The sequence below is a fragment of the Alphaproteobacteria bacterium genome (assembly GCA_040218575.1).
Lineage (GTDB): Bacteria > Pseudomonadota > Alphaproteobacteria > JAVJRE01 > JAVJRE01 > JAVJRE01.
Window position 1 is genome coordinate 343,994 of record JAVJRE010000003.1, and the last position, 57,671, is coordinate 401,664.

Sequence of the window (57,671 nt, forward strand, 5' to 3'; positions counted from 1 at the left end):
GCCCCCAGTGCACCCCAGGCAATGCCGTAGCGGGCGAAGTTGAGGCAAGTGAAGGGGCCGCGCAGTCCGGCAATGTCCGGCAGTATGGAGTCAGCCGGCACCGCAACATCCTTGAGAACAATTTCGCCGGTGGGAGAGGCGCGCAGCGCGAACTTGCCGTGGATGGCATTGACCGTCACGCCAGCGCTGTCGGCCGGCACCAGAAAGCCGTGAATACGGTCCCCGTCATCGGCCAGCCTGGCCCAGATGAGCATCAGCCCGGCATAGGGCGCCAGTGAGATCCAGGTCTTGGTGCCGTTCAGCACATAGCCGCCATCGGCGGCGCGGGCACGGGTTGTCATGCTGGCCGGATCAGAGCCGGAGCCCGGCTCCGTCAGGCCAAAACAGCCAATCACCTCGCCACTGGCCAGGCGCGGCAACCAGGCCTGCTTCTGCGCCTCGCTGCCAAAGCGATAGATCGGCGTCATGACCAGACTCGACTGTACCGACAGGCTGGAGCGGTAGCTTGAGTCCACCCGTTCGATCTCGCGCGCGATCAGGCCATAGCAGACATAGCTGAGGCCCGGACAGTCATAGCCGTCGATGGTCGGGCCCAGCAGGCCCAGCTCGCCCATTTCACGATAGATCGCCGGGTCGAAGGTCTCATTGCGATGGGCCTCGACGATACGCGGCATCAGCTTGCGCGCTGCATAGTCGCGTGCGGTGTCGCGGACCAGACGCTCCTCGTCGTTCAGACTGTCATCGAGCCGGAGCGGATCGTCCCACTCAAACGGCTGGGCGAAGGGATCGCTTGCTGCCATGCCTGTCTCCGTGCAGCGTGCCAGGTAGGCCCATAACCTAGCATGGCGTCGCTTCCGCTTGTCAGCGCCGACGGCAGCGGACAGACTGGCCGTTCGGTGATTCATCTCGTGGTTCTTCCGCCGCTGGCCTGCCACGCGGGCAAGCGTCCTCTGGACCTGGACAATTCCATCATGAGCAGCGACGGTCCCCTGTCCGGAGTGCGGGTCTTCGACCTCAGCCGCATCCTGGCGGGGCCGACGGCAACCCAGGTGCTGGGTGATCTGGGGGCGGACGTCATTAAGGTGGAGCGGCCGGACCAGGGCGACGACACCCGCGGCTGGGGACCGCCCTATGTGCGTGACGGGGATGGCCGCGATACCACCGAATCGGCCTATTATCTGGTGGCCAATCGCAACAAGCGCTCACTCACCCTCAACCTGGCGGAGGCGGAGGGTCAGGCCCTGGCGCGGCGGCTGATCGCCGGCAGCGACGTTCTGGTGGAGAACTTCAAGGTCGGCGGCCTGGCCCGCTATGGCCTGGGCTATGACCAGTTGCAGGCGGACTTTCCGCGCCTGATCTATTGTTCCATTACCGGTTTTGGCCAGGACGGCCCCTATGCTAGCCGCGCCGGCTATGACTTCCTGGCCCAGGGCATGGGCGGCATCATGAGCGTTACAGGCGAGCGCGACGGACCGCCCATGAAGGTCGGCGTGGCCATCGCCGACATCATGTGCGGCATGTATGCGGTCATCGCGGTTCAGGCCGCCCTGCGGCACCGCGATGCCACCGGCCAGGGTCAGCACATCGACCTGTCGCTGCTGGACACCCAGGTGGCGTGGCTGATGAACCAGGCGTCCAACTATCTGGTGTCGGGCGAGGCGCCCGGCCGTCTCGGCAACGAGCATCCCAATATCGTCCCGTACCGGGTCTTTGCCACGGCCGATGGCTACATCATCCTGGCGGTGGGCAATGACGGGCAGTTCACGCGATTCTGCGCCGCTGCGGGACTGGACGGGCTGGCGCAGGACGCACGTTTTGCCAGCAACCGGGCGCGGGTGGAAAACCGGCAGGGGCTGAACGACGCCATCGAGCGCCGGACCCGTCAACGGACCACCGCCGACTGGCTGGCGACGCTGGAAGCGGCAGGTGTGCCCTGCGGTCCGGTCAATGATATGGCCCAGGTGTTCGCCGATCCTCAGGTGCGGGCCCGCCACATGCGGCTGGACATGGCCCATCCATTGGCCGGCGGTGGCACGGTGCCGCTGGTGGCCAGTCCCATGCATCTGTCGCGCACACCGGTGACCTATCGCCATGCGCCACCGGTGCTGGGCCAGCACACGGACGAAATCCTCACCCAGGACCTTGGCTTGTCAGGGGATGAGATTGCCGGACTGCGCGAGCGCGGCATTGTCTAGCGGGGAACGGCCGGCCGAGCCCACGGGGCGGCGTCCGGCCGGGTCCAGGGGGCCGCGCCCGGCTAACCGGTGGCGGGTTCCCATATGACCGAGACAGCCGCGCCAGTGCGCCGTATCGGACGCTTTCCGGTTGCTCTGTTTCCCGTTCTGGGCGGGCGGTTCTTCACCCATCTGGCCTTTGGCCCGTTGCAGACCCTGCTGATCATCCGCCTGACAGAGACCGGCTTCAGCGTCCAGATGGCGGCGTGGGTCCGCTCCCTCAGCACCGCCGGACTGATCCTCGGCAGCTTCTTCTGTTTCCGGCTGATCAACCGGCTGGGTCATGCGCGCGCCTATGCCATCTTTGCCTGGACGGTCGGGGTTGGCGCCATCCTCTATGCGGTGCTGCCGCCGCCGTGGACGTGGTTCGCCATTGCCCTGGGGGTGGGGTCGGCCTCGTTTGGCATTACGGTGACGGTGGAAAGCTGGCTTCAGGCCTTGTCCACAAACGACATTCGCGGCCGGGTCATGAGCCTGTATATGGTCATCGGCGGCCTCGCCGGGTCGGTCGGCATGGTGGCCATTGATCTGTTTGATTCCACAACCATCTGGCCTTTTGTCTTCTTCGCCAGCCTGATCGCTATTTCGCCGATCCCGGTTCTGCGCGCCCGGGCCATGGCGCCCAAGGTGGAGCGACCGCGGGCCATGCCCCTGCGCGACCTGATCCGTGTCTCGCCGCTGGGGGTGGCGGGAACCATGATCTCCGGTGTCATCGGCGGCGCCCAGTTCGGCCTGGCCGCCGTTTTTGCCCTGCAACAGGAAAATCTCATTGTCGGTGCCGGCTCATTTGTGGCGGCCATGATGGTCGGCCAGTTCCTGGCACAATATCCCGTGGGCGGGCTGTCAGACCTGTTCGACCGGCGCAAGGTTCTGCTGGGCATCTATCTCTGCGCCGGCCTGGCGGCACTGGGCCTGGTCGCGGCCAATGCCTGGATCGGCGGGGTGTCGGTCCTTGTCATGATGGCGGTCCTGGGCGGCGCCACCGGTGTCGCCTATCCCCAGGCGACCGCCTATGTGAACGATCACCTGGACGACGACCAGCGGGTCTCAGCCAATTCCGGGCTGATGCTGGCCTTCTCCATCGGCGCCTTCACCGGGCCGCTGCCGGCTGCCTATGTGATGGACTGGATCGGCCCGGAGGGCCTGTACTACTACGTGGCGGCCATGGCTTTCGCCGCGGCAAGCTTCACCCTCTACCGCATGAGCCGGCGTCCGTCGCCGCAAAGCCAGGTGTTCGACCCCGCCGCCGCCCGGGTTACGCCCAGCCTGAACGCCATACCGCCGACGGTGGTGCGGCGCGCGGGCGGTGATGCGGATGGCGGCGGTCCGGGCTGACGCCCTCCGCAACTCCTGGCCTGCCACCACAGGGATGCCATATTTGTTGTCCAGATTCTGGCCAGGTCGCAACGGCGGGAGAGGACCCGGACATGCGAAAGGCACTTACAAAAACATACCGCAAGAGCTGGGTGGCCGGGTTTGCCGCGCTGGCCTTTGTGCTGGCGGCTTGCCAGTCTTATGGCGAGCCCGACCGTCAACTGATCGGCGGCGTTCTTGGCGGCACCATCGGGGCGGTGACCGGCGCGCAGTTTGGCTCGGGCAGCGGCCGCCTGGCGACGACCGCATTGGGGGCAGTGCTGGGCGCCTATTTCGGCAGTGAGGTCGGCCGGCATCTGGACCAGGAAGATCGCCGGCGGGCGGAAGGCGCATTCGTTGCCGCGGCGTCCAGCCCGACCGGTCAGAGCCAGGCCTGGAGCAACCCCGAGTCCGGCAACTCCGGTTCTGTGACCATGATGGGCCCGGCGGCCGGTTATGACGAAGGCTGCCGCGAGTTCACCCAGACCGTGACGGTGGATGGCGAAAGCCAGCAGTCTACGGGCGTCGCCTGTCGCCAGAACGACGGTAGCTGGCAGATCATCAACAGCTAGGGGCGGATCCGCTATATCCCTGGTGCTGCTTGGCCGGCTGCGGGCCAGGCGATAGGGTGCGGTCATGCGTATCGGCATTGACCTGGGTGGCAGCAAGATCGAAGGCGTTGTCCTGGCCGATGACGGCGCGGTGGTCGCCCGGCAGCGTATTGCGGCGCCGCGCGGTGACTATGGCGCCACCCTGGAGGCCATAGCCGGTATGGTCGCCCGGCTGGAAGAGGATGCCGGCCAGCCTTGTGTGGTTGGCATGGGAATCCCGGGCGCCGTTTCGCCGCGCACGGGACTGGTGAAGAATGCCAACTCCGTCTGGCTGATCGGCCATGCCATCGATCATGATCTGGCGCGGCGGCTTGACCGGCCGGTGCGGGTGGCGAACGACGCCAACTGCCTGGCCGTATCGGAGGCGAGCGACGGGGCCGCCGCCGGTGCGCATACGGTGTTCGGCGTCATACTGGGCACCGGGTGCGGCGGCGGGCTGGCGGTGGGCGGTCAGGTCCATGCGGGGCCCAATGCTGTCGCCGGAGAATGGGGCCATGTGCCGTTGCCCTGGCCGCGGGACCATGAACAGCCAGGACCGCTCTGTTATTGCGGCAAGGCCGGTTGTCTGGAGACATGGATTTCCGGCACGGCGCTGGGGCGGGATGATGGGCGTGGCCTGGACGGCGCGGAAGTCCACCGGCGGGCAGAGCAGGGCGAAGCGCCCGCGCTTGACGCCGTTATGCGCTATGAAGACCGGCTGGCCAGGGCGCTGGGCATGGCGATTACCATGCTGGACCCCGATGTGATCGTGCTCGGTGGCGGCGTCTCGAAAATGTCTCGCCTCTACCGCACCCTTCCGCCCATGCTTGCACAGTGGGTGTTTGGTGCCGAGGCGGAGACACCGATCCGGCCGGCCCTGCACGGCGACGCCAGCGGCGTGCGTGGCGCCGCCTGGTTGTGGCAGGCCGATGAAGCCTGAACCCTGTATGGCTGGCCGGTCAAACCGAAGTTGATGTGAGAGGCGTTCATGTTCGGCAAACAGATTCCCCTGTTCCGTCTGTTCGGCTTTGACGTCGGCATCGATCCCACCTGGGTGATGATCGCCGTTCTGGTCACATGGAGCCTGGCGGTCGGCCTGTTTCCGTCTTACTACCCCGGTCTGTCGCCGCTCGCCGCCTGGTCGATGGGAGTTGTCGGCGCCGCCGGTCTTTTCGCCTCGATCATCTTTCATGAACTGTCCCATTCTCTCGTGGCGCGCCGTTTCGGATTGCCCATCGGCGGCATAACCCTGTGGATATTCGGCGGGGTCGCCCATATGGAGGGGGAGCCCGAGGCGCCGAAGGTGGAGTTCTGGATGGCGATTGCCGGGCCGGTGTCCAGCTATGTGCTGGCCGGCGGGTTTGTGCTCGCCGCGTGGGCCGGCGATGGCCTGGCCTGGCCCGTAACGGTGACCGGTGTCTTCTGGTATCTGGCGGCGATTAACGGTGTTCTCGCCACCTTCAACCTGGTTCCGGCCTTTCCCATGGACGGTGGCCGTGTCCTCAGGGCGATCCTGTGGGCGCGCAGCGGCAACTTTCGCGAAGCAACACGGATTGCCTCCGGTCTCGGCGGGCTGTTCGGCCTTGGTCTGATGGCGGCGGCGGCATTCTTCCTGTTGCAGGGTAATCTTGTGGCCGCGGTGTGGTGGTTTCTGATCGGGCTGTTCGTTCGCTTTGCCGCGCGCAGTTCCTACCACCAGGTCCTGGTCAAGGAGGCGCTGGAAGACCGGCCCGTCAGCCAGTTCCTGACCGCCGATCCGATCATCGTGCCACCGGACCTCAGCCTGCACCGCATGGTGGAGGACTATTTCTACCGCTACTACTTCAAAGCGTTTCCGGTGGTGGAAGGTGGCCGGGCCATTGGCATCGTCAGCCTGGACCAGGTGCGCCAGGTGGCGCGCGACCAGTGGGAGACCACTACCGTCGGTGACGTGCTGACGCCAGTCGGCGACGACAATTCAGTGGCCCTGGGGACACCCGCTCTGGCCGCGCTGCGCCAGATGCAGCGCGGCGGTCTGAGCCGGCTGCTGGTGGTTGAGCGGGGCCGTCTGGCCGGTCTGGTCTGCCTGCGCGATCTGCTGGGCTATCTGACCATGCGCCTTGACCTGGAAGGCGGCGACGGGGGCACTGATGGTGCAGGCCGGCGGCAGGCTTGATCGCCCGTCAGTTGGGTGCATATTTGCCGTGACGCCGCCCGGCGGACGGACGGCCGCAAAGCAGGAGAGACCGGTCCATGAAGGCCATCGTCAAGGCGCACGCCGGCGAGGGTGTGGAGATGCAGGATGTGGCCAGGCCAGAGCCCGGACCCAATGACCTGCTGATCCGCATCGCCAAGACCGCTATCTGCGGCACGGACGTGCATATCTACAACTGGGATGCGTGGTCGCAGGCGACGGTGCCTCTGGGCCTGACCATCGGCCATGAGTATGTGGGCGAAGTGGTGGCCATGGGCGATGAGGTAGCCGGCTTCCATGTGGGCCAGCGGGTCTCTGGCGAGGGGCATATCACTTGCGGCTATTGCCGTAATTGCCGGGCCGGCCGCCGCCACCTGTGCCGCAATGCCAAGGGGGTTGGGGTCAATCGTCCGGGCGCCTTCGCCGAATATCTGGTTCTGCCGGCGTTCAATGCCTTTCCGCTGCCTGACTCCATCGGCGACGATATCGCGGCCATTCTCGACCCGCTGGGCAACGCCACCCACACGGCGCTGTCCTTCGACCTGGTGGGCGAGGACGTGTTGATTACCGGCGCCGGTCCTATCGGCGTCATGGCCTGTGCCATTGCCCGCCATGTGGGCGCGCGCAACGTGGTGGTGACTGACGTCAACGACTACCGGCTGGACCTGGCCCGCAAGCTGGGCGCAACGCTGGCCATTGATGTCCGCAGCCAGACCCTGGACCAGGCCATGACCGACCTCGGCATGCGTGAGGGATTTGACGTGGGCCTGGAGATGAGCGGCAACCCGGCCGCCTTTCGCGACATGCTGCGAACCATGAACCATGGCGGCCGTGTGGCCATTCTGGGCATCCCGCCGGAAGCGGCGGCGATTGACTGGAACCAGGTCATTTTCAAGGGCCTGGTGATGAAGGGCATCTATGGCCGGGAGATGTTCGAGACCTGGTACAAGATGGTGGCCATGCTGCAGAGCGGACTGACCATCGCGCCGATCCTGACCCACCACATGGCGGCGACGTCTTTTCAGGAAGGCTTCGACATCATGCGGTCGGGCCGCTCCGGCAAGGTTATTCTGGACTGGCGCTCCGCCGCCTGAGGCGGGCGACGAGACGGGCGGCGAAAATCCCGAAGGCCTGGCGCAGCGTGAGGTCAGCCGCGCCGCGTGGCGCCCCGTCCGGTATGCTGACGAACGGCAGGGACTGCTCGCAGGGGCACGAAATATTGCCGGACAGCGTGTGATGGCGGGCCATTGGACCTCCGTATCGGCTCAGTCGGTGGCGCCCGTGGCGCCTGTGGCCTGGGTGACCGGGGGCAGGGTGCCGTGTCCGGCCGCCAGTTGCGGCAAGCCATCGCCAATCTGATACCAATCGCCCTTGTCGGCAACAAAGATGTGCCGGGCCATGGCCAGACCGCTCGGCTGGTCGAGGCAGCCGGCGGCTATGGCGGTGTAGCCGGCCGTCACCGGCCGCCAGAACAGGCTGGAGCCACAGGTGCGGCAGAACCCGCGGCTGGCGGTGTCCGACGAGCGGTGCCAGGTAAGAGCCGACGGCGGCGCGTCGCCATCGAAACGAATGTGCGCCGTTTCGGCCGCGGTATAGGGGCCGGGGCCGCCGTGGAATCGCTGGCACATGTGACAGTGGCAGGTGACCACCGGCCGCAAAGGGCCATCAATGGTGAACACCACCGCGCCGCACAGGCACTGTCCCCTCTGGCGGCGCCCGAGGCCCTGGTGGCTCCGGCGGCGGTCGTCCCCGGTATCCGGGGCCGTAGGGTCTGGCGCCATGATGCTCTCCCTTAAGGGCCGATTAACCAAACTCTAACCGGCGGTGGCTAGGGTCGGCAATTGATGACCCATTCCCTCTTCGCCATTCGGGCCTGACCATGACCACACACGATTCTCCGCCGCCCCTGCCGACAACGGATGCTCTGTTGGCCAGGGCCGCCATGGCGTCATCCAGCCCCATGCTGGTGACCGACGGCGAAGGCCGGGTTCTGGCTGCCAATGGCGCCTTCACCCGCTATTGCGGCTGGAGCCTGATTGATCTGCAAAGCCGCTCGCTGGCGGTCTTGCGATCCGACCGCCAGGACCGCGGTGTCTATGCCGGCCTGTGGCAGAGCCTGGCGGATGACGGGCGCTGGCATGGCCATCTGTGGAATCGCACCCGTTCCGGCCAGGAAATGCTGAGCGACGTTCTGATTGACCGACTGCCGGCCGCCAGCAGGGCGGCAGGGCGGGTGGACGTTGCTGAGAATACCGCCGCAGATATCGCTTATGTAGCGGTCTATGCGCCGGTGGTCGCGGCCGGCCACGACGGCGGATCTCTGGACATTGCGAGCTATGATCCGCTGACGGTTTTGCCCAACCGGATGCTGTTCCTTGACCATGCCCATGGTGCGGTCGCGCGGGCGCGCCGCGCCGACAGCGGCCTGGCCGTACTGGTGCTTGATATGGACGGGTTCCGCGACATCAACCGCGACTATGGCTATGCGGTCGGCGACGAGGTGCTGAAGGCCGTCGGCGCCCGCCTGCTGGGCGGTATGCGCGAGGGAGATGTTGTGTCGCGCTATGCTGGCGACAAATTCGCCCTTCTCCTGCCCGAGGACATGAACGAGGCCGGCGCCCGACTGGCGGCCGAGCGATGCCGTTCGGCGATCATGGAGCCGCTGCACGTGGGCGGCGAGGAGATTCTGTTGACGCCCAATATCGGGGTCGCCCTGATGCCGGGCGATGGCTCAGACCCCGAAGGGTTGCTGGCCGCGGCGGAAGCCGCCATGCATCAGGCGCGTATGGCGGGCGGCGCCGGGACCATCGTCCTGGCCGGGCAACGTCAGGCCGCCTGACCCGGTCAGGTACCTGATGTGGCGTTGGTTTCGTACTGACGGCGCAGAATATCAATAAAGGCGTCCAGGTCGCCATTGACCCGCCGAATGGTCGAGGCATAGTCATCGCGGCGCGTCTTGGCCAGGCTCAGGCCGCCGGCCAGCACATCAACGATTCTGAGGCCGTTATTGGTCTGGCGAATGCGCCAGATGATCTCGAACGGCCGGCCGCCTGACTGATCGATACGCGACACAACCATGGCGCCCTCGGGTCCGTCTTCGAGCGCGCCGGTGATGACAAGCTGCTCACCGGAATACCGATTGAGCGTTGCCGTCATGAACTCGATGACACTGAGGCGGAACAGCCGCAGATACTCCGCCTCCTGCTCTGCCGTGGCCCCGTTGCGAAACCGCCCCAGAACCCAGCGGCCGATGCTGTCCAGGGCAAAGCTGTCATCCAGAAGACGGGTCAGCACATCCTGGCGCATTTCGGCGTCGAGAGACTCATCCTGCAGGGCGGCGATGGCCTGCTCCGCCAGACGGTCGATGAAGGCCTCTGCGTCGGCTATGGATTCGGCAGCCTGGCCGGTGCGCGGCATGGGGAAGATAGCCGTGGCGACAAAGGCGATGGCCAAAGCGAGGAGCAGCCGGCGACGCATGGCTGGTGCTTAGTTGGCGGCGCCGGACCGGGCGGCGGTTTCGGTTGAGGGTTCGTCCAGAACGTCCAGCGACAGGCTCGGCGCGGGAAGGGAGTTCGGCAAGAACCCGTTATTGATCTGCGCCATACGCCGCTGCACGTAGAGACTGCGGATAGTGGCGTAGAAATCCGTAGACGCCCGCTTCAATTCGTCCACATCATCCAGCACCTGCGAGCGGGAATCGATGGCCACGGCGCCGCCGCGCGCATAGACCCACTCCGACTGGTCGGTATTGCGCAGATACAGGTTGAGGCTGTCCAGCCACAGACCATCTACGGCCAGGCCGACCGCATCCCGCGGCGTTGACGGGCCGAATACGGGCAGCACCAGATAAAGGCCGTCGCCGACGCCCCATACCGCCAGGGTTTGCCCGAAATCCTCGTCATGGGCCTCGAGACCGATATCGGAAGCGGCATCGAACAGTCCAAGAAACGCGACGGTATTGATGGCAAAGCGGCTCAAGGTCACGCCGGCGCGTTCAAACTCGCCCTGCAAGAGATCGTTGATCAGGATCACGGGCGAGCGCAGGTGGGCCAGGAAATTGCTGACGCCCTTGCGGGCCGGGTCAGGCAGTTCACGGTAGAGCCGTGCTGCCGGCGCGATGACGGCGGTGTCCAGCGCCTGGTTGAACGCGAAAATGCCGCGGTTGATTGGCTCCAGGGGGTCAGCGATGGCCAGGCTGTCGTCGCCGCCCTCAAGATCCCCGGCGGCGCTGCCGGTCTGGGCAACGGACTGGGCCAGGAACAGGGACGCCGAGGTCCCCCGGCCCGCCGCAGCATCGTCGTCGCCGTCCGCCCAGGCCGCAGCGGCTGGTATCAGAACCAGGGCCAGCGCGGCAAGCGACCATATGGCAAGAACCGGAGCGCCTGAGTGGCGATGATCAGATGAGCGCTTCATGGAGTGTGGCCCTGGACTGCGTTTCAGTGAACGAAAGCCGGCACGATGGAATGACGGCAATACGGCTAAAATCCTGTAAAAAGACGATACGATTTCCACTTGCCAAAGCCGACTGGTTGCCTTCCGGGGATGGCTGGCCCGCCGGTATGCTGGCGTTCAGACCGTAAAACAGAGCTTAACCGCCCTGCCCATCCCCTATGCGCGTCCGGTTCTCCAGCCCCGGAACCGCGCGGCCAGTGAGTAGCACATGGCGGCGTTGAGGGCCAGACGCCGCTGCCCGCCGCCGAGCGCCCCATGCCGGCCCGGTGATTAACCTGTGATTAGCTATTCCGCGCGACAGTCGCCAGGCCAGCCATGGCCGCGATTCCGGCCTGGTGGCGCCGGCGCGGAGGCCGCAGTGTGGGAAAATGACAGTACCGATGAGGCGGCCCGCCTTGCTGGGGCGGCTATCGCCCGTCTAGGTGATCTTGGGCTGGCGACGACGCCGCGCAACTTCACGCTGTTCTATGCCTATGAAAGCGGCCGCGACCCGTCACTGCGCCATGCGCTAGAGGCCGAAATCGCTTCCGGCCGCCTGTCGGCAGACAGGGCGCTTGCCCTCTATGATCGCTTTTTCGGTATCGATCATGGCCATGCCAAGCTGCATGAAGCCTGTCTCGCCATGCAGAGCACTTTTGGCCAGGTCTTTGGCAATCTCAAGGAAGCAGGCGGCCATACCGCGCGCTTCGGCCAGGCACTCAATACCGTCTCGGGCGTTCTGACGCCCGACATGTCCGCCGAAGCGCTGTCGGATCTGGTGCGCCAGATCGCCACTGCCACCAGCAATATGCAGCAGCAGAATCAGGCGCTGGCCGACCAGCTGACCGAAGCCAGTGGCGAGATAGATATTCTGCGGCAGGATCTGGAGGATGTGCGTCGCGAATCCCTGACTGATGCGCTGACCGGCATCGCCAACCGCAAGTATTTTGATATCCGGCTTATGGAGTGCATGGAGCAGGCACAGGAGTCGACCAAGCCCCTGTCCCTTCTGATTATGGATATCGACCATTTCAAGATGTTCAATGACCGCCATGGCCATTTGCTGGGGGATCAGGTTCTGCGCCTGGTGGCACGGACCATCACCGAGTCCGTCAAGGGTCGCGACACGGCGGCGCGCTATGGTGGCGAGGAGTTCGTCGTACTGCTGCCGGAAACCCGTCTGTCGAACGGTATGACCGTGGCCCAGCAGATCCGGCGCGCCGTCGCCGGCAAGAAGGTGGTGCGCAAGGTCACCGGCCAGGAATTGGGAACCGTCACCCTGTCGGTTGGCGTGGCCGAGCTGAAGGCCGGAGAATTGCCGGAAGAGTTTATTCGCCGGGCCGACTCGGCCATGTATGAGGCTAAGGGCAATGGCCGCAATCGGGTCGTCGCCGAAGACAGCGGTCTAATGGTCCACGCCGCCTCGGGATAGGTATTCCCCCCGTTGCGGTTGGGCCATAGTGGCAGGCCATGACCCGCGAAGATCCCGCACCCGGTTCCATCCGCCGCCTGACCGCCGCAGTCCGGCACGTAGTGGCGTTTCTCAAGCGTGAACAACTGGTGCTTCTGGTGGTGGCGCTGGCGACCGGCGCCCTTGCGGCCTATGCCGCGCTCGCCTTTCGTGGCGCCATCGCGGTGGTTCAGAGCATGGCCTTCTTTACGCCTTCTGAACGGCCGCTGACGGTCATCGCCGGCCTGCCCTGGTGGCAGATAGCCATGGCGCCCGCCGCAGGCGGTCTCATTGTCGGGCTGATGGTGTACTGGCTACTCCCGGGCCGGCGGCCGCAGGGCGTGGCTGACGTGGTGGAGGCCAGTGCCCTGCGCGGTGGCCACATGACTTTGCGTACCGGGCTGGTCACCGCCCTTGGCAGTGCGATTACGCTGGGGTCCGGCGGATCAGCCGGTCGCGAGGGTCCGGTGGTCCACCTTGGCGCCAGCATAGCGGCGTCTTTCGCCCGCCGTCTTGGCCTGGACCGTGGCCAGGGGCGTGTCATTCTGGGGTGTGGGGTCGCCGCCGCCATTGCCGCATCGTTCAATGCGCCGCTGGCTGGCGTCCTCTTCGCGCTTGAGGTTGTTCTTGGCCACTATGCCCTGTCGGCCTTTGCGCCGACGGTGATAGCGGCGGTGACGGCGACGATCATCTCGCGTATTCATCTTGGCGCCTATCCGGCGTTTATCCTGCCCCATGTGACCATCGCCTCGTTCTACGAACTGCCGGCCTTCGCCATGCTTGGCCTGGTCGCTGCCGTGGCGGCAATTGTCTTTGTTCGCGCCATCCATGCTTCGCAGAAGGTGTTTGACGCCGTGCCGGTGCCAACATGGATCAAGCCGGCGATTGCCGGCGCGCTGGTTGGCGCCATTGCTCTTGTACTGCCGCAAATTCTGGGCGTCGGCTATGAGGCGACCGATGCGGTGTTGCAGGGGTCCATCGCGTTCTGGTTGCTTGTGGTGCTGGCGTTGGCCAAGATCGTCGCCACGGCCATCACTCTTGGCGGCGGCGCCATCGGCGGCGTGTTCAGCCCGTCCCTGTTTGTCGGCGCCATGACCGGCGCCGCGTTCGGCGCTATCACCTCGTTCGTTGCGCCGGACCTGGCCTCGACCCAGGGAACCTATGCCCTGGTGGGCATGGGCGCGGTAGCCGGCGCCGTTCTCGGTGCGCCGCTATCGACTATCCTGATTATGGTGGAACTGACAGGCGATCTGGCTTTTGCCGTGGCTGTCATGGTGGCAGTGGTTCTGGCAACGGTGCTCTATCGTCGGGTCCAGCATTATTCGTTCTTTACCGATGTTCTGGCTCGTCGCGGTGTTCGCATCGCCGGTGGCCACGACGTCGGCCTACTGCGCGAACAGCGGGTCGGCGACCTTATGGTCGTGCAGCCGGAGTGGGTGGGGCGGAATATGACGGTGGAAGAACTACGCCGCCGGGTGTGGACGGCGCCGCTGGCTGCTCTGGTGGTGACACCAGAGGGCGATGGCCCGGCCGGCCTGCTGACCGTGGCCGACCTTGCCGCCGCCGGCGACGGTGAGATGGCGGGCGACCTCTGCCACCCTCTTGTTGTGGTGGAGCAAGACGACCATCTGGAACGGGCCATTCTGGTCGCGGAAGAGAGTGAGGAAGAGGTACTGGGCGTCGCCGGGCGGCAACCGGGCAGCATTGCCGGTCTGATCCGCAGTGTTGACCTGGCCAGGGCCTATGGTCGCCTGTTGCGCCATCTGCGGGCGGAGGAGCACGGCGAGCGTCCTGACCTGCGCCACTGAGGCTGGCCGGGCTGGCCGGGCCGTGGGCGGGAAAGCCACCCGATTGGCGGACCGGGCAGGCAATTGCCGGGGCCGGTGGTCTATACTGTGGCCAGCATGTCCGACCCTCTCGCCTCTTTGCCGGCCAAGACCCCTGAATCAGCGCTCGACGCAGCGCCGGGCGATGAGAACGCGCCCTGGCTGCAGTCGCTCAACGCCGAGCAGCGGGACTCGGTCCTGCATGGCGACGGGCCGCTGCTTGTGCTGGCCGGCGCCGGAACCGGCAAGACCAGGGTTCTGACTACGCGGCTGGCCCATCTTCTGCGCACCGGCCGGGCGCGGCCGGGCGAATTGCTGGCGGTCACCTTTACCAACAAGGCCGCACAGGAAATGCGCAGCCGCGTATCCCAGATGATCGGGCGGCCGGTCGAGGGCTGGTGGCTTGGCACGTTTCACGCTCTGGCCGCTCGTATGCTGCGCCGTCATGCGGAGGTGGTGGGACTGCGGGACACCTTCACCATCCTTGATGCCGACGACCAGTTGCGGCTGGTGCGACAGGTAGCGGAGGCCGAGGGCATTGACGCCAAGCGTTGGCCGCACCGTCTGCTGCTCAATGCCATTCAGCGCTGGAAAGACCGGGGTCTGCGGCCTGACCAGGTGTCAGACAAGGATGGCGGTGACATTGCCGGGGGGCGTCTGGCGGCACTGTATCGCCTGTATCAGGACCGGTTGCTGACCCAGAACGCTGCTGACTTCGGCGACCTGACGCTGCATGTCCTGACCATCCTCTCCACCCGGCCGGAAATTCTGGCCGACTACCACCGACGCTTCCGCCACATCCTGGTGGATGAATATCAGGACACCAACGTCGCCCAGTATCTTTGGCTGCGACTGCTGGCGCGCGGCCATAACAACATCTGCTGCGTCGGTGATGACGATCAGTCGATCTATGGCTGGCGCGGTGCGGAAGTCGGCAACATCCTGCGCTTCGAGAAAGATTTCCCGGGCGCTAAAATCATCCGGCTGGAACGCAACTACCGATCCACCGGCCATATTCTGGGCGCGGCCTCCACGTTGATCGCAAACAATGCCGGGCGGCTTGGCAAGACATTGTGGACGGAGGCCGAAGCCGGTGACCCGGTGACGGTGCGCGGCGTGTGGGACGGCGAGGAAGAGGCGCGCGCGGCAGGCGAAGATATTGAAGCCTTGCAGCGAGCCGGCGTCAGCGTGTCTGAAATTGCGGTTCTGGTTCGCGCCGGCTTCCAGACCCGTGAGTTCGAAGAACGCTTTATGACACTGGGCTTGCCCTATCGGGTCATCGGCGGCCCGCGCTTCTATGAGCGGCAGGAGATCCGTGACGCCAACGCCTATCTGCGGGTGATTTACCAGCCGGACGACGACATGGCGTTTGAGCGTATCGTCAACCGGCCGCGGCGTGGTATCGGCGATGTGAGCCTGCGCATGTTGCACACGGTGGCCCGAGCGCAGGCGGTGTCACTGACCCGGGCAGCGGCGCGTCTGGCAGAGACCGATGAGCTGCCGGGACCGGCGCGGCGCGGGCTGACCGCCGTGCTTGGCCAGTTTGATCAGTGGCGTCGTCTGGCGGAGACGGCGACGCCGAGCGAGCTGGTTCAGGTCGTGCTGGACGAATCAGGTTATACGGCGATGTTGCAGGTCGACCGCTCACCGGAGGCACCGGGGCGACTCGAAAACCTGAAGGAGCTGGTTCACGCGGTTGAGGCGTTTGAGTCTCTGGGTGGGTATCTGGAGCATGTCAGCCTGGTCATGGAGGCCGCCGCCGGCGATGGCGGGGACATGGTCAGCATCATGACCCTGCATGGCGCCAAGGGCCTGGAGTTCGATCATGTCTTTCTGGCCGGTTGGGAAGAGGGGCTGTTCCCGCACCAGCGGGCAATGGACGAGAGCGGCCTGGCCGGTCTGGAGGAGGAACGGCGACTGGCCTATGTGGGGCTGACCCGGGCGCGCCGTTCAGCGACCATCAGTTTTGCGGCGACGCGCCGTATTCATAACCAGTTCGTTGATGCGCTTCCCTCGCGTTTCATTGACGAGCTGGCGCCGGAGCACGTGGTGATGGCCAGCGATAGCGGGCTGTTCGGCCACACCATGCCGGGCGCCGCCGCCGAATCCGCCTGGGAGGACAGCAGCCGGGCGACGCCCGGGCTGGCCCGTCTGCGGCGCAATCGTTCGCAGCCCGGATTGGTGCCGGCTGGCGGCAGCAATGCCGCCGTCCCGCGACCGGGTGTACGGGTCTTCCACCAGAAATTCGGTTATGGCCAGGTATTGGAGGCGGAGGGTGACCGCCTGGAAATTGCCTTTGAGCAGGCGGGCACCAAGCGCGTCATGGCCAGCTTTATCGTACCGGCCGATCAGGTCTGAGGGGCAATCAGCCAGTACTGAGCAGGTCTAGTCCGGTGGTGCCGTGGTGTGCAACCGATACAGGCGGCCGCGGCGATTGTCGAAACGCCAGATGTGGTGGGGGGCATGCACATGGACCCCGCCGATCCACCGATCAACCCCGCGCAGGGCCAGGGCATCGGCTTCGAAATGCGCTACCGCCAGCCCGTCTGCGGTGGCGATACTGTCCGGCGCGGCAGCATCACCGGCCAGGCGGAGCAGCGGACGGGCGCCGCCGGCCATGCTGGCCAGGAGACGATTCAGGGATCGCCGCTCCAGCAGCGGCACCGGCTCCAGATCGCGGATATGGTTGTGCAGGGCGTCGAAGCTCCGGGCGCCCGCCTCCAGCGCCATGAACACCAGCCGTTCGCTGCGCGACAGGCCGTTGCGCATGGAGGGAAACTCCCGCAGCAGGCGGCGAAAGGCCGGCGCCAGCCCGGTCAGGTCATGGGCTTCGCCAACCGCGGCCATGGTCTCCAGAGCAATGGGATTGTCGCTGCGGAAGGCGCGCCATGCCAGGTCGGCGAGCCGCAGATGGGGCGGGCCCAGCGGCAGACGGTTGTCGAGGGCTGTCTCCAGGCTGTCGCCGGCGAAATCAGCCAGAGACAACCGGACGCGCAGGAAAAGAGGTCCCGACAACCAGGCCAGAACCTGCACCAGATTGAGCTGATCGTTTACCGACGGCCCCGGCCACAAGACGATTTCGTCCTGTTGCAGGGCGGCCTCCAACGCCTGTGCCTGGGCCGTCAGACAATCGCGCTCTGCTGCTGCGGCGCCGCTGCCTAACCCGGCCAGAGCGGTGGCCCGCACCTCCAACCAGCCTGCAGGGCTCAGACCGGACGGCGCCGGGCCTACAGACTGACGGTCATGCCACGGCAGGACCGTATCGTCGGGTCGGGCTATGCGCAGACGATCTGCCGTGGCGTCTTCGCCGGTGAGGTGGAGCATGGCACTCTTGGGGCGGTAGTCGGGCCAATGACCATAGAGTGCGGCAGTGACGGATCAAGCCAGCGTGGCGAGTGGAGAGTGCTGGCGTGCGGTCTGGCGGGGCGAGCGGCAGCGGCTCGCCAGCCTCGCCGAGCAATTCCAGGATCAGGCCCTGGCGGTGGTGTTCATGGAAGATGGCGGCGGCCCCCACTGGCTGTTGGAAGCCTATTTTGCGACGGCGCCGGATGCGGCGTGGCTGGCCGGGCTGGCCGGTGTCGGGCCCGATGGAGACAGCGGTGGCGCGGTCAGCGCACCGGTTGTGGAACATCTTGCCGCGCGGGACTGGGTGGCCGAGTCCAATCGGCGGATTTCACCGGTGCAGGCCGGACGGTTCATCGTCCATGGGGCGGCGACGGCGGTGGCGGTGCCGGTGGACGGCATTGAGGTGATTGTGGAAGCCAGCCTGGCGTTCGGAACGGGCGAACACGCCTCGACCCGCGGCTGCCTGCTGGCGCTGGATGATCTGGCCGGAGGTGCCGCGCCGGCCGCCGTCCTGGACATGGGCTGCGGCTCTGCCATCCTGGCCATAGCCGCCGCCCGGCTGTGGCCGGCCCCTGTGCTGGCCGTGGACAATGATCCCGCCGCCCTGATAGTGGCACGCCAGCACCTGGTGGCCAATGGCGTGGCGGAACGGGTCAGGCTGGCGCAGGCGTCGACCTATGACGACCCGGTTATCACCGGGTCGGCGCCGTTCTATCTGGTTGTGGCGAATATTCTGGCCGGCCCGCTGCAGACCCTGGCGCGGGGCTTACCGGCCATTTTGGGAGCGCGCGGTCGCATTGTCCTCAGCGGATTCACTGGCGACCAGGCGGCTGCGGTTCTGGCGGCCCACCGGTCATTGGGTATGGACCTGGAATCGCGGCGGGATGTGGACGGCTGGACAAGCCTTGTCCTGCGCCGCGCCTGACCGGCTTTGGTTGTGACTGGTTTTGGCTGTGGACAGGGCCGGCAACGGCCCCAGGCGACAACGGGACAGCCCCGTTCTCGTCTGAGGATTCCGGGCGGGGGCCCGGCCGTGCCTGTGTGGTGGCGCGGGACCGGCCTAGAAGGCGCGGCCGCTCACCAGATATTTGCGGCTGATGTGCGGGATTTCGGCGCGGCTGATGCCGATATCCTGCAGGATACGGTCATCCAGGTGGCTGAGAACCGCGGTCGTCTGGTTCATGCGGTAAGCGTCGCGTCCGGCGACGAAGGCGTCGCGGACTTCCGCCCACACGGTGTGGGCGGCGCGGCCGAGAGCCGTGCCGGACGTGGTGCCGAGCGGCGAAAGGGAGGGGGCTGAGTCTGTCATGGTCTTGTTCCTGCGAGTCCGGGTGAAGCGCCTGGGGGAGCGCCGTGTCTTGTCTGCACTGCTATATGGGATGTCTTAGATGAAAGATGAGGGGGTAAGGTCTGCGGATTTTGCAGGGCTGGCCAACATTGGACTCATGACGAAATGAACAAAATCCTACCTTTAGCCACTTCTTCACCATAATTGGTCCATTGCCTATATGCGCCGGGAGCAGACGATGACGGAACGCGTAACGAAATCCGCGCAGGATACGGGCGGTCATGATCCGGCGCTGCTTGCCGCCGTGTCACAGGAGCTGACCCGCGCCGGGGCTACCCTGGACGGCAAGGCGGTGGCCGATCTGGTGCGCGGCGTTCTGGCGGCGCCGACGGGCCATGATCCCGACGCATGGATGGCCCTGGTGGCGCAAGCGCCGGATGCTGCCTTGCGCGATGTGCTGCGCCGGTTGCGTCAGAGCCTGGCCGGGGCGCCGCCGGCCGCCGGCCCGACCACTCCGGCGGCGCGACTGGCCGCCCTGCGTCAGCAATTCGGCGAACTGGGCATAGACGGATTCCTGATACCCCGGGCCGACGAGCATCAGAACGAAATGGTGCCGGCGCGGGCGGAACGGCTGTTGTGGGCGACCGGCTTCAGCGGGTCCGCTGGGCTGGCGATTGTCCTGGCCGACAGGGCCGTTCTGTTCGTCGATGGCCGCTATACGCTGCAGGCGGCGGACCAGGTGGATGGCGCCTTGTTCGAGGTCTGCCACATGGTGGAGACGCCCGCCACAGCGTGGGTCCAGGCCAATCTGGGGGCCGGTCGCGTACTGGGCTATGACCCGTGGCTGCACACGCCGCGCCAGATCGAAGCCATGGCCAAAGCGGCGCATCAGGCGGGCGGTAGTCTGTTGGCGGTGGCGGACAATCCGGTGGATCAGGCATGGACCGATCAGCCGGCGGCTCCGGTCAGTCCGGTGGTGCCGCATCCGGCGCGCTTTGCCGGGCGTTCATCGGCCGACAAGCGCCGTGACGTGGCGGCTGCGGTGACGGACCAGAAGGCCCGGGCGGTGGTGCTGACGGCGCCGGATTCCATTGCCTGGCTGCTTAATATCCGCGGCGGCGACGTGCCGCGCACACCGCTCGCCCTGTCCTTTGCCATCCTGCGCGACGATGGCAGCGTGTCGCTCTTCATGGACCAGCGGAAGGTGGCGCCGGGTCTGCGCGAGCATCTGGGCAACGGCGTTGAACTGGCCGAGCCGGAGGGGTTTGGTCCGGCGCTCGATGGACTGGGTGGCGACGGGGCTGCGGTCATGGTCGACCCCGCCAGCGCGCCGGCCTGGGTGTTCGAGCGTCTGGCTGCGGCCGGGGCGGAGATCAGGCGCGTGGATGATCCCTGCCAGTTGCCCAAGGCCTTGAAGAACGAAACGGAGATCGCCGGTGCCCGGGCGGCCCACCACCGGGACGGCGTGGCGCTGGTGCGGTTTCTTGCATGGTTGTCCCATGAGGCGGCGTCCGGCGAGGTCACGGAACAATCGGCGGCGGACCATCTGGCGGCGTTGCGGCAGGACGGTGCGCTGATTCAGGATCTGAGTTTCGACACCATTTCCGGCACCGGCGCCAATGGCGCCATCGTTCACTACCGGGTCAGCGCCGCCACCAACCGGGTGTTGCGCGACGGCGATCTCTACCTGTTCGATTCCGGAGGGCAGTATCTGGATGGCACTACCGACGTGACGCGGACCGTCGCTATCGGCACACCGTCTGAAGAGCAACGGACCCGCTATACCCAGGTGTTGCAGGGCCATATCGCCCTGGCCCGCGCCCGGTTTCCCGTGGGCACCACGGGCGCCCAGCTCGATACCCTGGCGCGCAATCCCCTGTGGCAGGCCGGCGTGGATTTCGACCACGGCACCGGCCATGGGGTCGGCAGCTATCTCGGCGTCCATGAAGGGCCACAGCGCATTTCCAAGGGCGGGGTCGGCGTTGCCCTGCAACCGGGGATGATCGTCTCCAACGAACCAGGCTACTACAAAACCGGACAGTTCGGCATCCGTATCGAGAACCTGGTGGTGGTGACACCGCCTGAGCGGCCAGCCGGCGGCGAGCGGGACCTTCTGGGGCTGGAAACCCTGACCCTTGCGCCGCTTGACCGGCGCCTCATACGGGTTGATCTGCTGACCGCGGCGGAGCGTGACTGGGTGGACGCCTATCATGCCCGGGTGCGCCAGGCCCTGACCGCGGACGTGCCGGCGGATGTGGCCACATGGCTGGCGGCGGCGACACGGCCCCTGACATCTGACCAGGCTTAGCCAGGGACAGACCGCAGGGCGTAGCCAAAAGGCCGGGCCCTGTGTGGCGGACGGGTGTGCCGGAGGAACGTGCGGGCCGGGTGTGCGGGACGGGGGCCGGCTCAGGCCTCTTCGCCGACCAGCGTCAGCCACTCATCCTCGCTCAGGATCTGCACGTTCAACTCGGCCGCGCGTCTGGCCTTTGACCCGGCCTTTTCGCCGGCCACCACAATATCCGTCCTTGCGGAAACCGAGCCCGCCACATGGGCGCCCAGGGCTTCGGCCCGGGCCTTGGCCTCGTCGCGGCTCATGCGCGCCAGTGTGCCGGTAAAGACGATTGTCTTGCCGGCGACCGGCGAGTCCTTGGCGACCACCGCCAGCGGTTCGGGGGTGACGTGCTGCAAGAGATCATTCACCACATCCAGGTTGTGGTCTTCGCCGAAGAAGTCGGCCAGGGCGTGGGCCACAGTCTCGCCGATGCCGTCAATGTCCAGCAGGCCGGCTTTCGCCGCTTCGTTGCCGCCGGCCACCTCTGTCATGGCGACGACCCATGACCGTGCGTCGCCATAGCGTCGGGCCAGAACTCGCGCCGTGGTCAGACCCACATGGCGAATGCCCAGGGCATTGATGAAGCGGTCCAGCGGCATGCGCCGGCGCGCGGCGATAGCCTGAAACAGATTGCCGGCGGAGGTCTTGCCCCAGCCGTCACGCTCCGCCAGCGGCGGGCCAATCTGCCCGTCGCGTGTTTCCAGCGTAAAGATATCGGCCGGCGTCCTGATCCGCCCGTCGGCGAAGAAGGCCTCGATCTGCTTCTCGCCCAGTCCCTCGATATCGAAGGCGTTGCGTGAAACGAAGTGGCGCAGCCGTTCCACCGCCTGGGCCGGGCAGACCAGGCCGCCGGTGCACCGGCGCACCACCTCGCCGTCTTCGCGTACCGCATGGCTGTGACACTCAGGGCACGTGGTTGGAAATGGGTATGGCCTGGAGTCCTTGGGTCGCTTGTCCAGCACCACACTGACCACCTGGGGTATGACGTCGCCAGCCCGCTGGATGATGACAGTATCGCCTTCGCGAATGTCCTTGCGGGCGATCTCGTCTTCATTATGCAGGGTGGCGCGGCTGACAACGACGCCGCCGACCGTGACCGGGCGCAGCATCGCCACCGGCGTCAGCGCACCGGTGCGACCGACCTGAATGGTTATGCGTTCCACAACAGTCCGGGTCTGCTCGGCCGGAAACTTCCAGGCGATGGCCCAGCGGGGAGACCGGCTGACCGCGCCGAGCCGGCCCTGCCAGTCCAGCCGGTTGACCTTCAGCACCATGCCGTCAATGTCGAACGGCAGGTCAGGGCGCAAGCGGACCAGCGCGTCGTAGTGGTCCTGCGCCTGCTGCTCGTCCTGACACAAGCGTGTGTGGGGACTGCGGCGCAGCCCCCACTCTTCCAGGCGTTCGAGAAATGCCATCTGGGTCGATGCTTGCGGTGCGCTGAGGGCGCCCCAGGCATAGGCGAAGAAATGCAGCGGCCGGGACGCCGTTATCGTGGGGTCGATCTGGCGCAGGCTGCCGGCGGCGGTATTGCGCGGATTGACGTAGAGCGGCCGGCCGGCGTCTTTCTGGGCCTGATTTAGCGCCAGGAAGTCGTCGCGCGTCATATAGACCTCGCCACGAACCTCGATTTGCCGCGGCAAGTTCTTTCCGGCAAGCGTGTGGGGAATGTCGGCGATGGTCATAACATTGGCGGTCACGTCTTCGCCGGTCTCGCCATCACCACGGGTCGCCGCCTGGGCCAATCGGCCGTCTTCATAACGCAGGGAAAGGGATAGCCCGTCGATCTTTGGTTCGGCGACGACCTCCAGGCCGGTCTCCGGGGGAAGGCCGAGAAAGCGCCGCACACGGCCAAAGAACTCGGCGATGTCATCGGCCGAGAAGCCATTGGCCAGCGACAGCATGGGAACCTGATGCCGCACCTTGCTGAAGGCGGCGGCTGGCGGCGCGCCAATGGTCTGGGTCGGACTGTCGGCTTGTCGCAGCGCCGGAAAGGCTTCTTCGAGCGCTATCAGGCGCTGTTTCAGCGCATCATAGTCGGCATCACTGACCACCGGGGCATCCCTGGTGAAGTAGTGCGCATCGTGTTGGCGGATTTCCTCGCTGAGGCGGGCGATCTCCCGTCGCGCTTGCGCTTCGGTCAGATCACCCGGCGATGCCGCATTCGCCGGTGGCTTGCCGCCGCGTCGGGTCGCTCTGGGCTTGCGGGTCATGCCGACTGTGCGGTGCGGGCCGTCGGCCTACGGGGCCGCACCCGTTCCAGCAGGCGATCAGCCTGGGCCCTGGCCTCTTCAGTCACCTTGCGGCCGGACAGCATGCGGGCAATTTCCTCACGTCGGCCGGCGTCATCCAGCACCGTCACCAGGGTCCGCGTAGCACCACCCTTGACCTCCTTGCGCACCCGCAGATGGCGGTCAGCGGCAGACGCCACCTGTGGCGAGTGGGTGACCACCAGGATCTGCCGGGTGGCGGCAAGCCCGGCTAGACGCTCACCGACTGCCGCGGCCACGGCACCGCCGATCCCTGCGTCCACTTCATCAAAGATCAGGCTGCGCCCTTCATCAGCGTGATGCAGCACGACCTTGAGGGCCAGAAGAAAGCGTGCCAGTTCACCGCCCGAGGCGACCCGTCTGAGGCTCGCCGGTACATCGCCATCATTGGTTGCCGCCAGAAAACAGACACGGTCGCGACCATCGGCTGCCCCGTCGCCGGAGTCGTCGCCCCCATCGCCAGCACCGGAGTTACCATCACCGGACTTAAGCGGACCGACGGACGTGACAAACCGCGTACGCTCCAGCTTAAGCGGGGGCAATTCCGCCGCCACCGCCGTGTCGAGGGCCTGCGCCGCGCTCCGTCGCGCCGTGGTCAGTGCCCCGGCGGCAGTAAGATAGGCCGCTCTCGCTGTGGCCGCGGCGCGCTCCAGCCGCTCGCGTTCTTCATCCGCCGTGTCCAGCAGAGCGAGTCGTTCCTGCATGGTCCGGCGCAGGTCAGACAGCCCGGCCACTTCCGTGCCGTGCTTACGCGCTGCTGCCCGCAAGGCGAACAGGCGCTCCTCGATTGCTTCCAGGGACTGGTCATCGTCGTCCAGGCCGCTGGCCAGAGACTCAAGGCCACTTCGCACCTCCGCCGCCTCGGCGATGGCCCTGTCCACTGCGTCAAGCAGTGCCTGACCGGCCACGCCGGCATCGGTCCGAATCGTCGCGATTGCGCGCGCCGCCACATGCAGCGACTCCTCCGCCCGGCCGGCACCGGCCACGGCGTCGAGTGCCTGGGTCAGGCCGGCCACAAGCCGGTCACGGTTCTGCAGCCGGCGGCGTGCATCGGCCAACGCGGTCTCTTCGTCGGGCTGGGGATCAAGGTCTGTCAGATCGGCGATACTTTCGGCCAGGAAGGCGGCGTCCTGCCGTGACTGGTTGGTCCGTCCAACGGCGTCGGCCGCGGTGCGGACGGCATCACGCCAGGCCCGCCACGCCGCAGCCGTAGTCGCCAGTTCCGCCTGGTGGCCACCGAATGCGTCAAGCACGGCGGCGTGCCCCGTCTCGTCCAGCAGACCATGCTGTTCAAACTGACCCTGGATCTCTGCCAGGCTGTCGCCGATGTCACGCAGCAGACCGACACTGACGGTCTGGTCGTTGACATAGGCGCGGGTCCGGCCATCGCGGCTCAGTGTCCGGCGCAGCAGCAACATGCCATCTTCCACATGGAGGCCGGCTTCGCGGGCGTTGCGACAGGCGGCATGTTCATCATCTATCTGAAACAGGGCCGAGATGGTGGCCTGTTCCGCTCCCGGCCGCAGCAGTGCCGCGTCGGCGCGACCGCCCAGAGCCTGTCCAAGACAATCGAGAAGAATGGATTTTCCGGCGCCGGTCTCGCCGGTCAGCGCGCACAACCCGGACTCAAACTCGATATCCAGGCTTTCGATCAGAATCACATTGCGAATCGAAAGACGGCACAGCATGACCGGGGCTAGAACAGCCAGTCCCAGGTCCGTGTCAGGATTCCGCGATCCTGCCCGGGCGGGCGGATTGCCTCGCCGGTGGTGAGTTCATAGGTGTCCACATACCACTCGCTGCCGGGATAATTGTAGCCGAGGACAGCCGCGGTGCGTTCTGCCTGGTCGTTTATACCGAGGGCGGAATAGACCTCGTTGATGCGGTGCAGCGCTTCGGGAACGTGAGTTGTTGTTTGGTAATCCCGCACCACGATACGGAACCGGCTGAGCGCTGCCAGATAGTCACCACGTCGCTGGTAGAAACGCCCGACCTCCATTTCCTTGCCGGCCAGATGGTCGCGGACCAGGTCCAGTTTCAGTCCGGCATCGCGGGCATAATCGCTATCGGGGAACCGTCGAATGACCTCGCCCAGCGACTGCAGCGCCTGTGCCGTCAGCGATTGGTCGCGACCAACATCAATGATCTGCTCATAGAATGAGATGGCTTTGAGATAATAGGCATAGGGCGTGTCACGGTTCGACGGATGAAGCTGAATAAACCGGTCGGCCGCGACGACGGCGTCGTCATAGGCATTGTTCGCATAGTGCGCATAGGCGGCCATGAGCTGCGCCTTGGTCGCCCAGATGGAGTAGGGGTGTTGTCGCTCCACCTCGTCAAAGCCAATGGCGGCTTCTGCAAAATCGCCTGCGGCCAGCTGGTCGAGAGCAATGTTGTAGAGGTCTTCCACCGGCCTATCGACATAGGCCCGCTCATTGTCGCCGGAACAGGCCGCAAGCACGAACATTATAGCGGCCAGCAGCGATGCAGCGCGGCCGCGGCGGAGGACGATCTGGGCTGTCTGTCTGGTCATAAGGTCGGCCGGTGGGAACAGGGCATGGCCTCAAGGTGAGCCATCCTGCCCTTATACCATCGGCAGCCAACGATACACAGATGCCGGCCGCAAATGGGGCGAGCGGCGGTGGCCGCTCCGGGCCGAAGGCTACAAGCCGCCGGCCACCGCCTGGCGGGCAGGCTGAACCGGCACGTCTGCGACCGGCGACGCAGGCAAGGTCGTCACCTGCCAGGCACTGTCGTCGGAAAACAGCCGTTGCAGCAGGGCATGGTTGAGGGCGTGGCCAGAGCGCCAGCCAGTGACGGCGCCAGTCAGCGGCGCGCCAGCCAGATAGAGGTCGCCCAGGCAATCCAGCGCCTTGTGGCGCACAAATTCGTCCGGAAAACGCAGGCCTTCATCGTTGAGGACCCGATCACCGCTGAGTACCACCGCATTGTCCAGTGAGCCGCCAAGCGCCAGCCCGGCGGACCGCATGGCGCTGACCTCGTGATCGAAGCCGAACGTGCGGGCCCGGGCCAGATGTGATTTGAAGCTGCCTTCCTCCAGACGGAAAGAGACGTCCTGGCGGCCGATCATTGATTCGCTGAACTCGATGGCCATGTGGATCGTGAGTTCGGCCGCGGGCGCAATATCCAGCGACTTTCCGTCGCCCGTCACACCGACCGGCGTCTGAACCTGAATGGCGCGGCGCGGCGCCTTCTGGGCAGCCCGGCCGGCGCACTCAATCAGAAAGACAAAAGGAGCGCTGCTGCCATCCATGGCCGGCACTTCCGGCCCGTCCAGCTCAATTACTGCATTATCGATAGCGCAGCCGGCCAGCGCGGCCATCAGGTGCTCCACAGTACCGACGGTCGTGCCGTCACCATCGCCGACAACGGTGCACAGCGAAGTATCCACCACGTGGCTCCAATGGGCGGGAATATGGGTCGGGCGCAGCCCGCGCCGGCGGCGGAAGACGATACCGGAGCTCTCAGGGGCGGGATGAAGCACCAACGTGACGGTGGCACCGGAGTGAAGGCCGATCCCGCTGCACTGAATGGACGATTTCAGGGTGTGCTGAACTTGCACACCGGCTGTGGTGGAATCGGTGGAGAGTGGTGTGACCGACGCAATGGCGTTGGTGGCGGCAGGTTGTTCGCAGGGGCGGTCTTTGCTGGACAAATCTATTCTCGCCGCATCGCCTGAAAAACTGCAGGACCGGAAAACTGTCGAATGGCCGATCACAGATAACGATCTGCAACGGCTCACAATCCGCAGGAAAACGTATCAGGCCCGGATATAGGGCCCAAATCACCAATTGTTTCTGAATATTGCCTGCTCGGCTGGCTGGAGCAGTGGTCGGATCGCCGAGATGCTCTGAGCCGTGTCCCGGAACCCCCACCCCGGAACCGTGTCGGCTCCGGGGTGGCGGTCGCCGGTGGTCAGTTGGCCTGCCGGCGCAGGAAGGCCGGGATATCCAACAAATCGTCCTCGTGCGGCGTACGGCCGGGGCGCTCGGTGGCGGTCAGGCCGCCGAGTTGCGCCTGCGGGGTGGCCTGCCGGGCAACCACCTGCGGCCGGCCGGCCGGCCTGGCAGGGTGTTCCGCCGCGGCTTCCGGTTGGCGCGGCGCGGGCGCCGGTTCGCCGGTCGTCGCGGGCCTGGTCGCGACTGGTCCCGCTGTGGCGGCCGAGGCTTCGGGATCACGCGTCTCGTCCGGCCGGCGACGGGCGCGACCGGTGCCGGTGACCCGTTCGAACAGGCTCGGCCCCCGGCGCCCGCGCATCGGTTGGCCGCGGCCATTGACCATGTCGGCTTCGGCGAAGGGCTCGGGCCGGGAAACCGCCGGCCGCCGGCCGGTGGTCACCGGCGGTGGCGCAATGAAGGGCTCGCCGTGAGCCCGGGCGGCGAGCGCCGTTTCACCGCTGTCAGGAGTCGTGGCGGTCTCCGCCGCGGCCTGGTCCATATGGCCTTCGTTGGAAGACGGCGCATGGTCGTCGCTGGAAGATGCCGCCGCATGGACGAGAGTGTCTGCCGGTGGTGCGTCTTCTTCGGTGGGCTGTGCCGTTGCCGCCTGCGCGTCATCTGACGCTGGTGGGCTGGAAGCGGCTACCGCGACCACCGGTTGCGGCTCGCCCTGACCGACGGTCTTTTCCGCCACCGCATCGTGGACCACTTTCAGATGCGGTCGCGTGGCCGATACCTGATCCACATCGATGCCGGTGGCGACAACGCTGACACGCATGGTGCCTTCCATCTCCTCGTGAAAGGTTGAACCGAAGATGATGTTGGCATTGGGATCGACTTCGGCACGGATACGGTTTGCCGCCTCGTCGACCTCGAACAGTGTCATGTCCATGCCACCGGTGACATTGATCAGGATGCCACGGGCGCCTTCCATGGAGACATCGTCCAGAAGCGGATTGGAGATGGCGGCTTCGGCCGCGTCGAGCGCGCGCCGCTCGCCATCGCCTTCACCGGTTCCCATCATGGCCTTGCCCATTTCGCCCATGACGGAGCGAATGTCGGCAAAATCCAGGTTAATCAGGCCCGGCATGATCATCAGGTCAGTGACGCCTCGCACACCGGAGTACAGGACGTCGTCAGCCATCTTGAATGCGTCGGCGAAGGTCGTTCGTTCATTGGCGACGCGGAACAGATTCTGATTGGGAATGACAATCAGCGTGTCCACATAGTTCTGCAACTCGTCAATGCCGGCATCGGCAATCCGCATTCTGTGCGTGCCTTCAAAGTGGAACGGCTTGGTGACAACGCCAATCGTCAGGATGCCGCGCTCCCGTGCGGCGCGGGCAATGACCGGGGCTGCGCCGGTGCCGGTTCCGCCGCCCATGCCGGCCGTAATGAACACCATGTTTGCATCACCCAGATGGTCGAGCAGCTCTTCCATGGCTTCTTCGGCGGCCGCCCGCCCGACGTCTGGTCGCGCACCCGCGCCGAGGCCGCGGGTGATGTTGATGCCGAGCTTGATCTGCCGTTCGCAGGCAGACTGTGACAGAGCCTGACAATCGGTGTTGGCGATGATGAACTCGACTCCCTCCAGGTTGGAGCGAATCATGTTGTCTACGGCGTTGCCGCCAGCGCCGCCAACGCCAATGACCGTAATGCGTGGCCGTAGTTCGGGCTCGTTCCTGGGCATGCTGAGGTGAATGGTCATGAGTGATCCTCCCTTCGTGTCAGATGTTCGGCAGGGGCCGGGTTGGTCGGGCGCCGGTCCTGATGGCGCAATGTGCGGTTCATGGCTTGTTCTCCGTTGCCGGGTTTGCTTCAGAAATGGTCACGCAGCCACCCGCCAACACGGCCAAACATGCCGAGTGCGGGAAGCGTGCGGTCGGTGGGACGCGGGCCGTAGTCGGGTCCGTCCGGTGCGTTCAGGGCGTAGGTCAGCAGGCCGGCGGCGGTGGAGAACGCCGGACCGCCGGTCGCTTCGGCCAGGCCGCTGATGTAGGCGGGCCGGGCGATCCGCACCTGCTTGTCCAGAACCCGGCCGGCATAGTCCTGCATGCCCGGGGTCTGGCTGGCGCCGCCGGTGATCACCGCACGACGGCCGACCAGGCGGTCAAAGCCGCTGGCGTGCAAGCGGTCGCGAACCATTTCGAGGATTTCCTCGACTCGTGGCCGGACGATGCTGTTTATCAGGGCGCGTGGCACCTGATTGGGCTGGACGCTGTCGCTTTCACCGACGGGCGTGACTTCAACCATTTCATGATCATCGGTGCGGCTCGGCAGCAGGCTGCCGAAGAGCACTTTGATCCGTTCGGCATGCAACAGCGGCGTGGTCAGTCCGCGCGCCAGATCACCGGTGACATGACCGCCGCCGACCGGCAGTACGTCCTGGTGAATCAGGCGGCCACCGAAAAACAGGGCGAGGGATGTTGTGCCGGCGCCGATGTCCACCAGAGTGACGCCAAGGTCGCTCTCATCATCGGCCAGGCAGGCCAGACCGGACGCATAGGGCGTAGTCACCAGGCCGGCCACGTCCAGGTGGGCCCGTTCGATGACGGTTTCCAGATTGCGCACAGGCCCCGGCGCCGCGTCTACGCGGTGCAGGGTCAAGGCCAGCCGGTCGCCAAACATGCCGGTCGGATCAGCGATCCCTGTCGTGTCGTCAATCGCATGATCGATGGGAATACGATGAAGGATGCGACGATTGTCTTCGAAGTCGCCCTGTCCGCCTTCCATCATGGCGCGGCGAACGTCGCTGGCGCTGACCTCATGGCCGGCGATGGCGACGTCCACATGGATGCGGGACGATGTGGGAACCCCGCAGGACACATTGACATGGACCTCGCGAATGGTCTCACCGCACATCTGCTCCGCCGCCTGTACGGTGGCGCGAATGGCTTGCTCCGCCGCTTCCATATCGACGATGGCGCCAGCGCGTACGCCCTGGGCGATCTGGTGGCCGATACCGATGACGCGCGGCCCGCTGGCTTCCAGCTTGGCGATAAAGCAGCAGACCTTGGCCGTTCCCACGTCGAGGGCGGCGATCGTGCTGCCGCGTGACAGGGCGTGACCGTTCCGGCGTTTTCGACCGCTCATGTGTCCTCTCCGACGGCAACAACATGAGTGGCGGAAACACCTGGCAAACGGATGATCACGCGATCCGGCAGCCGCAGATCAATCGACAGAATGTCACGCGACAGCAAACCGTGCGCGTGATCGACCTGGCGCAGCCGCTGGAGGGCGGCGGTCGGGCCGGCCTCTGGCAGAAGCAGATTGACGCCTGTGGACAGGCGCAGATTCCACCGCCGTTCGGATACGCGCACCGCCCCTGTGACCTGGCTGGCGATATCCGGCGCGTCCGCCATCATGGCGAGCAGCTCGCTCAGATGATCCAGCCCGCCGTCCCCGGCGACCACCGGCAGATGGGCAAAACGGCGGGGCACCGGCAGGCCGGACGCGATGGCCTCTATCCTCACTCCGGTCGCGTCGATCAGCACCAGTTGCCCGGACGCTTGCCAGAACGCGACCGGCCGGCGCTCCGCTATGGTCACATACAGCGTGTCGGGCAGGTGTCGGGCGACGGCGGCGCTGGCAACCCAGGGCAGAGCTTCAACCTGCCGGCGGATGGCGCCGGTGTCTGCGCCGACCAGGGAGTCGCCGCGACGGACGCCTATCGCAGCCAGCAGGGCGGCCTGTGAGGTTTCTTGCCGGCCGCTGACCAGAATGGACTCGACGCGCAGACCCATGGCCCGTGCAGCCTGGTTGGTTGCCTGGGCCAGCGATTGATTGAGGGCGGTTACACCGCCGTCATGCCACAGCCAGGCGCCTGACAAGGTGACCGCGAGCGCACCGGCAACCGTAATGCCGCGGCGGGACAAGAGTCGCTCGCCCAGCCAGGCCATGCCACGCCAGGCGCGTGCGCCGGGGCGGCCGGCAGAGGCCCGCGACTGTCTCAGGCGTGGCATCGCGCCTCCTCCACCAGCCAGGCGACCAGGTCGCCAAAACTGATGCCACAGTGCGCTGCCTGTTCCGGCACCAGGCTGATGCCGGTCATGCCGGGCTGGGTATTGATCTCCAGCAGGTGCAGGCCGGCCGCGCCATGCCGTTCATCAAAGCGGAAGTCACAACGGCTGACGCCGCTACACCCCAGTGTGCGATGGGCGGTAAGCGCCGACTCCATGGCCAGGTCATAAACCGCCGACGGGATATCAGCCGGCAAGACATGGGTTGCAAAGCCCGCCGTATATTTGGACCGGTAGTCGAAGATGGCCGTGTTCGTAACAATGTCGGTCACTGCCAGCGGGCGGTCGCCCATGACGCCGACCGTCAGTTCGCGACCGGGCACATAGGGCTCCACCAAAGCCTGCTCGCCATAACGCCAGTCGCTGTCAATCGGCGGTCGGTTGTCACCTGGCTCTACAATGCGAACGCCGAAGGTTGATCCCTCGCGCACGGGTTTGACCACGTACGGCCGCTGCAGAGGATCGCGCGCGTTGATTTCAGCCGTCGGCACCACAAGACCGTCGGTGCAGCGCAGGCCGGCGGCGCTGAACAGGCGCTTGGCCAGCGCCTTATCCATGGCAATGGCTGAGGCGGTAACGCCGGAATGGGTGTAGGGAATGCGCAGCACTTCGAGCAGTCCCTGAACGCAGCCATCTTCGCCAAACCGACCATGCAGGGCGTTGAAGCAGACGTCCGGGCGCAGCCGATCCAGGTCCAGGGCCAGGTTCTGCCCGGCGTCCACCTCGCTGACCCTGAACCCCTTGTCACGCAGGGCGCGGGCGCAGGCATCGCCACTGGACAGCGAGACCTCCCGTTCGGCGGACTGACCGCCCATCAGCACCGCGACGTGTCGGGTCATGGCGTCGTCTCCTGCGGCACGTCCTGCCGCAGGGTGCCTGGCAACGGCGCGCCGATGCGCCGGATCTCCCACCGCAGACCTATGCCGCTTGCCGCCTCTACCCTGCGACGGACTTCCTCGCCCAGATTTTCGATGTCAGCGGCGCTGGCCTGGCCCAGATTGATGATGAAGTTGCAATGCTTCTCCGACACCATGGCGTCACCGATGCGCAGACCGCGACAGCCCGCCTGCTCAATCAGGCGCCAGGCTTTTTCGCCCGTTGGATTGGCGAAGGTCGAGCCGCCGGTGCGGGCCCGCACCGGCTGGCTCTCCTCCCGCTGGCGGGCGATGTCCGCCATGCGAGCTTCGATCTCCGTTCGCGCCGCAGGCGCGCCCGAGAGCGTTGTGTCGAGGATGATCCAGTCTTGCGGCAGGCTGGATCGGCGATAGGTCAAGCCGAGGTCCGCCGGACTCAGCACATGGGCCTGGCCCTGCCGGTCCATGGTCCGCGCCTGGACCACCACATCCACCATTTCCCGGCCATAAGCGCCGGCGTTCATGCGCAGGGCGCCGCCGATGGTGCCGGGAACGCCATAGAGGAATTCAAGGCCGGAAAGGCCGGCCGCGGCCGCCGTCAGGGCGACGGTACGATCGAGGGCGCCGGCGCCGGCGCTGACCCGCTCATTGTCCACCGTGACGCTTGCAAAGCGGCGGCCGAGCCGGATAACGATGCCGGCAATGCCGCCGTCCCGCACCAGTAGATTTGACGCGACTCCCAACACCGTGACCGGGACGTCCGCCGGCAGCGCCGACAGGAAAGAGGACAGATCGTCTTCGTCGGCCGGGCGGAACAAGACTTCGGCTGGCCCGCCGGTGCGAAACCAGGTCATCGGACCCAGCGGCGCGTTGGCCGCCAATCGTCCGCGCACTGGCGGCAGACGGTTGATCAGCGGGTCATCGCGCATGGCCGCCATGGTCATCGCCCGCTCCCCGTATGACGGGCGCCAGGGCCGGGCAAAGCGCCGGGCAGGGCGCCAGGCAGGGCGTTGGCCCACTGGGTGATGGAGCCGGCGCCGAGGCAGATCACCATGTCGCCGGCGGTGGCCAGGTCAGCGATCATCTGCGGCAGGTCGTCAGCGGTTGGCAACGGGCGGACATCGCGGTGACCGCGGGCGCGGATGCCGTCTACCAGGCTGTCGCGGTCGGCGCCGGCAATCGGCTTTTCACCAGCCGAATAGACGTCACACACGATGACGCAATCGGCATCGTTGAAGCAGGTGCAGAAATCCTCGAACAGGTCGTGCAGGCGGCTGAAGCGATGGGGTTGAACCACCGCGATGACACGGCCGCGGGCGATGTCCCGTGCTGCCGCCAGAACCGCGGAGATTTCCACCGGGTGATGGCCATAGTCATCGACTACCGTGACGCCGCCGGTGGTTCCGGTGACGGTAAACCGCCGTTTGACGCCCTGAAAGGAAGAGAGACCGCGGCGAATATGCGCCGGGGCGATGTCCAGTTCACGGGCGACGGCGATGGCGGCAAGCGCGTTCTGCACGTTGTGGCGGCCAAACATGGGAAGGTGGAGCTGCTCCAGGAGCATCCCGCCGCCGCGGACCCGCTCGCCGATGATGGCGGTGAAGTGCATACCGTCCTGGGCGGCGGTGACGTCGCTCGCCTGAACGTCCGCCTGCCGATTCAGGCCATAGGTCAGCAGGCGGCGGTCGCGCACCTCGGGAATCAGCGTTTGCACTTCCGGGTGGTCGAGGCACAGCACACCGAAGCCGTAGAACGGGACATTCTCGACAAATGTCGCGAAGGCGGCGCGCAGATCATTGAAGGAGCCGTAGTGCTCCATATGTTCGGGGTCCATATTCGTGACGATGGCAATGGTCGCCGGCAGCTTGACAAACGTGCCGTCCGATTCGTCGGCTTCCACCACCATCCAGTCGCCGGCGCCGGTGCGGGCGTTGGTGCCGTAAGCATTGATGATGCCGCCGTTGATCACCGTCGGATCAAACCCGGCGGTATCAAGCAGATGGGCGACGAGCGAAGTTGTGGTGGTCTTGCCATGGGTGCCGCCGACCGCGACTGACCATTTGAGCCGCATCAGTTCGGCCAGCATTTCCGCCCGCCGCACCACAGGAATGAATCGCTGGCGCGCCGCCTCGGTTTCCGGATTGTCACGGGTAATGGCTGATGACACGACAACCGCCGAGCAGTCGCCCAGATTTTCCGCCCCGTGGCCTATAGTGACGGGAATGCCCATCGCGCGCAGTCGCTGAACATTGGCGTTCTCCGCCACGTCACTGCCCTGCACCGCATAGCCCAGGTTGTGCAGGATTTCGGCGATGCCGCTCATGCCGATACCGCCGATGCCGACGAAGTGCAGGGTGCCGATATTCAAGGGCAGCGCCTTCATGGTCGCCCGCCCCCTACCGGCCGGGCGGTGGCCGCCACCAGATCAGCCAGCGCCGCGGCGGCGTCCGGCCGGCCCAGCGCGCCGGCGGCCGCGGCGGCCCGGATAAGCAGATCCGGCATGGTCAGCAGACGCTGCAGGCGGCTGGCCAGGGCGTCGGGCGTGAAGGCGCTTTGCGGCATCAGCCAGCCGCCACCGGCCTCGTCCATGGCCTGGGCGTTGGCCGCCTGGTCCTGGTCGAGAGCGCCGGGAAAGGGCACCAGGATGGCCGGCCGGCCGGCTGTTGTCAGCTCCGCCACGGTTGATCCGCCGGCCCGGCAGATCACCAGATGGGCGGCCGCCAGGCGCTGCGGCACATCGGTAAAGAACGCCCGCAAAGTGATGTTTGCCGACACCCCGTCATAGGCCGCCTCTACCGCGGCCAGGTCTTCCGGCCGCACCTGCTGGGCAATACGCAGCCGCGCCTGCAGGTGTTGCGGCAGGCGGCGGATGGCCTCCGGTACAACGGCGCTGAAGACATGGGCTCCCTGACTTCCACCCAGAATCAGCACATCCAGAGGACCATCCAGTTGCGGTGCGCTGTAGGGCGATCCCGCCAGGCGGGCGATCGCGGCGCGCACCGGGTTGCCGGTGCAGACGATGCGACCGGTATCGCGCGGCCGCAGCCCGGCGACGCTGGCAAAGGACGTGGCTATGGCCGACGCGCGTGGCGCCAGAAGGCGGTTGGCCCGCCCGAGCACGGCGTTCTGATCGTGAATGACGGTTGGCTGTCCAAGGCGCGAGGCGGCAATCAACGCGGGCAGCGAAGGATAGCCGCCAAAGCCCACTACCACAGCAGGCTTGAGGCGCATCAGGCGCAGCCAGGCCTGGCCGACGCCAAGCAACAGGCGCGCAGCGCCTGCCGCCTTGCGCAGGGGGCCGCGCCCCGTCGTAGTTCCGGCAAACAACCGATGGACCGCCATGCGCGGGTCCAGATCGTGGAAAGCACTGCCCCGCCGATCCGTCACCAGGTCAACCCGGAAGCCGCGCGCCAGCAAGATCTCCGCCAGAGCCAGGGCCGGAAAGACGTGGCCGCCGGTGCCGCCAGCCGCCAGCAGGGCGAGACGGCCCTGACCATCGCTTTTGATCTGGCCGACGGGTGCGGTGGCACTGCGTGCCATGGCGAGAGGCGCGTTCATCGCCACGCCTCTGTCCCGTCGCCGCCTCGCCGCCGGCGCGTCAGGGCCAGCAACATGCCAATGGTGAAGGCCACGGCCAGCATGGAGGAACCGCCGTAGCTGACGAACGGGAGAGTCATGCCCTTGGTTGGCATCAGATGCAGGGTCGACGCCATGTTGACGATGGCCTGCAGGCCAAAGCCGACCAGCAGACCGGTGGTGGCGATCTGTACGAACGGACTGCTTTCGTCGCTGGCGCGGGCAAAGCCGCGCAGCACCACCAGGGCGAACAGACCGATGATAATGAGAGCGGCGAACATGCCCAGCTCCTCACCGGCGACAGCGAAGATGAAGTCGCTGTGGGCGTCCGGCAGGCGATCTTTGACGCTACCCTCACCGGGGCCGCGTCCGAACAGACCTCCGGCCATGAATGCCGACAGGCCGGTATCTACCTGGAATGTGTCGCCGGACGCCGGGTCCAGGAAACGGTCAATCCGACTCGAGACATGATCGAAGGTCCAGTAGGCGCCGATAGCGGCAACCAGACCGAGAACGCTGACGGCGACAATGATGACCATCGGCAGGCCGGCGACAAAAAGCTGGGCAACCCAGACTGCTGCAACAATGACCGTCATGCCCATGTCCGGCTGGGCCACCAGCAGCAGAGCGATGACGGCGAACAAGCCGGCGACGATCCGCCGGCCGGGAAAAGCCGGGTCGCGATGTGCTTCGGCCAGCAGCCAGGCGCTGACCACGGCAAAGGTCGGCTTGAGGAACTCTGATGGCTGAAGGGAAAAGCCGGGCAGCGACAGCCAGCGCTGGGCGCCCTTGATCTCGGGCCCGATGACCAGAGTCAGGGCGGTGGCCAGCAGGGCCGCAGCGAATCCGACAATGGCCAGTCGGCGCATGGTCAGCGGGTCAAGCAGGCTGATCGCCACCAGCACAATCAGGGCCAGCACACTGAAAACCATCTGCCGCTCGACGAAGTGGAGGGGCGGCAGGCCGATCCGCACCGCCACCGCGGGACTGGCCATGGCGGCGAGCATGATGCCAATGGCCAGCAGCAACAGGGCCGCCGCCAGCAGCCAGCGGTCTACGGTCCACCACCAGCGGCCGATGATCGAAGTATCGGTGCGGGCCATCAGAAATGTCATGACCGGGCCTCCGCCGCCGGCAGGGCCTGAATCTGATCCAGCACCAATTGGCGGAAGCGGTCGCCGCGTTCGGCAAAATCACTGAATTGATCAAACGAGGCGCAAGCCGGCGACAGGAGTATGACCGAAGGAAGCGGGTCCTTCGTTGCCGCATGGGATGCCCGGGCAACGGCTGTCGCCAGATCGCCGCAGCGGCTGACCAGGGTACGAGGACTGAGGTCCCGGGCAAAACTTTCCGTCGCTTCGCCGATAAGAAAGGTTTCCTGAACGCGGCCCATGCGGCTGGCCAGAGGCGCGAGGGACTCACCCTTGGCCTGGCCGCCGGCGATCCAGTAGATGCGTTCGTAGCAGTCGAGCGCGGTACAGGCGGCGGACACATTGGTCGCCTTGCTGTCGTTGACAAAGGTGACGTGACCGGTGCGGGCGACCACCTCCTGGCGATGTGGCAGGCCTGCATAAGTGACAAGCGCGCCAGCGATGACCGCCGCCTCAATGCCGACCGCACGGGCGACCGCATAGGCGGCGGCGGCGTTCTGCCAGTTGTGACGGCCCGGCAGAGAGGATGCGGCGGACAGATCGCAGACGCGGCCGTCACCGCCGGCTCGCTCGTCATAGAGGACGCCATCGCGAACGGAGACCTCGCCCGGCGCAGCACCCTCCGCGGAAACGGCAACAATCGTCCGGCCCGCAGGCTGCGCTAAAAGCTCGTCGCGAATAGCCTGGCACCACACGTCGTCCTGGCCGACGACGGCCACGTCTCCCGCCCGCTGGTTAGCGAAGATGTGCCGTTTGGCGGCGACATATCCGTCAAGGCCGCCGTGGCGGTCCAGATGGTCTGGGCTGATATTGAGGAGAACGGCGATTTCGAACCGCATGCCCGGCGTCAGTTCAAGCTGGTAGGAGGACAGTTCCAGAACATATCGGGTGGTGCTGCCACCGGGTTCCAGGGCAAGTACGCCAAGGCCGATATTGCCGCCGGTCCGCACTTCACACCCGGCCGCGGCCAGAACGTGACTGATCAGGGCCGTGGTGGTGGACTTGCCGTTGGTGCCGGTAATGCCGATGGCGCGCAACTCGGGGTGGCTGCGCCACATGAGTTCCAGGTCGGAGAGAATCTCGCAGCCATGGTCGCGCGCCCGCACGGCCACCGGGTGCGGCTTGGGAAAGCGATGGGGAATACCGGGACTGAGGACCAGGCCGTCGATTTCCGCAAAGCTTTCCTGCATGAGATCGGCCAGCGGAACGCCGGCGGCGGCGGCGGCGGACCGCCGCTCCGCCTGGTCGTCCCAGCCCAGCACCCGGGCGCCGCTGGCGGCCAGGGCCTTGGCCGCACTGAGCCCGGTGCGGCCAAGGCCCAGCACCGCGTAGGTCTGTCCTCTGGTGCGGGGCAGCGCAATCATGGGCCTAGCGCAACTTCAGGGTCGCCAGACCGGCGACGGCCAGGATCGAGGCAATGATCCAGAAGCGGATGACGATGGTCGGCTCCGCCCAGCCCTTCTGCTCGAAGTGATGATGCAGCGGCGCCATGCGGAAAACGCGACGCCCGGTCAATCGGAACGACACCACCTGGGCGATGACCGATACGGTTTCCAGAACGAACAGGCCGCCGACGATGGCCAGGACAATTTCGTGCTTGGTGACCGCAGCGATGGCGCCCAGTGCGCCACCCATGGACAGCGATCCCGTGTCGCCCATGAACACCATGGCCGGCGGCGCGTTGTACCACAGGAAGCCAAGCCCGGCGCCGACCATGGCGCCGCAGAACACAGCCAACTCGCCGGCCCCCGGCACATGATTGATCTGCAGATAGCCGGCAAAAATGGAATTACCGGCCAGATAGGCGATGAACAGGAAGCAACTGGCTGCCAGCATCACCGGCCCGATGGCCAGGCCGTCCAGCCCGTCTGTCAGATTGACGGAGTTGGAGGCGCCGACAATGACGAAGGCGACAAACGGAAAATAGAACCAACCGAGATCCACAAGCAGGTTCTTGAAGAAGGGAAAGGCCAGGGTGGTGGCCAGCGGGTCGCGGGTCAGATGGCTGATGGCGACAGCGGCGGCAAGGGCGACCAAAGCCTGCATGGCGAATTTGAACTTGCCAGGAATGCCGGCGCTGCTACGTCGTGTCAGTTTGCGATAGTCATCGACGAAACCTATGGCGCCGAAAGCCACGGTGACCGCCAGCACGACCCAGGTAAAGCCGTTGCTGAGGTCGGCCCACAGCAATGTGGAAATGCTGAGCGACAGAAGAATCAGAAACCCGCCCATGGTTGGCGTTCCCTGCTTGGTCAGCAGGTGACTGGCCGGGCCGTCAGTACGGATGGGCTGGCCGGCCGGCTGCTTGCGACGCAACCAGCGGATAAACGACGGGCCAAGAACGAACGAGACGATCAGCGCCGTCATGACCGCGCCGCCGGTGCGGAAGGTCAGAAAGCGGAACAGATTGAAGACGGTATAATTGTCGGCCAGCGGCGCCAGGAGATTAAACAGCATGGGCGACGCCTTCCTGGGTGTTCCGGCTGGTAGCGCGGTGACGAAAGTGGTCAACCACGAGGCTCGCCCGGCTTGCCTTGGAGCCTTTGACCAGCACGATGTCATCGGGTCTTAACAACTGATCCAGGGCCTCTGGCAGGGCATCGGCGCTGGTCACCGCCAGAGCCCGGTTCTTTTCCGGCAAGGCGGCAAAGAGCACCGCCGCCAGGGGTCCGATGGCGAAGACGAGATCGACCCCGGCGGCGGTCACGTCCGCGGCCATGGCCTTGTGCAGGCTCGCCGCTGTGTCGCCCAGTTCCAGCATGTCGCCAAGCACGGCGATCCGTCGGCCGCTGGCGGCGGGCTTCATAACGCCAAGGGAATGCAGGGCCGCGCGCATGGAGTCGGGGTTGGCGTTGTACGCGTCATCAATCACGGTGAGCACACCGCCGCGGATGGCGGCGGTGAATCGTTCACCACGTCCGGGCAGGGAGCGGAGCTTGCCCAGGGCGGTCGCCGCCGGGCCGGGGTCCAGACCTAACGCCGCCACGGCGGTCAGCACAGCCAGGACGTTGGAGGCCCAGTGTTCTTCCGTCAGGGGCAGAGTGACCGTGTGGCGATGACCGAGAATCATGGCCTCCAGGACAGCGCCCTCGGCGGTCTTTCGCCACGACACCAGGCATCCATCGGCGCTGCTATGCCGACCGAAGGTCAGCACCCTGGCGTGCTGGGCTTTGGCTCGTGCCTCCAGCACGGCAAACTGATCACTGTCGCGCGGCAGAACGGCGATACCGTCGGCGACAAGACCGGCACAGATGTCTGCTTTTTCCGCCGCTATGGCGGCGATACTGTCGAAGGCCTCAAGATGGGCAGCACCAATGGATGTGATGATGGCCACGTGCGGCCTGGCGAGACGCGACAAAGGGGCGATCTCACCCGGCTGGTTCATGCCGATTTCGAGTACCGCATAGGTGGCGTGGCGCGGCAGGCGGGCCATGCTCAAAGGCACACCCCAGGCATTGTTGAGATTGCCGGTGGTGGCCGAGGTGGCCCCGTAGGCGGCCAGAGCGAGGGCCAGGGCCTCCTTGGTGCTGGTCTTGCCGACACTGCCCGTGACAGCGATAACGCGCGCCTGACTGCGCTGCCGGGCGGCGGTGGCCAGCGCTTGCAGCCCGGCATCGGTGTCGTCGACGCGCAGCAGAGGCCACTCGGCTCGATGGCTGGCGACGGCGCCACGACGATCGACCATGGCTGCCGCGGCGCCGTTGCGGAAGGCTGCTGCGACGAAACTGTGTCCGTCGTGGTTGGGACCCTTGATGGCAACAAACAGGTCGCCATGCGCTAGCGAGCGGCTATCCAGCGACACGCCTGTCGCCAACCATGGTGCGGTGGACTGTCCACCGGTTGCCGCCTCGGCTTCGGCCGCGCTCCACAAGGGTTCAACCATGAGCCGCCCCCTGGCCGGAGCCAATCAGACCCCGCGCCACGGCGCGGTCGTCAAACGGCAGGATTTGATCGCCGATGATCTGGCCGGTCTCATGACCTTTGCCGGCAATGAGCAAACCGTCGCCGGCGGCGAGCCCGCGTACCGCGGTCTCAATGGCTTGCCGGCGGTCTGCGATGTGGAGGGCGTCGGGCGCCTGCGCCAGAATCTGCCGCCGGATCGCTTCGGCGTTTTCCGTGCGTGGGTTGTCATCCGTGACAATGACGCGGTCGGCGTTGTGCGCGGCGATGCGCCCCATGACCGGACGTTTGGCACCGTCGCGGTCGCCGCCGCAACCGAACACCACTACCAGACGACCCGTCACATGTGGCCGCATGGCTTGCAAAGCGGCCTGCAGGGCGTCCGGTGTGTGCGCATAGTCAACGACCACAAGGCCGCCGGCCTCTGTCGCGCCGATGATCTCCATGCGCCCGGGGGCGCCGTGCAGCCGGTTCAGGGCGTTCAGCACCTGCATGGACGACAGGCCTGATGCCAGGCCGATGCCGGCGGCGGCAAGGGCATTGAGAATCTGAAAGCGTCCCCACAGAGGCAGACGCACATCGCCGGTCGTTCCGCCGATTGTCAGTGTCAGCCGCCAGCCCTCCGGCGTCGCGGCCATGTGGTCGCAGCGCACGCCACCATGCGTCAGGCCATAGTCCAGCACGGAAAGGTTGCGGGCGCGGGCGATGTTGCGAAGGGTGTCGTACTCGCCCGAGTCGCGGTTGAGGACCACACTGCCGCCGGTGACAACGATCTCTGAAAACAGGCGTTCCTTGGCCCGTCGGTAGGCCGCCATATCACCGTGATAGTCCAGGTGATCATGGCTCAGGTTGGTAAAGGCGGCGATGGAGACACGAACCCCGTCCAGCCTATGCTGAGCCAGCCCGTGGCTGGAGGCCTCCAGGGCCAAATGAGCCACGCCGTCACCGGCCAGCCGGGCCAGGGCGTGGTGCAGGTCCATGACGTCTGGCGTGGTCAGTCGGCTATCCAGCCGCGCCTGGCTGGCGCCGTCTGACTCTATGCCCAGGGTGCCCAGGCTGGCTGCCGGCCGGCCGGCTGAGCGCCATATCTGGCTGGCGAAGGTGGCGACCGACGTCTTGCCGTTGGTGCCGGTGACAGCGGCAATGCAGGCGGGCTGGGGGCCGCAGTATGCCGACGCCATGCGGGCGAAGCGTCGCGGCACGCAATCGTCGGTAACCAGGCTGATGACTTTGTCGGTCGCCGGCAGCGCGGTACCGGTCTCGGCCAGCACGGCGATGGCGCCGTGACGCAGGGCATCGGGAATATAGTGACGACCATCAACCCGGGTGCCAGGCAGGGCGGCGAACAGCATGCCCGGCTCAATGCGGCGCGAATCCGCACTCAGGCCCGTAATGTCCACGTCCGGACCTACCAGATGGGCTGCCGGAATCGGCGGCCAGCCGGTATCGGTGTGATCTTGCATCAGGTCAGTAAGACGCAAGATGACGCCCTCCCAGTGGCAGGGTTATGGCAATCATGTCGTCATAGGCCCGTTCGTCATCGGGGCGCGGACGAATGCCGAGCAGGGGTGCGGCGCGGCCGACAAAGCGGCCGACAACCGGCGCAGCGACCCAGCCACCGGTGGCGAAGCCGTATGACTGGGCGTCGCCCTTTGGCTCGTCGATCAGTGCCAGAACAACGTATTGCGGTGCGTCTACGGGAAAGACCCCGACAAAGGACGACAGCAGCCGTCGTTCAGCATAGCCCCGCCCGCTCTGTTTCTCGGCGGTGCCGGTCTTGCCGCCGACCAGATAGCCGGGGGCATCGGCCATGCTGCCGGTGCCTTCGGTCACCACCAGCCGCATGAGCTGGCGCATGGTCTGTGATGTTTGCGCAGACAGGACCTGTGTTTCCTGCGTCGGCGAGGCGACGTTACGACGCAACAAGGTCGGCGCCATCAGGCGGCCGCCATTGACGATGGCCGCTGTGGCGCTGGCCAGTTGAAGGGGGGGGACAGAAACGCCATAGCCATAGGACACCGTGATGGTGTTGACGTCACGCCAGCGCTCTGGCTTCACCGGTTGCCCCAGTTCGCGCAATTCAATGGCGGACGGGCTCAAGAGGCCCAGACGCGTGAGATAAGCCTGTTGCCGTTCGCCGCCGACGGCCAGCGCCATGCGCGCGGCGCCGATATTGGAGGAGTGGATGAATACTTCCGGCACGGTGAGCCAGCGGTTCTGACCGTGATAGTCATCAATGGTAAAGCGGGAGATGCGCAGAGGCTCTGTGGCATCGAAGGAGTCGGCCAGAGACACGGCACCGGAATCCAGCGCCATGGCGGTGGTGAAGGCTTTGAACGTGGAGCCCATTTCATAGACGCCCAGGGTCGTCTGGTTGAAACGGGCTTCGGCTGGCGCGTTGCCCGCGAGTTGCGGGTCGAAGTCTGGAAGCGACACCATGGCGATCACTTCACCGCTCGCCACGTCGAGCACCAGACCACTGGCGCCGACCGCCCTGAACCGGGTCATGGCCGCCGCCAGCTCTTCGTGCAGGATGCCCTGAATGCGGATGTCCAGGGACAGGCTGATCGCTGCTTGCGAACTGGTAATGACGTCCTCAAGACCACGCTCGATCCCGGCCAGCCCGCGATTGTCGATGTCCGTAAAGCCAACAGCGTGAGAAACCAGCCGGCCGTGCGGGTAGACGCGGCTCTCTTCGGTGACGAAATCCAATCCCGGCAGACCGAGACGATTGACTTCGTAGTGCTGGCGAGGCGTCAGATTGCGGCGCAGCCAGACGAACCGCCGGTCGGTGTCCAGGCGCTCGCGAATCCAGTTTTCACTAAGGTCGGGCAGAATGGTGGAAAGACGGCGCGCCGTCTCATCAATGTCCTGAACACGCTGCGGGTCGGCATACAGTGAAGCGGTTGCCAGGCTCGTCGCCAGAATGACGCCGTTGCGATCTGTCAGTTCAGCGCGATGTACCACCTGGTCGGTGACCTGGCGTTGCACGAGGTCGGCCTGTGCCGCCGCCTGTACAATGCTGAGATCAGCGACCCGCAGCGCCAGCACACCAAAGGCAACGGCAAACAAAGCGCCGGTCAGAACCAACCGCGTCCGCCCAACCTCCACAAACGTCTTGGTCCGGCCGTCGATGCGGATGTGACGATGGCGCGTTATGCTACCCATCATCGAATGATGCCCGGTCGCACACGCAGACGGATTTCCGACCACGCTTCGATTGGTTCCACGGCGGCGGCCGGCTCCACTCTCGCGGCGCTCTGCACATCAGGCGAAATGATCAGTGGCAAAGTGGCGACCTCGCCAACGCGCGCGGTAGTCAGCGGCACCATGCCAAGATATCGCGACGACAGGTCGGCCAGCCGTGCTGGTTGATTGAGATAGGCCCACTCCGCCTCCAGAACATGGACGGCTTGTTGATCATCGTTGATCTGGCGGTTCAGCGTCTGCAGTTCTTCCTCAATGTCACGAACGGCGAAGGTCACGTGAAAGAGGCCGTATGCAGCCAGTCCGGCGAGGACGATCCAAGCGACAGACAGGCGACCGAGGGTGGGGCGCAGGCGCATGGTCTAGTCCGACTCGCCAGCAGATACGGCCACGCGCTCCGCCGTGCGGAGGCGGGCTGAGCGGGCACGGGGGTTGAACCGGATTTCCTCCTCGCCGGGCTTTATGGCGCGACGGTGCAGCAGCCGGAGTGTCGGCCGCCGCCGCTGGTCGGCAGACAAAGGGGGCTGGTGGCGCGAGGGCGCACCGGCGGCCCCGGCGGAGCGGCTGTGCAGGAAGGATTTGACCAGCCGATCCTCGAGGGAATGGAAAGCGATGACGGCCAGACGGCCGCCGGGCGCCAGAAGGGATTCCGCTGACACCAGACCGCGCTCGATTTCGCCCAGCTCATCGTTGACGGCCATGCGCAGGGCCTGAAAGGACCGCGTTGCCGGGTCTGTCTTGCCGCTGCCGCCCTTGGCCCGACGAATGATCGTGGCCAGCTCGCCAGTGCGGCGAAGTGGCATCCTTTGACGGGTTTCGACGATGGCGCGCGCGATGCGCCGCGCCGCCGGCTCTTCACCCAGATCATGCAGCAGGCGGGCCAGGTCGGCTTCGCTGATGGCGGCCAGCAGTTCAGCGGCCGTCTGCCCCTGGCTGGTGTCCATGCGCATGTCCAGCGGCCCGTCACCCTGGAACGAGAACCCGCGGTCGGGGGTATTGATCTGGTCGGACGAGAAACCGAGGTCGAGGGCAACGCCATCAACCCCGCGCTCGGCCGCGGCGGGACTGGCCCTGCGACACAAGGCGGCCATGTCGCCAAAGCGTCCGTGCAGCGGGATCAGACGGTCGCCCAACCGGACTGCCATGTGCCGGGCGCGGGCAAACGCGGCAGGGTCGCGATCAATGGCGAGAACCTGACAACGGGCGGCAGACAACAGTGCGCGGGTCAGGCCGCCACCGCCAAAGGTTCCGTCCACATAGAGGCCGCCATCGCGTGGCTCAAGCGCCGACAGGGTTTCGGCCAGCAGCACGGGAACATGCTGTGTCGTCGCCGGCTCGGGCGCGGCGGAGGCGGGGAGGGCGGCGGAGGTCATGACCCGTCGCCGTCAGGTGCTGGTGATCGCGGGGCGTCGGCCGCCGCCGGGCGCAGAGTGCGGCCGGCCGTACGCAAACGCTCGCGGGCTGCCTGCTGGAAAGCGGTGAAGCGCTCCGGCTGCCAGATCTGAAATACCGGACCGCGACCGACAAAGGCCGCTTCACCGGTGATGCCGGCGTGCTCACGCAGATCTTCGGCAAGGATGATGCGGCCTTCGCCATCAAAGGCGAGCTGGCGCACATCAGGGAAAATCGCCGAGGCGAAATCGTCCTGAGCTTCGGAAAAGCGATCCAGCGAATCGACTTCGCCGGCTAGCTGCTCCATGCGGCCGATGCCGCTGCCTTCCAAGGTTGGGTGCTGGTGTGACCGGTAGAGGACGATGCCGTGAAACGACTGGCCGGCGACCGCTGCACGAAAGCTGGCCGGCACGGAAATCCGGCCTTTGCGGTCGATCTTGTTGACAAATGTGGACAGGAACAGCGCCACGACCCGCCCTCTCCGGACATATTTTCAGGCCCATCCGGGCCCGTCCCCCCACATCGGGTAGCGGTCTTTCTTGGGAATGTTTGGGATACCATGGGATGATTTGGGCGGTCAATGAAAAGCGCCTGTCGTCCATGGGATAAAGCGCCTTTTTCTGCGTCTTTGCCGCGCCCATGGCCACACGGCCGATGGCCATCCGTCTGGCCATGGGCCCGGGTGCGATAATCGCGGGACGGATTCCGGTGCATTCCCAGCCGCCGTGTTCCTGGTATGTTCGCGAGGAAGGCCGGCGGGACTCACGGCCACAGGCCGGTGGCAGGCGGTCGTTATTCTCGTAACGTACTGTTTATAAAGAAATACGTGGATTCAGAGACGCGGCCGATCCGGCTGCTCCGCAAAGGGCAAAGGGGTGCCAGATGGCCTGTAAGCCGGGTTCTGTGCCCTGACGGGCGATGGCCATTCATCTGGGACATCCGTCGCCGAATGTCTCATGCAACCTACCCGGGTGACGGCGCGGAAACCGCCTGCGAACCCGAAGGTCCGACAGCCACCCCTATTCGGTCTTGCTCCAGGTGGGGTTTGCCGTGCCGCGCCCGTTGCCGGCCGCGCGGTGCGCTCTTACCGCACCCTTTCACCCTTACCGGTGGCCAAAGCCACGCTGGCGGTTTGCTTTCTGTGGCACTTTCCCTGGGGTCGCCCCCGCCGGGTGTTACCCGGCACCTTCTTTCCATGGAGCCCGGACTTTCCTCACCCACCCGAAGGGGGTGCGGCCATCCGGCCATCTGGCTGGATTTATGTAAGAATTACAAAGGGTTCTGTCAAGAAGTCCGATCTGCCATCCAGAGCAGGCGGCCACTGGTCTGGTCATCAGCCCGGCCATCGATGCGCCACGGCCGGAAATGGCTCTGAAAGGCGGCAACCGCCCGCTCGACCGCGGCTGACGCCCGCCCGTTGTCCGGTACGTCATAGCCGATCCGGCGCAGCGCGGCCTGCAGGTCTTTCTGCCGCAGGTGGCCGGCGGTGGCATCGTCCGGCGGCCACAGGCCGATGCCTGCCGCCGCTAGCTGGCGCCATGGAAAGGCTTCGCCCGGGTCCTGTTTGCGGCCGGGCGCGACATCTGCATGACCGAGTACCCGCGACGGCTCTATGGGATGGCGCGCCTGCACACTGTGACACAGGCGGATCAGGCTGTTGATCTGGGCTGCGGGAAAGGGGCGGTAGCCGAACTCATGACCGGGATGCGCCAGTTCGATACCAATAGAGCAGCCGTTGATGTCGGTGCGGCCGCGCCAGAAGCTGACGCCGGCGTGCCAGGCGCGGCAGGAATCGGCGACCAGTTGCCATGTGCCGCCGTTTTCATCAATCAGGTAATGGGCACTGACGCTGGCCCGTGGGTCGCACAAACGATCAAGCGCGGCGGCTGCGCTGGTCATGCCGGTATAGTGGATGATCAGGGTATCAATGGCCTGGCCGGCCGGGCGCTGGTTGAAATTGGCCGATAACCGCAGGCGCAGAGGTGGTGGATGCGAGACGGCCATGTGTGCGCTGCCCCGGTTTCGGGGTTCAGGCGGCGCGCTTGTCGGCGCGCAACCGGGCATAGGCCTGATTGACCCGGGCCAGGGCCCGCTCAGCCGCCTTGATCTGCTCCGCCGTGACGCCGTCCAGGCCAAGCCCATCGGGGTGGAACTGGCGGACGCGGCGGCGCCAGGCGGCCTTGACGTCACCGGTCGGCGCGGTCGGCGACACACCCAGAATCTGATAGGGATCCTCGCCAAGCCCTGGCGAGCGGGCGGGTCGGGCCAGACATGCCGCCAGATCATCCTGGCCAAGCTCCAGCGCGGTGGCCAGCGCCGCCATGCGGCTGCGCCACGCGGCACCGCGCGCCGTGGCCGGCACCAGACTAATCGCAATCCGCAGCACGCCGCGGCGCACCTCCGCCTGGGCCGGCGAATCGGCGGGAAAGGCACGGCGCAGGACGCGGCCATGGTGCGCCAGATCGTCCGGCCGCGGGCAGCCCAGGGCAAAGGCGGCGCGCAGCCGCACATCAGCCGGCGGCAAGGCAAAGGCGGCCAGCCCGTCTATGGGCTGATGACTGTCCCGCAGACCTGGTGTGCCCACGGCGAAGCCGGCGACCGCGGCCAGCGAATGGGCGACGCCGTTGTGACGCCGCACGTCCTTTTGATGGGTGCGTCGTCGCTGCCAGTGCAGGCCCGCCAGCCCCAGACCGGCGCCAAGGGCGCCGCCAGGCAGGCCGGCGATGGTCAGACCCGCCATAACCACTATGGCAAGCAGCATCGACCGACGAACAATCGATGCGGACACTGGTGAGGGGCCGGGTCGTTGCGAGCCGGGTGGGCGAATCATGGTCTGCACCCTATACCGAAGAAGGACCGCCGGTGAATCCACAAAATTGAATCCGGTAAGTTGCTCCCCTTTATTTGTCAGATGGAAAACGGTCTGCCGCCATGGTCTTGCCGCATCGCACCGCTAGGCTAGGCTGCCAAGCGGTACTGGAACCTGCGGGGTAAGCCCGGGGTAAGCCGGAGTTGGGGTCTCATGCGACGTATTGCCATTGCTGCCGGCGCTCTTGTCGCCCTGGTCATCATCGCCTTGCTGGTGGGGCCATTCTTCTTTGACTGGAACCGGTTCAAACCGGAAGTCACGGAAAGGGTCGCCAGCGCCACGGGGTATCGCCTGGAGATCGCAGGCGACCTGTCATTGCGCCTGCTGCCGGCGCCGGCGCTGGTGGCCCGTGACCTGACACTGCATGGCGCAGCGGCGCCAGGCGGGGATTCAACGCAGCCGCTCGCGGCAATGAAGGCGCTGCAGTTGAGTCTGGTCTGGTCTGATCTTCTGGCTGGCCGCATCGCCATCGACCGGGTTGTCCTGGTGGAGCCGGACATTCAGCTCGTAGCGTTGCCATCAGGCGGCGGCAACTGGTTGCCCGAAGAGACGGCCAGAGCCAGAGACGCCGCCGCCGGCGGCCTGTCTGGCGACGGCGCGGCGGCAGAGCGGTCCGGCCCCGCTTTGTCCATCGCCGGATTCGCCGTTGAAGATGGCAGGGTCAGTTATGTCAATGGCGCGACAAGCCTTGTGGCGCAGGCGATAGATATCAGCGGTTCGCTGGACAGTCTCGTCGGCCCTGTCACGGTGAACGGCGACCTGCAGCTCAACGGCGAGACGCTGGACATCCGGCTGATGGTCGGCGGCTTGGCCGATTCCGCCATACCGGTGCAGGCCCGCTTCGCTACATCGTCTGCGGAGGTGCGCCTTGACGGCGCCATCCACGGGCTGGACAGCGTCACACCGGCGTATCGCGGGTCGCTCGCTGTGAACGCCCGCTCATCCGCCGACGGCATTGCCCAGCTATTGGCGTTGGCCGGTGTGACGCCGCCCACGCTTGGTGGTCTTGATGACCCCCTGTCGCTCAGCGCGGATATGGCTGGCGATGCCGCGGGCATCACTTTGAACAGCGTTCAGTTCGAGGTGGACGGGACCCGTGGCACCGGCGCTGTGCTGGTGGCTTTGGGGTCGCCGGCACAGGTGGATGTGGCGCTTTCGCTTGATCGCATCAATGGCGATTCCGTGCTTGCCAGCATAATATCAGCGACCCGTATCCGGTCAGACGAAAGCGCGTCCGGCGGGTCGTCCGGATCGGTTTCCGGCGGCGGCCAGACCGGCTCCATGGCGCATGGACCGTTCGCTGGTTTGGGTGATTTGCCGGTCACGGGCTCTCTGTCTCTGACCATAGGCTCGATGTCGTGGCGCGACGGGCTGGTGAGTGACATCGCGCTGGACGCGGCATTGCGACCGGGTGGCCTGCAGGTCAGCCGCGTGTCCCTGAGGCTGCCTGGCGAGGCAGTGCTGAATACAAAAGGCAGCGTGACCGCGCGTGACGGCGTTGCCATGGACGTGCAGGTGCAAGCCGCAAACCTTCAGGCCACCCTGGCCTGGCTTGGCGTAGACCGCGCCAGCCTGCCGGCCCATGGTTTCCGCTCCGCCCGGTTGGCATCAACGATTCGCTATGACGGAACACAGCTTGCGCTTGACGGAATGACCGGCGCGATCGACGGCACCGCGCTGTCCGGTACGGCCCGCATCGACCTTTCCGGCGCGCGGCCGTTGGTTGATCTGACTGCTGAATTCGGCACGCTCAATCTCAATGACTATATTGGCGACCGTGGTAGCGGTGGCGACGCGGCCGCCGCCGCCGTGCGGCAGGATGCAGAGTCGCGGCAGGCGAGCCCGTCCGGGGTTTTGCTGGTGCCGGCCATGGCCCCATTGCCGGCAGACTTAGCGGCGGAAATCCGCGTACAACGTCTAGTAGTCGGTGACGTGGCGTTGACGGACCTGTCGCTGAGCGCGTCGGCGGACAGCCAGATGGTCACCATCACGACCCTGCAAACAGAGATCCCGGGAGGCCGTCTGTCGGCCAGCGGGCAGATCGCCGGCCTTGGTCCGACACCCACCGGCCAGGCGACGTTTTCCGTCGCCAGCAGCGATCCGGCGGCGCTTCTTGCCGGGCTGGGTGTGACACCGACGCCTGGCATACAGCAGGCCGGCCGCATGGACTTGTCCGGCGCCGTGCGCCTTGACTCTGCGGCGGTTGAAGGCCTGATGACGCTGACCCTGGGGCAGGGCTCGGCGACGGTGGACGGGCGCATCGGCGACCTGGCGGCGATGCGTGACATTGCGGTTTCCGTGGTTGCTACGCACCCGAACCTGCCAACACTGCTGGCCGGCGGCAAGGGCCAGGCCGGGCCCGGCCAGGCCGCCAGACTGACGGCGCAGATGTCCGGCGATGCAACGGCTCTGACATTTACGACGCTGTCTTTTGCTCTCGCAGACAATGTGATCGACGGCAGCGGAGAGGTTCGCCTGCCGGCCGGTGGTCGGCCCGACGTGCGGCTTGACCTGACCGGCGGCACACTCAATCTCAACCAGTTGACCAGCGCCAGCCAGGGTTCGGCGCGTGGTGCGACATCGGGCGGAGGCAATAGCGCCACGGCTGGTGCCGGCGGCGCTCCGTGGTCCGACGATCCCGTCATTCCGCAATGGTTGAACGCGGTAGACGGTCGTCTGTCCGCACGGTTGCAGGGACTAATCTACGGCCAGATTCTGATTGAGCAGCCGGCCGTGATGGCACGGCTCGCCGATGGCGCTCTGACAATCGAATCGCTCACCGGCACGGTCTTTGACGGAACGGTGTCGGCCAGCGGCCGGCTCAGCGCCGGGCGCAATCCTGGCGTTGCGGCGGATGTCACCCTCGATGGCCTGCAGGTGCGGGATGCCCTGTTTCAGACGGGCGGCCTGGATGTGGTGGCGGGCGTTGCGCACATGACGCTGTCGCTTGCCGCACAGGGCGTGTCCAGCCGCTCGCTCGTCAGGTCGCTGAACGGTAATGGCGCAGTGCAAGTCAACGAAGGCGTGGTTCAGGGTGTTGACCTCGGCGCCATCAGTGCCCGCCTCGCAGAGGTCAACAGCATTGTGGATCTGGCCGGCGTGATCGGCCAGACCAGTGCGGGAGGCGAGACGCCCTTCGAGTCTCTGTCAGCCAGCTTCACCGTGGCAGACGGCGTGGTCTCCAGTCAGGACATCCGGCTGGACGCGCCGGACGGATTTGGCACAGGAACAGTACGGGCTGACCTGCCGCAGTGGCAGATGGCTTTGCGGATGAATTTCGGTCTGGCGCTGCACAGCGACGCACCGCCGCTGGGTGTTGAGTTGAGCGGTCCCATCGATAATCCACGACGCATTTTTCACACGGACGATCTGGCCGGCTATCTGGCGGCACAAGGTGTCGGACGACTGCTGCGCAAGGTGGCGCCGCAGGGCGATGCGAGTGGGGAAGAGTCCCAACCGCTGGGCGGCATTCTCAAGGGCATTCTCGGCGGCAACTAGCGGCCAGCCCAGCACGGACCGCCGCCACGCGGACCATGTCCGCCCCCGCCGGTCAGTCGCCGATCAGCTTCGGCGGTTTGGGCGGTCTGGGACCGACCATGTCTTCCGGCCGTACCCAGGCATCGAAATCCTCGCCACTGACATAGCCCAGAGCCACGGCTGCCTCGCGCAGCGTGGCGTCCGTCTCATGGGCGGACTTGGCGATTTTCGCCGCCTTGTCATAGCCGATATGCGGCGTTAGCGCCGTCACCAGCATCAAAGAGCGCTGCATCAGATCATCGATACGCGCCTGGTTGGCCGTGATGCCGGTTACGCAATTGTCGGTGAAGCTGACGCTGGCGTCTGCCAGCAAAGCAATGGATTGCAGCACATTGTAGATGATAACCGGCTTGAAGACGTTGAGTTCCAGATGCCCCTGGGCGCCCGCAATGGTGACCGCCGTATGATTACCCATAACCTGAGCGGCGACCATGGTCATGGCTTCGCACTGGGTCGGGTTGACCTTGCCCGGCATGATAGACGAGCCGGGCTCGTTCTCGGGAAGATTGATTTCACCCAGGCCGCTGCGTGGCCCGGACGCCAGCAGGCGAAGATCGTTGGCAATCTTGTTGAGGCTGACGGCGATGGTGTTGAGGATGCCGGACACCTCGACCATGGTGTCATGGGTGGCAATATGCTCGATGGCATTGGCCGCGGCGGTAAACGTCATGCCGGTATAGTTGGAAGCCGCCGCTGCGAACTGCGCGCCGAAGCCATAGCTGGTGTTGAGCCCGGTACCGACCGCCGTGCCGCCCTGCGGCAGTTCCCACAGGCGCAACTGCGCCCAGTTCAGGCGCGTCAGCGCAGACCGCATCTGCGCGGCGTAGCCGCCGAACTCCTGACCGAGGGTCAGTGGAGTTGCATCCTGCATGTGAGTGCGCCCGATCTTGACGATGCCGGCGAACTCTTCGCTTTTCTCGCTCAGCGCACGGTGCAGCTTGTCCAGCGCCGGAACCAGCCGCTTGCGGATTTCCGTCACCGCGGCGATATGCATGACAGTCGGAAAGCTGTCGTTGGACGACTGGCTCATATTGACGTGGTCATTGGGGTGGACCGGCGCTTTGGCGCCGCGTTTGCCACCAAGAATCTCACTGGCCCGGTTAGCGATCACTTCGTTGGCGTTCATGTTGGTCTGGGTGCCGGAGCCTGTCTGCCAGACCCGTAGCGGGAAATGGTCATCGAGCTTGCCTTCCGCCACTTCTTCCGCCGCCATGACGATGGCATCGCCGATTTCGCTCTTCATCAGGCCCTGGTACATATTGGCCTTGGCCGCACATCGCTTTTGCACCCCGAAGGCGCGTATGACCGGCAAGGGCATGATTTCATCGCCGATGCGGAAGTTCTGTAGTGATCGCTGGGTCTGGGCGCCCCAAAGCCGGTCGTCCGGCACCTCAACCTCACCCATGGAATCGCTCTCGACCCGGTGTGTCTGATCGGTCGAAGGGCCTGCCTTGTCATCTGTCGGCATCGGGTCAGTTCCTGAGAGTGAAGACGGAGTGGCGTTAAGAAATACTACGCCGCAGGCGCGTCATGGTCGTGGTCGCCCCGGCACGAGTCAAGACGGCGGCGTTACGGAAACAGCCGCAGTGCCCGCAGGCCTATTTGCGTTTGCGAAAGGTGTCCAGATGCACAACTTCACCGCCCGCAGCGGTTTCGTCCGGCACTTCGGCCGCCGCCTCTTTGTCGGATGGGCCGGATGGGCCGGATGGACCAGACGGAGGAGGGGCCGGTTCGGTTGCATTGCCATCCTGCGTCCCATTGCCGACCAGGAGGGGTGATTCGCCTGAAGCGGGCCGGTCTGTCTGTCCGGCGCCGGTGAACTGCAATCCGAACTTTACCGATGGATCGACGAACGATGTCAGCGACGTGAACGGAACGGTCAGACGTTCGTGATTGCGATTGAAGCTGAGCGTTACGGAGAAAGCCTCATCACTGACCTCCAGGCCCCAGTACTGGAACTGAAGGACGATGGTCATTTCGCCGGGGTGGCTGGCCCGCAGATGATCAGGAATTTCGACGCCCGGGTGATCCGTCCGGAAGGTGATGTAGAAATGGTGGTCGCCGGTGAAGCCGTCTTCCGCTACCTGGGCAATGCTGGTTCGCACAACGCCACGCAGCGCCCTGTCCACCAGAGTGTCATAATCCAGATAGGCGTCGGTCATGGCCAGCTCGCTGCGGCGCAGGGTCAATCGGATCGGCGTCCCGGTATGCAGAGTGCGGGACATGGCCGGGTTATGAAATACTGTATCCGCTGCGACGGGATGTCGAGGCTTGTCCGCCGGACCCGTGGCCAATCGCCGGCTGGTTGGCCCAGGATGAAAGTGGGGGAAGGTTGGGGGGCTTCTGTTGCCCGGCGCCCCCCGGGCCGCGCTTACCGATGTCCGGTTAAGGACTAGGCAGCGAGAGCCAAGTCGTTATCGTTGGCACTTCTAAAACGGCCCGATAACGGCGGTACCATGCCGGGCAAAAACCATGTCTTTACACGCGCGTCGATCCTATTTCGCCCCCGTAGAGTGCCGCCGGAGCCCTGTTTGTCGGGATCGGCGGAAACGGTGGTGGAGGCGCCGGGTACTGCCCCCGGGTCCGCTGCGGTTATTCCACATGGCGTTTATCACCATAGTCGGTTCCCCGACGTCCCTAATATAGGGACTGTGGCGCTGAATCGGAAGAGGCAGGTATGGTGCGCCGGCTTTTAGGAGGGTGCCGGCGTCCGATTGGCGCAGATGCACCCCCAGATCAACCGCGAGGCAGACACGGCCCATGGCGCTGACGCCTGAACAAGAGCAGGAAATCGAGGATAATCGGCGGCACAAGCAGGAAACGCTCCGGCCGACCGTCGTGGCGCTGGAGGATGTCCTGTTTCAGGCGGTGCCGGTCCTCGACCACGGCTTCGTGCGCCTGATCGACTATATGGGTGACGATGCCGCCATTGTGCAGGCGGCGCGGGTGTCTTATGGCGCCGGTACGCGCCATGTGCGGGAGGATCGCGGCCTGCTGCGCTACCTGCTGCGCCATGCCCACACCACACCGTTCGAAATGTGCGAGATCAAGCTGCACGTTAAGCTGCCGATCTTCGTCGCCCGCCAGTGGATTCGTCATCGCACGGCAAACGTCAATGAGCTGTCGGCCCGCTATTCCGTTCTGGATCGTGAGTTCTATGTGCCCGCAGCCGAAACCTTGGCCCGCCAGTCGCAGTCAAACCGGCAGGGTCGGGGTGAGATTCTGCCGGCCGATCAGGCGGCCCATGTGCAACACCTTTTGCGGGCTGATTCCGAAGCGGCCCATGATCGTTATGAATGGCTGATGTCAGAGGGGGCGGACGATGGCTCCGCGCCGGCAGGCCCGGGCCTGGCCCGTGAGCTGGCCCGCATGAGCTTGTCGCTCAACTACTACACCCAATGGTACTGGAAGATCGATCTGCACAATCTTCTGCACTTCCTGCGGCTGCGTATGGACCCGCACGCTCAGTACGAGATCCGCGCCTATGGCGACGCCATCGCGGCCATCGTCGCCCGCTGGGTTCCACTGACCTGGGAGGCGTTCTCCGATTACCAGGCCAATGGGTTCAGGCTGTCGGCAGGGGCCCTGGATGCGGTGCGCCGGATGCTGGCCGGCGAGGCGGTGGATGCCGATTCGTGCGGCCTGTCGCGGCGCGAATGGTCTGAACTGATGACCGCGCTTGGCCGACCCGCCGATTGAGAGACGCTAGCTGACGGTGATTTTCGGGGCTTGGCGCGCGCCGGCGCCGATCAACCCGCCGACCTGGTTCCATACCTGGTTGGCAATGTCACGATAGGCCTGTGCCAGAGGACCATCAGGCGCCGTCGCCATGATCGGTGCCCCGGCATCGGAACCGATCCGGATATCCATGTTCAGGGGCACCTCACCAAGGAACGGCACCTTCAGCTTTTCCGCTTCTGCCCGCGCGCCGCCATGGCCGAAAATCCGACTTTCCTTGCCGCAGTGCGGACAGATGAACAGGCTCATATTCTCGACGATGCCGAGAACCGGAACCTCTACCTGGCGAAACATGTTGAGGCCCTTACGCGCGTCAATCAAAGCCAGGTCCTGCGGTGTGGAGACAATGACCGCACCGGTCAGCGGCACCCGCTGCGCCATGGTCAACTGAGCATCGCCGGTGCCGGGCGGCATATCCACCACCAGCATGTCCAGCTGACCCCAGTTCACGTCGCGCAGCATTTGCTCCAGCGCGCTCATGACCATGGGCCCACGCCAGATCATCGGCGTGTCTTCAGGCACGATGAATCCCATGCTCATGCACGATATGCCATGTGCACTGAGCGGAGTCAGGGTCTGGCCATCCTCGCTGATGGGCTTGTCCTTGAGGCCCAGCAGGGTCGGCACGGAGGGGCCGTAGATATCCGCGTCCATCAGGCCGATGCGCAAACCCTGAGCGGCGAGGGCCAGGGCCAGGTTGATCGCCGTCGTGGACTTGCCGACACCGCCCTTGCCGCTGGCGACAGCAACAATGGAGCGAACGCCGGGAACCAGCGCCTTCGGCTCGCGGTCACGGCCGCCGCCGACGGGGGCCGCGCGGTCACTGCCGCGGGGCGTCGGCTGCGCCGTCGCGGCGGCCGGCGGAGATGTCGTGGCAGGGGCGCCGGTGACCACCACGGTCGCCGACAATACCCCGTCAAGCTTGTCGACGGCCCGCTCGGCGGCGCGGCGCAGAGGCTCCAGGCGCGGCCGGCGGTCTGCCGGTGCATCGAGCGCCACATGTACATGACCCTCTTTGATGGTGATGGCGGATACCCAGCCCATGGCCACGATGTCCTTGCGCCCTTCGGGATCGATGACGCTGGCCAGCGCGGCCTTGATGTCTTGTTCGGCGATGGCGCTCATGACGATGTGATGGCCTGTGGGTGAGGGAGGCTGCGGGGTGGTCGGGCCGACAGTGTGTCGGCGGCTGTCACCTGATATAGGGCGGAGACCTGCGCTTGGAAAGCCGCGACGGGGTTCTGCCTGAGCCCGCGGTCTGCCGTGGTCGCCAGGCTCCAGGTTGGGTGCGGCGCCACATTCCACCGGGCCTGGCTACATTCCGGCAGGCGAGGATTGTATGACCGGGCCAGAGGTCGTAAAAGCTTGAAGTCCGCCGTGTTTTTTGATCGGCGATGACGCAACGCAGCAGCCGGTAGGGACAAAAACCATATGCCTTGGCGTAATCAGGGAGGTGGCGGACCATGGGGCGGCGGCTCCGGTGGAGGGGGCTCCGGCGGGCCGTGGGGCGGCGGCAGTGGCGGCCAGCAGCCCAATCTGGAAGATCTGATGCGTCAGGGGCAGGAGCGGTTTCGCCGCATGATGCCCGGCGGTGGTCGCCGCACGTTTGTTCTGGCCTTTCTTGCCATCCTGGCGCTCTGGCTGCTGTCCGGTTTCTATGTGGTGGAAACAGGCAAGCGCGGCGTCGTTCTGCTGTTCGGTCAGTGGCAGACAACCACGGAGCCCGGGCTGAATTACCGGCTGCCGGCACCGATCATGACTCATGAAGTGGTGGATGTTGAGCAGACGCGACAGATCAACATCGGCTTTCGCGGCACGGTTGATGCCGCCAGCCGCGGCGCCAGCCGTTCGATTGAGCAGGAAAGCCTGATGCTGACGTCTGACGAGAACATCGTCGATATGAACTTCACCGTGCAGTGGCGCGTCGATGAGCCCAGTGATTTTCTGTTCAACCTGCGTGACGTGGAAGGGACCGTCAAAATCGCGGCGGAAAGTGCCATGCGCGAGGTTGTCGGCCAGACTGCGTTCGAACGCGCGGTGACGGAAGATCGTGGCCCTATGGAGAACGCCGCAAAGACCCTGCTGCAGCGAATTATGGACGACTACAATGCCGGCGTGGTCATTACCGGTATCCGCATGGCGAAGAATGATCCGCCGGCACCGGTGATCGATGCCTT

At 65.7% G+C, this 57,671-nt stretch carries 47 protein-coding genes and 2 other RNA genes (2 of these 49 running past the window's edge); 15 read left to right on the top strand and 34 right to left on the bottom strand.

What is annotated here, in order from left to right; genetic code table 11:
* Positions 1 to 800, bottom strand: the 5' portion of a protein-coding gene (locus RIE31_05350; GenBank protein MEQ8640022.1) for an acyl-CoA dehydrogenase. 397 nt of this gene lie to the left of the window's left edge; only the first 800 of its 1,197 coding nucleotides appear in the window; its start codon is at positions 798 to 800; the stop codon falls past the left edge of the window.
* A 171-nt stretch (positions 801 to 971) separates the two neighbouring features.
* Between RIE31_05350 and RIE31_05355 the strand changes: the two genes are divergently transcribed.
* The 6 genes from RIE31_05355 (at position 972) to tdh (ending at position 7,444) form a co-directional block, all read left to right on the top strand.
* Positions 972 to 2,195 (top strand): CaiB/BaiF CoA-transferase family protein, encoded by a 1,224-nt coding sequence (locus RIE31_05355; GenBank protein MEQ8640023.1) that lies wholly within the window; start codon positions 972 to 974, stop codon positions 2,193 to 2,195.
* 84 nt (positions 2,196 to 2,279) lie between these two features.
* Entirely contained in the window at positions 2,280 to 3,569 is a 1,290-nt protein-coding gene (locus RIE31_05360) for an MFS transporter (GenBank protein MEQ8640024.1), read from the top strand.
* Between the two features lie 92 nt (positions 3,570 to 3,661).
* Positions 3,662 to 4,159: an RT0821/Lpp0805 family surface protein gene (locus RIE31_05365; GenBank protein ID MEQ8640025.1), complete on the top strand. Its 498-nt coding sequence runs from the start codon at positions 3,662 to 3,664 to the stop codon at positions 4,157 to 4,159.
* Positions 4,160 to 4,223: 64 nt separating this feature from the next.
* On the top strand, positions 4,224 to 5,117 hold the full coding sequence (locus RIE31_05370) for an ROK family protein (protein ID MEQ8640026.1): 894 nt from the start codon (positions 4,224 to 4,226) through the stop codon (positions 5,115 to 5,117).
* Positions 5,118 to 5,165: 48 nt separating this feature from the next.
* A complete protein-coding gene (locus RIE31_05375; protein ID MEQ8640027.1) occupies positions 5,166 to 6,332 on the top strand; it encodes a site-2 protease family protein in 1,167 nt (388 codons plus the stop codon).
* A gap of 77 nt (positions 6,333 to 6,409) precedes the next feature.
* Positions 6,410 to 7,444, top strand: a complete 1,035-nt coding sequence (tdh, locus tag RIE31_05380; GenBank protein MEQ8640028.1) for an L-threonine 3-dehydrogenase — start codon at positions 6,410 to 6,412, stop codon at positions 7,442 to 7,444.
* On the opposite strand, the gene RIE31_05385 is transcribed toward tdh, so the two are convergent.
* Both RIE31_05385 and RIE31_05390 read right to left on the bottom strand, forming a co-directional pair.
* The gene (locus tag RIE31_05385) at positions 7,416 to 7,598 is read right to left on the bottom strand and encodes a hypothetical protein (GenBank protein ID MEQ8640029.1); all 183 of its coding nucleotides are present in this window, start codon (positions 7,596 to 7,598) and stop codon (positions 7,416 to 7,418) included. The genes tdh and RIE31_05385 overlap by 29 nt on opposite strands.
* 17 nt (positions 7,599 to 7,615) lie before the next feature.
* Positions 7,616 to 8,131 (bottom strand): GFA family protein, encoded by a 516-nt coding sequence (locus tag RIE31_05390; GenBank protein MEQ8640030.1) that lies wholly within the window; start codon positions 8,129 to 8,131, stop codon positions 7,616 to 7,618.
* 98 nt (positions 8,132 to 8,229) lie between these two features.
* Here RIE31_05390 and RIE31_05395 point away from each other — a divergent pair, with 98 nt between their 5' ends.
* The gene (locus RIE31_05395) at positions 8,230 to 9,189 is read left to right on the top strand and encodes a diguanylate cyclase (protein ID MEQ8640031.1); all 960 of its coding nucleotides are present in this window, start codon (positions 8,230 to 8,232) and stop codon (positions 9,187 to 9,189) included.
* Positions 9,190 to 9,194: 5 nt separating this feature from the next.
* Here the strand turns inward: RIE31_05395 and RIE31_05400 are convergent, their stop codons facing one another.
* Together RIE31_05400 and RIE31_05405 are read right to left on the bottom strand one after the other, a co-directional pair.
* Positions 9,195 to 9,827, bottom strand: a complete 633-nt coding sequence (locus tag RIE31_05400) for an ABC transporter substrate-binding protein (GenBank protein MEQ8640032.1) — start codon at positions 9,825 to 9,827, stop codon at positions 9,195 to 9,197.
* A 9-nt stretch (positions 9,828 to 9,836) separates the two neighbouring features.
* Positions 9,837 to 10,763: a VacJ family lipoprotein gene (locus RIE31_05405; protein ID MEQ8640033.1), complete on the bottom strand. Its 927-nt coding sequence runs from the start codon at positions 10,761 to 10,763 to the stop codon at positions 9,837 to 9,839.
* Between the two features lie 397 nt (positions 10,764 to 11,160).
* Here RIE31_05405 and RIE31_05410 point away from each other — a divergent pair, with 397 nt between their 5' ends.
* The 3 genes from RIE31_05410 (at position 11,161) to RIE31_05420 (ending at position 16,415) form a co-directional block, all read left to right on the top strand.
* On the top strand, positions 11,161 to 12,213 hold the full coding sequence (locus RIE31_05410; GenBank protein MEQ8640034.1) for a diguanylate cyclase: 1,053 nt from the start codon (positions 11,161 to 11,163) through the stop codon (positions 12,211 to 12,213).
* A 38-nt stretch (positions 12,214 to 12,251) separates the two neighbouring features.
* Entirely contained in the window at positions 12,252 to 14,039 is a 1,788-nt protein-coding gene (locus RIE31_05415; protein MEQ8640035.1) for a chloride channel protein, read from the top strand.
* Positions 14,040 to 14,135: 96 nt separating this feature from the next.
* Positions 14,136 to 16,415 (top strand): UvrD-helicase domain-containing protein, encoded by a 2,280-nt coding sequence (locus tag RIE31_05420; GenBank protein ID MEQ8640036.1) that lies wholly within the window; start codon positions 14,136 to 14,138, stop codon positions 16,413 to 16,415.
* Between the two features lie 27 nt (positions 16,416 to 16,442).
* On the opposite strand, the gene RIE31_05425 is transcribed toward RIE31_05420, so the two are convergent.
* The gene (locus RIE31_05425) at positions 16,443 to 17,381 is read right to left on the bottom strand and encodes a hypothetical protein (protein MEQ8640037.1); all 939 of its coding nucleotides are present in this window, start codon (positions 17,379 to 17,381) and stop codon (positions 16,443 to 16,445) included.
* A gap of 46 nt (positions 17,382 to 17,427) precedes the next feature.
* On the opposite strand from RIE31_05425, the gene RIE31_05430 reads away from it, so the two are divergent.
* A complete protein-coding gene (locus tag RIE31_05430; protein ID MEQ8640038.1) occupies positions 17,428 to 18,327 on the top strand; it encodes a 50S ribosomal protein L11 methyltransferase in 900 nt (299 codons plus the stop codon).
* A gap of 135 nt (positions 18,328 to 18,462) precedes the next feature.
* Here the strand turns inward: RIE31_05430 and RIE31_05435 are convergent, their stop codons facing one another.
* A complete protein-coding gene (locus RIE31_05435) occupies positions 18,463 to 18,711 on the bottom strand; it encodes a DUF1127 domain-containing protein (protein MEQ8640039.1) in 249 nt (82 codons plus the stop codon).
* A gap of 217 nt (positions 18,712 to 18,928) precedes the next feature.
* Between RIE31_05435 and RIE31_05440 the strand changes: the two genes are divergently transcribed.
* On the top strand, positions 18,929 to 20,998 hold the full coding sequence (locus tag RIE31_05440; protein MEQ8640040.1) for an aminopeptidase P family protein: 2,070 nt from the start codon (positions 18,929 to 18,931) through the stop codon (positions 20,996 to 20,998).
* Between the two features lie 101 nt (positions 20,999 to 21,099).
* Here the strand turns inward: RIE31_05440 and ligA are convergent, their stop codons facing one another.
* The 23 genes from ligA to RIE31_05555 form a co-directional block, all read right to left on the bottom strand.
* Entirely contained in the window at positions 21,100 to 23,235 is a 2,136-nt protein-coding gene (gene ligA, locus RIE31_05445) for an NAD-dependent DNA ligase LigA (GenBank protein MEQ8640041.1), read from the bottom strand.
* Positions 23,232 to 24,980 carry a DNA repair protein RecN gene (gene recN / locus RIE31_05450; protein ID MEQ8640042.1) on the bottom strand — a complete coding sequence of 583 codons (1,749 nt, stop codon included), beginning with the start codon at positions 24,978 to 24,980 and terminating at the stop codon, positions 23,232 to 23,234. The genes ligA and recN overlap by 4 nt, the downstream gene beginning before the upstream one ends.
* 8 nt (positions 24,981 to 24,988) lie before the next feature.
* Entirely contained in the window at positions 24,989 to 25,825 is an 837-nt protein-coding gene (locus tag RIE31_05455; GenBank protein ID MEQ8640043.1) for an outer membrane protein assembly factor BamD, read from the bottom strand.
* A 129-nt stretch (positions 25,826 to 25,954) separates the two neighbouring features.
* Positions 25,955 to 26,968: a UDP-3-O-acyl-N-acetylglucosamine deacetylase gene (lpxC, locus tag RIE31_05460; GenBank protein ID MEQ8640044.1), complete on the bottom strand. Its 1,014-nt coding sequence runs from the start codon at positions 26,966 to 26,968 to the stop codon at positions 25,955 to 25,957.
* A 260-nt stretch (positions 26,969 to 27,228) separates the two neighbouring features.
* On the bottom strand, positions 27,229 to 28,959 hold the full coding sequence (ftsZ, locus tag RIE31_05465) for a cell division protein FtsZ (GenBank protein ID MEQ8640045.1): 1,731 nt from the start codon (positions 28,957 to 28,959) through the stop codon (positions 27,229 to 27,231).
* A 110-nt stretch (positions 28,960 to 29,069) separates the two neighbouring features.
* The gene (gene ftsA / locus RIE31_05470; protein ID MEQ8640046.1) at positions 29,070 to 30,344 is read right to left on the bottom strand and encodes a cell division protein FtsA; all 1,275 of its coding nucleotides are present in this window, start codon (positions 30,342 to 30,344) and stop codon (positions 29,070 to 29,072) included.
* A complete protein-coding gene (locus RIE31_05475) occupies positions 30,341 to 31,213 on the bottom strand; it encodes an FtsQ-type POTRA domain-containing protein (GenBank protein ID MEQ8640047.1) in 873 nt (290 codons plus the stop codon). Before RIE31_05475 ends, ftsA begins: the two co-directional genes overlap by 4 nt.
* Positions 31,201 to 32,109 carry a D-alanine--D-alanine ligase gene (locus RIE31_05480; protein ID MEQ8640048.1) on the bottom strand — a complete coding sequence of 303 codons (909 nt, stop codon included), beginning with the start codon at positions 32,107 to 32,109 and terminating at the stop codon, positions 31,201 to 31,203. Before RIE31_05480 ends, RIE31_05475 begins: the two co-directional genes overlap by 13 nt.
* The gene (gene murB, locus RIE31_05485; GenBank protein MEQ8640049.1) at positions 32,106 to 33,062 is read right to left on the bottom strand and encodes a UDP-N-acetylmuramate dehydrogenase; all 957 of its coding nucleotides are present in this window, start codon (positions 33,060 to 33,062) and stop codon (positions 32,106 to 32,108) included. The genes RIE31_05480 and murB overlap by 4 nt, the downstream gene beginning before the upstream one ends.
* A gap of 2 nt (positions 33,063 to 33,064) precedes the next feature.
* On the bottom strand, positions 33,065 to 34,507 hold the full coding sequence (murC, locus tag RIE31_05490) for a UDP-N-acetylmuramate--L-alanine ligase (GenBank protein MEQ8640050.1): 1,443 nt from the start codon (positions 34,505 to 34,507) through the stop codon (positions 33,065 to 33,067).
* Complete coding sequence (gene murG, locus RIE31_05495) at positions 34,504 to 35,682, bottom strand: undecaprenyldiphospho-muramoylpentapeptide beta-N-acetylglucosaminyltransferase (GenBank protein MEQ8640051.1); 1,179 nt, start codon at positions 35,680 to 35,682, stop codon at positions 34,504 to 34,506. Before murG ends, murC begins: the two co-directional genes overlap by 4 nt.
* The gene (locus RIE31_05500; protein MEQ8640052.1) at positions 35,679 to 36,815 is read right to left on the bottom strand and encodes a putative peptidoglycan glycosyltransferase FtsW; all 1,137 of its coding nucleotides are present in this window, start codon (positions 36,813 to 36,815) and stop codon (positions 35,679 to 35,681) included. Before RIE31_05500 ends, murG begins: the two co-directional genes overlap by 4 nt.
* Positions 36,812 to 38,215 (bottom strand): UDP-N-acetylmuramoyl-L-alanine--D-glutamate ligase, encoded by a 1,404-nt coding sequence (gene murD, locus RIE31_05505; GenBank protein ID MEQ8640053.1) that lies wholly within the window; start codon positions 38,213 to 38,215, stop codon positions 36,812 to 36,814. The genes RIE31_05500 and murD overlap by 4 nt, the downstream gene beginning before the upstream one ends.
* A 4-nt stretch (positions 38,216 to 38,219) precedes the next feature.
* The gene (gene mraY, locus RIE31_05510; protein MEQ8640054.1) at positions 38,220 to 39,308 is read right to left on the bottom strand and encodes a phospho-N-acetylmuramoyl-pentapeptide-transferase; all 1,089 of its coding nucleotides are present in this window, start codon (positions 39,306 to 39,308) and stop codon (positions 38,220 to 38,222) included.
* Complete coding sequence (gene murF, locus RIE31_05515; GenBank protein ID MEQ8640055.1) at positions 39,298 to 40,734, bottom strand: UDP-N-acetylmuramoyl-tripeptide--D-alanyl-D-alanine ligase; 1,437 nt, start codon at positions 40,732 to 40,734, stop codon at positions 39,298 to 39,300. The genes mraY and murF overlap by 11 nt, the downstream gene beginning before the upstream one ends.
* Positions 40,727 to 42,232, bottom strand: a complete 1,506-nt coding sequence (locus tag RIE31_05520; protein ID MEQ8640056.1) for a UDP-N-acetylmuramoyl-L-alanyl-D-glutamate--2,6-diaminopimelate ligase — start codon at positions 42,230 to 42,232, stop codon at positions 40,727 to 40,729. The genes murF and RIE31_05520 overlap by 8 nt, the downstream gene beginning before the upstream one ends.
* Positions 42,219 to 43,922 carry a penicillin-binding protein 2 gene (locus RIE31_05525; GenBank protein MEQ8640057.1) on the bottom strand — a complete coding sequence of 568 codons (1,704 nt, stop codon included), beginning with the start codon at positions 43,920 to 43,922 and terminating at the stop codon, positions 42,219 to 42,221. The genes RIE31_05520 and RIE31_05525 overlap by 14 nt, the downstream gene beginning before the upstream one ends.
* Positions 43,919 to 44,317 carry a hypothetical protein gene (locus RIE31_05530; GenBank protein ID MEQ8640058.1) on the bottom strand — a complete coding sequence of 133 codons (399 nt, stop codon included), beginning with the start codon at positions 44,315 to 44,317 and terminating at the stop codon, positions 43,919 to 43,921. The genes RIE31_05525 and RIE31_05530 overlap by 4 nt, the downstream gene beginning before the upstream one ends.
* A gap of 3 nt (positions 44,318 to 44,320) precedes the next feature.
* Positions 44,321 to 45,331 carry a 16S rRNA (cytosine(1402)-N(4))-methyltransferase RsmH gene (rsmH, locus tag RIE31_05535; protein ID MEQ8640059.1) on the bottom strand — a complete coding sequence of 337 codons (1,011 nt, stop codon included), beginning with the start codon at positions 45,329 to 45,331 and terminating at the stop codon, positions 44,321 to 44,323.
* Positions 45,328 to 45,819: a division/cell wall cluster transcriptional repressor MraZ gene (gene mraZ / locus RIE31_05540; GenBank protein MEQ8640060.1), complete on the bottom strand. Its 492-nt coding sequence runs from the start codon at positions 45,817 to 45,819 to the stop codon at positions 45,328 to 45,330. The genes rsmH and mraZ overlap by 4 nt, the downstream gene beginning before the upstream one ends.
* 405 nt (positions 45,820 to 46,224) lie before the next feature.
* Positions 46,225 to 46,602, bottom strand: an RNA gene (gene rnpB / locus RIE31_05545) — RNase P RNA component class A.
* A gap of 32 nt (positions 46,603 to 46,634) precedes the next feature.
* Positions 46,635 to 47,354, bottom strand: a complete 720-nt coding sequence (locus tag RIE31_05550) for an N-acetylmuramoyl-L-alanine amidase (GenBank protein MEQ8640061.1) — start codon at positions 47,352 to 47,354, stop codon at positions 46,635 to 46,637.
* 25 nt (positions 47,355 to 47,379) lie between these two features.
* A complete protein-coding gene (locus RIE31_05555) occupies positions 47,380 to 48,111 on the bottom strand; it encodes a J domain-containing protein (protein MEQ8640062.1) in 732 nt (243 codons plus the stop codon).
* 261 nt (positions 48,112 to 48,372) lie between these two features.
* Here RIE31_05555 and RIE31_05560 point away from each other — a divergent pair, with 261 nt between their 5' ends.
* A complete protein-coding gene (locus RIE31_05560) occupies positions 48,373 to 51,717 on the top strand; it encodes an AsmA family protein (protein MEQ8640063.1) in 3,345 nt (1,114 codons plus the stop codon).
* A gap of 52 nt (positions 51,718 to 51,769) precedes the next feature.
* Here the strand turns inward: RIE31_05560 and fumC are convergent, their stop codons facing one another.
* From fumC to ssrA, 3 genes are all read right to left on the bottom strand, one after another.
* Positions 51,770 to 53,224 carry a class II fumarate hydratase gene (gene fumC / locus RIE31_05565; protein MEQ8640064.1) on the bottom strand — a complete coding sequence of 485 codons (1,455 nt, stop codon included), beginning with the start codon at positions 53,222 to 53,224 and terminating at the stop codon, positions 51,770 to 51,772.
* Positions 53,225 to 53,354: 130 nt separating this feature from the next.
* The gene (locus RIE31_05570; protein MEQ8640065.1) at positions 53,355 to 53,981 is read right to left on the bottom strand and encodes a ClpXP protease specificity-enhancing factor SspB; all 627 of its coding nucleotides are present in this window, start codon (positions 53,979 to 53,981) and stop codon (positions 53,355 to 53,357) included.
* 106 nt (positions 53,982 to 54,087) lie between these two features.
* Positions 54,088 to 54,428: a transfer-messenger RNA gene (gene ssrA, locus RIE31_05575) on the bottom strand.
* 88 nt (positions 54,429 to 54,516) lie between these two features.
* Here ssrA and thyX point away from each other — a divergent pair.
* Positions 54,517 to 55,455: an FAD-dependent thymidylate synthase gene (gene thyX / locus RIE31_05580; GenBank protein ID MEQ8640066.1), complete on the top strand. Its 939-nt coding sequence runs from the start codon at positions 54,517 to 54,519 to the stop codon at positions 55,453 to 55,455.
* Between the two features lie 6 nt (positions 55,456 to 55,461).
* Here thyX and apbC read toward each other — a convergent pair whose 3' ends face one another.
* The gene (gene apbC / locus RIE31_05585; GenBank protein MEQ8640067.1) at positions 55,462 to 56,619 is read right to left on the bottom strand and encodes an iron-sulfur cluster carrier protein ApbC; all 1,158 of its coding nucleotides are present in this window, start codon (positions 56,617 to 56,619) and stop codon (positions 55,462 to 55,464) included.
* A 306-nt stretch (positions 56,620 to 56,925) separates the two neighbouring features.
* Here apbC and hflK point away from each other — a divergent pair, with 306 nt between their 5' ends.
* Positions 56,926 to 57,671, top strand: the 5' portion of a protein-coding gene (hflK, locus tag RIE31_05590; GenBank protein MEQ8640068.1) for an FtsH protease activity modulator HflK. Its footprint extends 373 nt past the window's final position; the window shows 746 of its 1,119 coding nt (coding positions 1-746); the start codon lies at positions 56,926 to 56,928; its stop codon lies off the right edge, out of view.

Excerpts from the sequence above, each read along its gene's own strand:
- murD (MEQ8640053.1), bottom strand. The coding sequence starts at position 38,215 with ATGATTGCGCTGCCCCGCACCAGAGGACAGACCTACGCGGTGCTGGGC.
- RIE31_05395 (MEQ8640031.1), top strand. The coding sequence starts at position 8,230 with ATGACCACACACGATTCTCCGCCGCCCCTGCCGACAACGGATGCTCTG.
- RIE31_05550 (MEQ8640061.1), bottom strand. The coding sequence starts at position 47,354 with ATGGCCGTCTCGCATCCACCACCTCTGCGCCTGCGGTTATCGGCCAAT.
- tdh (MEQ8640028.1), top strand. The coding sequence starts at position 6,410 with ATGAAGGCCATCGTCAAGGCGCACGCCGGCGAGGGTGTGGAGATGCAG.
- RIE31_05560 (MEQ8640063.1), top strand. The coding sequence starts at position 48,373 with ATGCGACGTATTGCCATTGCTGCCGGCGCTCTTGTCGCCCTGGTCATC.
- RIE31_05400 (MEQ8640032.1), bottom strand. The coding sequence starts at position 9,827 with ATGCGTCGCCGGCTGCTCCTCGCTTTGGCCATCGCCTTTGTCGCCACG.
- RIE31_05525 (MEQ8640057.1), bottom strand. The coding sequence starts at position 43,922 with ATGATGGGTAGCATAACGCGCCATCGTCACATCCGCATCGACGGCCGG.
- ftsZ (MEQ8640045.1), bottom strand. The coding sequence starts at position 28,959 with ATGACCATTCACCTCAGCATGCCCAGGAACGAGCCCGAACTACGGCCA.
- RIE31_05420 (MEQ8640036.1), top strand. The coding sequence starts at position 14,136 with ATGTCCGACCCTCTCGCCTCTTTGCCGGCCAAGACCCCTGAATCAGCG.
- ligA (MEQ8640041.1), bottom strand. The coding sequence starts at position 23,235 with ATGACCCGCAAGCCCAGAGCGACCCGACGCGGCGGCAAGCCACCGGCG.
- RIE31_05360 (MEQ8640024.1), top strand. The coding sequence starts at position 2,280 with ATGACCGAGACAGCCGCGCCAGTGCGCCGTATCGGACGCTTTCCGGTT.
- RIE31_05385 (MEQ8640029.1), bottom strand. The coding sequence starts at position 7,598 with ATGGCCCGCCATCACACGCTGTCCGGCAATATTTCGTGCCCCTGCGAG.
- RIE31_05365 (MEQ8640025.1), top strand. The coding sequence starts at position 3,662 with ATGCGAAAGGCACTTACAAAAACATACCGCAAGAGCTGGGTGGCCGGG.
- RIE31_05500 (MEQ8640052.1), bottom strand. The coding sequence starts at position 36,815 with ATGACATTTCTGATGGCCCGCACCGATACTTCGATCATCGGCCGCTGG.
- fumC (MEQ8640064.1), bottom strand. The coding sequence starts at position 53,224 with ATGCCGACAGATGACAAGGCAGGCCCTTCGACCGATCAGACACACCGG.
- murF (MEQ8640055.1), bottom strand. The coding sequence starts at position 40,734 with ATGGTTGAACCCTTGTGGAGCGCGGCCGAAGCCGAGGCGGCAACCGGT.
- RIE31_05440 (MEQ8640040.1), top strand. The coding sequence starts at position 18,929 with ATGACGGAACGCGTAACGAAATCCGCGCAGGATACGGGCGGTCATGAT.
- RIE31_05530 (MEQ8640058.1), bottom strand. The coding sequence starts at position 44,317 with ATGCGCCTGCGCCCCACCCTCGGTCGCCTGTCTGTCGCTTGGATCGTC.
- RIE31_05390 (MEQ8640030.1), bottom strand. The coding sequence starts at position 8,131 with ATGGCGCCAGACCCTACGGCCCCGGATACCGGGGACGACCGCCGCCGG.
- RIE31_05455 (MEQ8640043.1), bottom strand. The coding sequence starts at position 25,825 with ATGACCAGACAGACAGCCCAGATCGTCCTCCGCCGCGGCCGCGCTGCA.
- RIE31_05375 (MEQ8640027.1), top strand. The coding sequence starts at position 5,166 with ATGTTCGGCAAACAGATTCCCCTGTTCCGTCTGTTCGGCTTTGACGTC.
- RIE31_05405 (MEQ8640033.1), bottom strand. The coding sequence starts at position 10,763 with ATGAAGCGCTCATCTGATCATCGCCACTCAGGCGCTCCGGTTCTTGCC.
- RIE31_05435 (MEQ8640039.1), bottom strand. The coding sequence starts at position 18,711 with ATGACAGACTCAGCCCCCTCCCTTTCGCCGCTCGGCACCACGTCCGGC.
- mraY (MEQ8640054.1), bottom strand. The coding sequence starts at position 39,308 with ATGCTGTTTAATCTCCTGGCGCCGCTGGCCGACAATTATACCGTCTTC.
- murG (MEQ8640051.1), bottom strand. The coding sequence starts at position 35,682 with ATGAACGCGCCTCTCGCCATGGCACGCAGTGCCACCGCACCCGTCGGC.
- RIE31_05555 (MEQ8640062.1), bottom strand. The coding sequence starts at position 48,111 with ATGCTGCTTGCCATAGTGGTTATGGCGGGTCTGACCATCGCCGGCCTG.
- murB (MEQ8640049.1), bottom strand. The coding sequence starts at position 33,062 with ATGGCGGCCATGCGCGATGACCCGCTGATCAACCGTCTGCCGCCAGTG.
- RIE31_05355 (MEQ8640023.1), top strand. The coding sequence starts at position 972 with ATGAGCAGCGACGGTCCCCTGTCCGGAGTGCGGGTCTTCGACCTCAGC.
- RIE31_05425 (MEQ8640037.1), bottom strand. The coding sequence starts at position 17,381 with ATGCTCCACCTCACCGGCGAAGACGCCACGGCAGATCGTCTGCGCATA.
- ftsA (MEQ8640046.1), bottom strand. The coding sequence starts at position 30,344 with ATGAGCGGTCGAAAACGCCGGAACGGTCACGCCCTGTCACGCGGCAGC.
- RIE31_05480 (MEQ8640048.1), bottom strand. The coding sequence starts at position 32,109 with ATGACCCGACACGTCGCGGTGCTGATGGGCGGTCAGTCCGCCGAACGG.
- murC (MEQ8640050.1), bottom strand. The coding sequence starts at position 34,507 with ATGAAGGCGCTGCCCTTGAATATCGGCACCCTGCACTTCGTCGGCATC.
- rsmH (MEQ8640059.1), bottom strand. The coding sequence starts at position 45,331 with ATGACCTCCGCCGCCCTCCCCGCCTCCGCCGCGCCCGAGCCGGCGACG.
- RIE31_05370 (MEQ8640026.1), top strand. The coding sequence starts at position 4,224 with ATGCGTATCGGCATTGACCTGGGTGGCAGCAAGATCGAAGGCGTTGTC.
- RIE31_05570 (MEQ8640065.1), bottom strand. The coding sequence starts at position 53,981 with ATGTCCCGCACTCTGCATACCGGGACGCCGATCCGATTGACCCTGCGC.
- recN (MEQ8640042.1), bottom strand. The coding sequence starts at position 24,980 with ATGCTGTGCCGTCTTTCGATTCGCAATGTGATTCTGATCGAAAGCCTG.
- apbC (MEQ8640067.1), bottom strand. The coding sequence starts at position 56,619 with ATGAGCGCCATCGCCGAACAAGACATCAAGGCCGCGCTGGCCAGCGTC.
- RIE31_05415 (MEQ8640035.1), top strand. The coding sequence starts at position 12,252 with ATGACCCGCGAAGATCCCGCACCCGGTTCCATCCGCCGCCTGACCGCC.
- RIE31_05475 (MEQ8640047.1), bottom strand. The coding sequence starts at position 31,213 with ATGCCACGCCTGAGACAGTCGCGGGCCTCTGCCGGCCGCCCCGGCGCA.
- thyX (MEQ8640066.1), top strand. The coding sequence starts at position 54,517 with ATGGCGCTGACGCCTGAACAAGAGCAGGAAATCGAGGATAATCGGCGG.